We start from the raw sequence: 43785 nt of genomic DNA, 5'->3' as shown, positions 1-43785 counted from the left end.
GATGTTCACCATCTCCTGAGACCCCAGCCTTCGCTGGGGTGACGGAATTGGGTGGGTAGCGGAAGGTCGGCTTTGTATTCTGGATCAGGGAAAGCCGACGAACCTAAACTCGACCATGCCTGTTGAGTGCCACTAAATTAGGATCATACGGGCCGACCTTTTTCCGTTTATTGCACAGAGATACGACCGCAATGCCAAGCGCGGCTGGAATTAGGAGAAGTTGAGGGTTTTGAAACAGGCCTGCGCCGGGAATGTAATTGTTCCACCAGAGGGCAGCACCAACGAGCAGCCCACAAACAACTCCGGTTGCCATGCGCCAAGGCCTTGGCTTTACAATGTCAGCGTCAGTCAATAGCTCTGCTTCGTCACGCAGTGCCATCAAGGCGGCCTCGCCATCCGCATCGAGCGGCAAATGTAAGGCAGCAGCCCGCAAGCGAATGCTGTTCAGTTCCGCACTGCGCAGCGAGTTTGATGTAAAGTCATCCCAGTCCCACTTACCACTGGATCCGTTTAGGAATGACCCAATCGTATCAACTACATATTTCCGCTCATCTCTCATGGCTATTGAACTGCCTCAATGGCAGCTTGTAGGCAATCGCGCTTTTCGATGGAACGGTAAAAACTGGTCGATACCGGCTAGGCTGCTTTCGGAAGCGGACTTGGGCCTGCCATGGGTGGGGAGCGGACATCAACGCTTTCTCGGCCAGAAGATGGTCGCGCTGAGTCCAATGTAGGTAGCGCCAATGATCGCCATCGTGCGCCATAGCGCCTCATTCTTGCTGGCTGAGCATTCGGCAACAGTTGTTGGCGGCCCGCAATCCCCCATTATGGAGCCAACGATGCCCCACAGCCGATTGGCAAAAATGCGAGGGTCAGTGCGAGAAACTGTAACCAGCGCGGCACCGTTATTACTCCGAAATTGGATGGAGAATAGCGTAATGCGCTATGTCTGCAAATGGTCGAAAACCGACGGCCAAGCCTGCGCCGTCCCCGCCTCATTCAACCCCGGCTACTGACCTGTCCTCGCGCAAGCGTACCGTCAGCGTTGCCCGCGTTGGCGGCTCCGTCAGCATAGCCCTCGTGATCCGTTCATAATGCTGGATGAAGCGGGACAGTTGCGCCTCGTCCATCACGCCTGCCTCGTCGCCGCTCTGCCGCCGCAGCGCCGCTTCCTGCTCGCCGCGCCAGCGTTCCACCACCGCGAAGTCCGGCGCGGCCAGGAAGGCGAGCGCATCGATCCGCGCGAACAGCGTCTGATAGTCGCCCGCTAGCGCTGCGTTGACATGGCGGCGCCAGCGCCCGTCCGCATCCTCCTGCGCCTCCAGCGCGTTGATCGGGACGTCCAGACACGCCTCCGCCTGCGGCCGCGCGCCGACGCACCAGCCCTCGAGGATCAGCAGCCGCGTGGCTTCAGGCGCGCGCGGCCATTGTGCCTCCGGCACCCTGTCGTCCCTTGCCTTGTCGAAGCGCGGCAGGGGCACAGGCTGGCCCTGCGCCAGTGCGTCTATCACCGCCAGCCCCAGCGGCACATCGTGCGTGCCCGGCACCCCCCGTGTACGCAGCAGCGGATGAACCTCCGCCGCCAGCCGCTCCCGCGCAGCCAGGGGAAGGTAAAGATCGTCGATCGACAGCACGGCGCACCGCACCCCGTGCGTGGCCATCCGCGCCTCGATTCCCAACGCTACCGTCGATTTGCCGCTGCCCTGCGTCCCCGCAATGCCCAGCACCGCCAGCCCCCTGTGCCGCTCCAGCAGCCGCTCCGCCAGCTTCGCCACGGCCTCAAGCGCGGCCGACGCCGCCACGGTCAGCGCGCCGCCACCAGCAGCTTGTCGATCTTGCGCCCGTCCATATCGACGATCTCGAACCGCCAGCCCTGATCCTCGGCAAAGTCGCCCACTTCGGGCAGGCGCTTGAGCAACCACAGCACATGGCCCGCGACCGTCGCATAATCGCGGTCTTCCGACAGGTCGATGTCGATCCGTGCGGCCAGCTGGTCGATCGGCATCTGGCCCGACACCAGCAGGCTGCCGTCCTCGCGCTCCACCACGTCCGGCTCGTCATAGGCGTCGCGGTCGGAGGCAAAATGGCCCGCGATGGCGGACAGCAGGTCGGCGGGCGTCACGATCCCTTCGAAATGACCATATTCGTCATGGACCATCACTATCGGCACATCGGATTTGCGCAGCACTTCCAGCGCGTCCATGGCATCGACCTGATCGGGCACGATCTCCGCGCGCCGCATCAGCGTTTCCATCACCAGCGGCTCGCCCCGGAACAGCGCGGTCATGATATCGCGCGCCTGCACGATGCCGATAATGTCCTCCACCGAACCCCGGCCCACCGGCAGGCGGGTGTGCGGCGTCGCCAGCAGCTTGGCGCGGATCGTTTCCTCGTCCGCGCCGATGTCGATCCAGTCGACGTCCATGCGCTGCGTCATCACCTCGCGCACGGGCCGGTCGGCCAGCCGCACGACGCCCGATATGATCGCGCGCTCGCTTTCCTCGATCACGCCCGACCGGCTGGCTTCCGCCACGATCAGGTGCAATTCCTCGGCCGTCACATGGCTTTCCGATTCCCGCGCCAGCCCCAGCGCCTTGAAGATGAGGCTGCTCGACGCGTCCAGCACCCAGACGATGGGGGCGGTTGCCCGCGCGATCCATTGCATGGGGCCGGCCACGAACATGGCGATGGGTTCGGGCGCGCGCAGCGCGAATTGCTTGGGCACCAGTTCGCCGACGATCAGCGAGGCGTAGGTGGTAAGGCCAATCACCAGCGCGAAACCCAGATTTTCGGCCAGGTTGGGGGAAAGGCCCAGGCCCGCGAGCCGCTGACCCACTGGCCCGCCCAGGCTCGCGCCTGAATAAGCGCCCGTGCCGATGCCGATCAGGGTAATGCCGATCTGGACGGTGGACAGGAACTTGCCGGGATCGGCGGCCAGCGCGAGCGCCGATCGCGCGCCCTTGCGCCCCGCCTTCTCCATCGCCTGCAGCCGGGGCTTGCGCGCGGACACGACGGCCAGCTCGGACATGGCGAACACGCCGTTCATCGCCACCAGCACAAGGATGATGACGAGGTCTGCCCAGGGAAAGGGCGTTGGATTGGGTGGGGGGATCGTGGCCATGGCGGTCAGCGAATCGCTATAACCGCTATTCTTTCAATTTCACAACATCGCCATCAGCAAGAGTTCAGTTCGGGAGTGGAACAAAGCCGTTCGCTCGGCCTTTTTGACGGCAGCGCGATAACAAGGGACACGCATCATGAAGATTTCTCACCGCATCATCGGCGTGGCTGGCCTCGCTGCCATGCTCGCCACCACAGCCGCCTGCACGACCGATCCCAACACGGGCGAGCGACGCGTGTCGAAGGCGGCGATCGGCGGCATCGGCGGCGCGCTGGGCGGCTATCTGCTGGGCGATCTGGTCGGCGGCCGCCGCGACCGGACCGAAAAGATCCTGGGCGCTGGCATCGGCGCCGTCGCGGGCGCGGGCATCGGCGCCTATATGGACGCGCAGGAACGCAAGTTGCGGGAGGATACCGCCGGCACTGGCGTCGACGTGATCCGGGACGGCGACAACCTCCTGCTGCGCATGCCCTCGGGCATCACCTTCGCCTATGACAAGGCGGACGTGCAGCCGCAGTTCCAACCGACGCTGAACGATGTCGCGTCGGTCCTGTCCCAATATCCCAAAACCTATATCGACGTTTATGGCCACACCGACAGCGACGGGTCGGATGCCTATAACCAGACGCTGTCGGAACGGCGCGCGCAGTCGGTCGCCAATTATCTGGTGGGCAAGGGTGTCCAGTCGGCCCGCATTGCGACTCGCGGCTTTGGCGAGACGCAGCCGATCGCCTCCAACGCGACGGAGGAAGGGAAGGCCGCCAACCGCCGCGTCGAAATCAAGATCGCGCCCGTCACCGAAAGCGATGTGCGCAGCTGATCCATCTCAGGCGCGGGCCGCGAGCGCCCGCGCCATCAGGTCCAGCGCCGCCCGTTCCCCCGCCGGATCGGGCGGCAACCTGCCGTCTAGCGCCAGCGTGGCGAGGCCGTGGACCAACCCCCAGCAGGCGAGCGCGCCCGCCTCCGCCCGATCCGGCGCGAGCTGCTCCACTCGCCGCGCCATCAGCGCATAGCCGCCCTTGCAATTGTCGTGGGGCAACGTCATGCCCGCATCATCAGCGAACATCAGCCGGAACAGCGCCGGATGCGCGCGGGCAAAGGCGATATAGGACAGACCCTGCGCCGTCAGCGCCGCCGCCGCATCGTCGCCGCGATCCGCGTTTGCCGCCTCCGCCTCCATCATCGCAAAGCCGCGCAGCGCGACCGCGGCCATCAGCGCGCTCTTGTCGGAAAAATGCCGATAGGGGGCCATGGCGGAAACGCCCGCCGCTCGCGCCACCGCGCGCAGGCTGACGTCTGCTTCGCCCCGTTCCAGAAGCGCGAGCGCGCAATCCACCAGCCTGTCGTGCAGCGGAGCCGCCGCCTGAGACCTGTCACCTTCGGGCATGTTTACACTGTACTCATCGACTGCTATGTTTACACCATAAACAGCAAGGAGCGAGTCGATGCAATCCCGACAGTCCGTGGACCTCACCGCTTATCCCGACCTTATCGTCATCATGCTGGGTTTTCGCGTGTCGAACTGGCGCGGCTTCCTGTCGCTCATGGGTATCGGCCAGGGGCTGCGCGCGATCCAGGACGCGCCGCCCGATGGGTTGCTGGCGCACGAACAATGCCTGTTCGCGCTCAACCATGTCGGCATCCGCCAATATTGGCGCGACCTTGACAGCCTGGAGCGCTTCACCCGCTCCGCGCCGCATTCGCACTGGTGGCGGGATTTTGCCAAGCTCAGCAACGGTGCGGGCTTCTGGCACGAAACCTACGCGCGCAGCGGCGCGATGGAGGCGCTCTACGCCAACCTGCCTGCCCCAATGGGCTTTGGCCGCTTCGCTCCGCCGCTTGATCCCACCGGACCCTTCCTCACCGCCCGCGCCCGGATGGAGCGGCGCGCGAGGGCCTAAAAACTGGCCTTGATCCCGTCGATCACAAACTGTGCCGCCAGCGCCGCGAGCAGGACGCCCAGCAGGCGGGTGATGACCGCTTCGATCTTCGCGCCCAGAAGGGCCATGATCGGCCCCGCCGCCAGCAGCGATCCCAGCATCAGCACCAGCGTCAGCATCACCGCGCCCAGCACCACGCCGCGTTCGGCAAAGCCATCGGCCCGCGACATCAGCAGCATGACCGTCGCAATGGAGCCCGGACCCGCGATCATCGGCATGGCCATTGGGAAGACGGAGACATCCTCCACCTCCGGCGTCTCGGCGATCTTCTGCGCGCGGTCCTCACGGCGCTGCGTCCGCTTCTCGAACACCATGTCCATCGCGATGATGAACAGCATCACGCCGCCCGCGATGCGGAAACTGTCAAGCTGAATGCCCAGTACGCCCAGCAACTGCTTGCCCCACAGTGCGAAGACCAGCAGGATCGCTGTCGCGATGCCGACCGCGCGGATCGCCATCGCACGTCGCTGTGCTTGGGTCGCCCCGGTTGTCAGGCTGGCGTAGATGGGGGCGCAGCCGGGCGGATCGATCACCACGAACAGGGTGACGAAGGCGGAGAGGAATAGCGCCATCATGATGCGCCAACCTTGTCGTCGATCACCGTTTCATACGTCTCGCCGGTCCACATCTTCACCATCACGCGCCGGCTATTGTCCGGGGCGACGTCGGCCGACCAGATCAGGCTCTCGTCGGCCGGCGGCGGCATGTCGCCGGGCTTGGTTCCGGGCGGGGGAGGCGGGGGTGGCGCGCTCCGCTTGCACGTCGCGACCTTGCCGGTCAGGAAATCCGGCGCTGGCCGTGCGGTGCTCAGCGTATCGCCATGGTCCAGCACCCATTTCCACGCACCCTTCTTGTCGCGCCGCCAGATGGTGGTGAAATAGCCGACCGACCCGTCCGGCCGCTTCCAGTTGCCGGTGCTCGCCGCCAGGCTGCCGCCGCACGACACATAGACGATGGACGGCGACCAGGTGACGGAGGCCGGGGGATCGGCCTTCTTCTTCAGCCAGTCGCGCGCGACCACCTTGTGCGGAACGAACATCACCGCGTCGTCCGCCGCCGTCTCGCGGAAAGCGGTCCATTGCCCCTTCTGCTGCGCCAGACGGTTGAAGGCGATCTCCGCCGCGATCACGCTGCTGGGATCGGGGGAGAAGCGCAGCGGCGGCCGCGCGGCGACCAGCGCCACGATCCCGACCGCCAGCAGAGCCAGCCGGGCGGGGGTCACAGCCCCTCCGGCTTGGCAAGGCCTGCCCGCGCATGCGCCGCGACCAGCGTGTTGCGCAGCAGCACCGCGATGGTCATCGGTCCGACGCCGCCGGGGACCGGGGTGATCGCGCGGACGTGGGACAGCGCCTCCGCCGTCGCGACGTCCCCGACGATCCGGCTCTTGCCGTCCTCCGTATCGGCCACGCGGTTGATGCCGACGTCGATCACCGTCGCGCCCGGCTTGATCCATTCGCCCCGTACCATTTCGGCCCGGCCCACCGCCGCCACGACGATGTCGGCGCGATGGACCACGCTGGCGAGGTCATGGGTGCGGCTGTGCGCGATGGTGACGGTGGCATTCTCCGCCAGCAACAGTTGCGCCATCGGCTTGCCTACGATGTTGGACCGGCCCACAACCACGGCCTCCTTGCCGCTCAGGTCGCCCAGTTCGTCCTTCAACAGCAGGATGCAGCCCATCGGCGTGCAAGGGACCAGCGCTTCCTGGCCAGTCGCCAGCCGGCCGGCGTTCACCACGTGGAATCCATCGACATCCTTGGCGGGATCGATCGCGCCGATCACGGCCGCCTCGTCGATATGGCGGGGCAGCGGCAGCTGGACCAGGATGCCGTCCACCCGCTCGTCCTGGTTGAGTTCCTCGATCAGGTCGAGCAGATCGTCTTCCCCGATGCTGTCGGGCCGCTTGAACTCGAAACTCTCCATGCCAACCGCGACGGTCATCTTGCCCTTGGAGCGGACATAGACGCTGCTCGCCGGATCTTCGCCCACCAGGACGACGGCAAGGCCCGGCTTGCGTCCCGTCCGCTCGACAAAGGCGGAGACGCCCTCGGCCACCTTGTCGCGCAGCCCGGCCGCGAACGCCTTGCCGTCGATGATCTTGCCGATGGTCATGTCATATCTACCCAGGTCTGGAGGAGCGGCGATAGGCGCGCCGCATCGCGGGCCGCGCCGGCGATCCGCAATCGCTTTAGCCGGTTGGTGTCGCCCGATTCCAGCGAAATCGCCCCCTTGGGCCAGTCCAGCGCATCGGCGAGAAGGGCGATGAGCGCGGCGTTCGCCTTGCCTTTTTCCGGCACCGCGCGGACGCGGGCGGCCAGCCAGCACGCACCCGCCTCGTCAGTCCAGCGGCCACCCAGTCCCTCGCGCGCCGCACCGGGCGTCAGGCGAATGCCGACCAGCATGTCGCCGCCGGTTATGCGCCAGGCGGTCACATCAGGAACAGCGGCGGCAGGATCGCGCGGCGGATGATGAGGATGCCGATCAGAACGACCATCGGCGACAGGTCGAGCGCGCCCAGATCCGGCATGATGCGGCGGATCGGGGCGTAGATGGGCGCGGTGATGCGGTCGAGCGCGGTCCAGACCGCGCGGACGAAATCGTTGGACAGGTTGACGACGTTGAAGCCCACCAGCCAGCTCATGATCCCGTGCGCGATGATGATCCACAGCAGGACGGTCAGCAGGATGTCGATAATCTGGTACAGCGCGTAGGCCACGGCGATCTCCGATAAGCACGTCCTGCCGCTCTAGCCGACGCTGCCCCTGCGCGACAAGCGGCCCATGCGGCTTATTTCTGCGAACGACGCGTGGGCGTCGGCAGGAGAGGGGAGGAGCCATGTCCGGCCTGCGGAATGGCGCCGGGCCTCGGCCTTCTTCCACCGTCAAGCCGATCGTGTTTCAGCATCGATGGCGCCATCCATCCCCGGCCGAAGGCGCAACGCGACCGCCGATTCCATGGCGCCGCCGCTCGCCGGCCGCCGCCCCGCGCCTTATTTCCGAACCAGCGTACCCGCGCCGCGGTCGGTGAAGATTTCCAGCAGCATTGCGTGGGGCACCCGCCCGTCCAGGATCACGGCCGCGTCCACGCCGCCCTCCACCGCGCGCACGCAGGTTTCCAGCTTCGGGATCATGCCGCCGCTGATCGTGCCGTCCGTCTCCAGTTCATGGATGCCGGCGGGGTCGAGATCGGTCATCAACTGACCCTGCTTGTCCAGCACGCCGGCCACGTCGGTCAGCAGGAAGAAGCGCGACGCCTTCAGTTCCGCCGCGATCGCGCCAGCCATCGTGTCGGCGTTCACATTATAGGTATGGCCGTCCGCGCCGATGCCCACGGGGGCCACCACCGGAATGATGCCGCTCTGCGTCAGCGTGTCGAGGATGGAGCGGTCGACCGACACGGGATCGCCCACGAAGCCCAGGTCGACATTGCGCTCGATACCGCTGTTGGGGTCCGCCTCACGCTTGCCCAGCACCTTTTCGCAGATGACGAGGCCGCCATCCTTGCCCGAAATGCCGACCGCGCGGCCACCTGCGCCTGCGATCCAGCCGACGATTTCCTTGTTGATCGATCCTGCCAGCACCATTTCGGCGATCTTCGCGGTTTCGGCGTCGGTCACGCGCAGCCCGCCCACGAACTGCGATTCGACGCCCAGCTTCTTGAGCATCGCGCCGATCTGCGGCCCGCCGCCATGGACGACGACCACGTTGATGCCGACGGCCTTCATCAGCACGACATCCTCGGCGAAGTCGCGCGCGGCTTCCGGGTCGCCCATCGCATGACCGCCATATTTGACGACGAAGGTCTTGCCCGCATAACGCTGCATATAGGGCAGGGCCTCGACCAGGACTTCGGCCTTGGCGAGGAGCGCGGGATCTGGGGCGTGCTTGCTGTTCATGCGCGCGCGCATACGGCCATATGGACAAGGCTGCAAGTTCGCCACTGCCGCGATTCGGTACGCAAAGAGCGCACGCAACGATGACCTTTTGCCCAATTTATCCGCGAATTGCCGGGCAAAGCCATCATGCGCCGGCGTGATTCGGAAAATAAGCCATTGAAATATCGATAGTAAATATCATTAGTTAGCTAACTACCGATATATCCAGCCATTTGGCTGTCTACTTCGCTGTCGCGTTAATCGTCAGCGGCGGGCATCCAGCCGCTTGCCCAGTCCCACCAGCAGGTAGATGACCGGCGGCACCAGCAACGCTGACAGGACGACCTTCGCCAGCATCTGGCCCAGCAGCAATTCGCCGATCGGGAACACCCCGTAAAAGGCGATGCTGACGAACAGGAGGGTATCGACGATCTGGGACAGGATGCTGGCCAGTGCCGCCCGGAACCACAGCAGCCGTCCGCCTTCGCGCCCCTTGAGCGCTGCGAACAACGTCACGTTCAGCGTCTGGGAAATGCCGTAGGCGACGATCCCGCCCGCCCAGATGCGCGGCGTGCCCCCCATCATCATGGCAAAGGCTTCCGCGCGCTTCGGGTCCATGTCGCCCGCGGCCGGTGCGGCCAGCACGACGATCGACAGCAGGATGGACGCGATCAGCGGCAGGAAGCCGATCTGCACCAGCCGATTGGCGACCGCTCGCCCATGCAGTTCCGCCACGGCGCTGGAAATCGTCACCAGCAGCAGGAAGGCGAAGATGCCGGCCTCCACCGCCAGCGGTCCCAGTCCGACCATCGGCCCGATGCCGGACAGCGGACCCAGGGCGACCTGCTTGTTCCCCAGCACGCCCGCGATGCAGACCATGCCGCCATAGAAGATCGAGAAAAAGAAGAGCGAGCGGCTGATGGGCGCGGGCGTCGAAGTCATCGCCGCGCCTTATCGGGATTCACGCGATGGGGGAAGGGGAGGACCGCTGCTCACGACTCCTGCGTCGCGGTGGGGCGGAGGAAGGGCAGCATATGGGCCACATAATCACCCTTGCCGAGCGCCACGCCCTGCGCGCGCAGGATCGCATAGGCGATCATCACATGGAAATAGAACTGGGCCAGCACCCAGTCGCGGACATATTGATCGGCTGTCAGATCGAACGTCATGCCGATGGGCAGCGCATGGGCAATCGGCCGCTGCGGATCGCCGCCCGCTGGCGCGAACGCGTCCAGCAAGGCCAGCGTCTGCGCGATTCGCGCCTGCGCGTCCGCCAGGGTGCCGGGCCGGTCGCCGGCATTGCGGGCCTCGTTCAGCAGGTCGATCAACGGCGCTGGGAAATCCTCGCCCTTCAGCCGGTGCATCCCCTCCTGGGCCTGGACGCAGGCGAAGCGCACTTGCGTCGCTAGCGGGAACATGTCCGGTGCCAGCCGGGCAGCGAGCAGCGCTTTTGCATCCACGCCCTCCTGCGCCCGCGCCTTGTCGAGCCAGGCGGACAGGGTGCGCAACATCGGTGCGCAGGTGGAAACGAGCAGATCTTCCGGCGTCATGGGCGTCCTGCCACTATCGAATCGGCTGCGCGATTGCGGGTGTGTCGCCGTTCGTGATCAAAGGAAGGCCGCCGGATGTCCGCTCATTCGCTCTTGGGCGCGGCCGGACCGCCGGCGGGCGCGGCGTTGGCCGGCGCTGTGCCGTTGACGCTTTCGGCCGCGTTGGTCGAGTTGCCAGCGGCTTCCTCCGCCGTGGCGCTCGCGTCGGCCGGGGCGGCGTCGGCGGCGGGCAGCGGCAGGTTGGAACCCTGCGTGTTGAGCCAGGCGATCAGGTTGGCGCGGTCTGCCGGGTTGCCCAGGCCCGCAAAGGTCATCTTGGTGCCAGGCGCGAATTCGCGCGGGCTGGTCAGCCAATGGTCCAGATTCTCGAAGGTCCAGGCGCCGCCCTTGCTCTTGAGCGCGTCGGAGAAAGCGAAGCCGCCCTTGCCCTGGCCGATCGGTTCGCCGACCGTGGCATAAAGGTTCGGGCCGATGCCGTTCGCGCCGCCCTGGTTGACGGTGTGGCACGCGGCGCACTTGGCAAAGACCTTCTCGCCCGCCGCGACATCGGCGCTGGCCAGCAGCGTGTTGAGGCCCGGGCCGCTTGCAGCGCCTTCGCCTTCTGCTTCCACGCCTTCGATCGCATAGCCCATCTTTTCGGGCCGGTGGCCCTCGAAATATTTGGAACTGACGATCCCACCGCCCAATGCGATGATCCCCGCAAACAAAGCCCAGCCCGCCACGGTATTGAAACGATCGCCCATCTCGATTGACTTCCCTTACCTTTTCGTCGGCGGCTGTCAGTCGCGCCCCCTCTTGCCGGTTGCCATAATGGCGGACACGCGAGCGCGCAAGCCGCGTTGCGCCCTTTGCGTTCAGCCTTGCTTGCGCTGACCCGGCGGAAACCCTAAGCGCACCGGCGCCCATGGAAAATTATCCCGCTCCTGCCCGCGCCATCGTCGCGGATCTCGCTGCAAAGGCCGCCGCCGATCCTTCGCGCGCCGTGGCCTATCAGGGCGCGCCCGGCGCCAATTCGCATCTGGCCGCGCTCGGCTATGCGCCCGATTGCGTGCCGTTGCCCTGCTTCGCGTTCGAAGATGCGATAGACGCGGTGCGCACGGGCCAGGCGGCGCGCGCCATCATTCCGATCGAAAACAGCCTCCACGGCCGGGTCGCGGACATGCATTTCCTGCTGCCCGAATCGGGCCTGGCGATCGTCGACGAATATTTCCTGCGCATCCGCCATTGCCTGATGGCGCCTGACACCACGCCCGTTAAGAGCGCCATCAGCCATCCGCAGGCGCTGGGCCAGTGCCGCCATTATCTTCGCCAGCGCGGCATCCAGCCGGTCGCCTATGCCGACACGGCGGGCGCGGCTGCGCTGGTCGCCGAAACCCGCACCGCGGGCGAGGGGGCGATCGCACCCTATCTCGCCGCCGAACTGTACGGGCTGCGTCTCGTCGCGGAGAATATAGAGGACAGCGACGACAATATGACGCGCTTCCTGGTGTTGGCGCGCGAGCCCAAGGTGCCGCAGCCGAATGTCGGCCCGGTCATGACTACGTTCCTGTTCGAGGTGAAGAATATTCCGGCCGCTCTCTACAAGGCGATGGGCGGCTTCGCGACCAATGGCGTCAATATGACCAAGCTGGAAAGCTATCAGCGTGGTGCAAGCTTCGCCGCAACGGAATTCTTTTGCGATATCGAGGGGATGCCGGGTGATCCGGCCGTCGATCGTGCGCTAGCCGAACTGGAATTTCACACCAAATGGGTTCGTCAACTCGGCAGCTATCGGCAGGCCCGGCCGCGCACTTGAGGGTGACGCGCCGTGTAGGCCGGGTTATAGAATGACTATGGTTGCCGCCATCCTCCTGTCTGCCCTGGCGATGAGCGTCATCGTCGGCGCGCGCTACCTGCTCGCCAGCGGGGGCTTTGCGCTGGCAACCCATCTGCGCCAGCCGGGCCTCTATCGCGGTCTTGAGCGGCAGATGGGGCGAGAGGTCGCCTGGTCGCTGCTGTCGGCGCTCATCTACGGCATTCCCGCGGGCGTGGTGGCCTGGGGCTGGCAGGCGCGGGGATGGACCCGCATCTACACGCATATCGGTGACTGTCCGCTCTGGTGGCTGCCCGTCTCCGTGCTGCTCTATCTCTTTGTGCATGACACATGGTTCTACTGGACGCATCGCTGGATGCACGGGCCCCGCCTGTTTCGCATCGCCCACGCCGTTCACCATGCCAGCCGCCCGCCGACCGCCTGGGCAGCGATGAGCTTCCATCCGTGGGAGGCGCTGACCGGCGCGCTCGTCATCCCGGCGCTCGTCTTCCTCATCCCCATCCATGTCGGCGCGCTCGGGCTGGTATTGACGATCATGACGGTCATGGGCGTCAGCAATCATATGGGCTGGGAAATGTTCCCGCGCTGGCTGGTGCGCGGGCCGATCGGCGGCTGGCTCATCACGGCCAGCCACCATCAACGGCATCATGACCAGTATCGCTGCAATTACGGTCTATATTTCCGGCTGTGGGACCGTTTGTGCGGCACTGACCGGGGACTGGGCGACTTTGACGGGGTGAAGGCATGAAGGCGGGCAGGGCGGCGCTGGTCGCGGCGATGATGGCGTTGACCGGGGCTGCCCCCATCGATCTGCCGCAACCGCTCAGCATGGACCTACTCGGCCTTCGGTCGGAACGCGGCAAGGTGCTGGTCTGCGTCACCCGCCGGCCCGATCATTTTCCCGACTGTCGCGGCGATCCTGACCGGCGCTATTTTTCCGTGCCGGCCAAGGCAGGAGACATTGGGTTGGGGTCTCTCACTCCCGGAAAATATGCCATTGCCATCATCCATGATGAAAATGGCAACGGCCGGCTCGACACCTTCGCCGGCATCCCGCGCGAAGGCGTGGGCTTTTCGCGAAACCCGGTCCTGCGGTTCGGCGCGCCCAGCTTCAAGGCGGCGAGCTTCTCCGTTGCGGGCTCGGCCGTGGAACAGGATGTGCGGCTCAAATATTTCCTCTGATGGCGAAGGCGATGCGCCGGACCCTTCCCTTGCGCCCATGGGGTGACGCGCCCCATATTGCGGTCTATGGGCGGGCGAACCCGCATGAACGGCAGGAGATTGAAGCGTGGCGACCCTTGGACTGAGCGACACCGAAAAGGCGGCGGTGGAGGCGTTTCGCCGCGACGTGGTGGACCCGTCGCGTACCAGTCTGGTGATCGTCGACTTCTGGGCTGAATGGTGCGGTCCCTGCAAGCAGCTTGCGCCCGTGATCGAGAAGGTCTGCGCGGAATATGCGTCCAAGGGCGTCAAGCTGGTCAAGGTAAATGTGGACGAAAACGGCTTCATCGCCAGCCAGTTTCGGGTCCAGTCCATCCCGACCGTCTATGCCGTCTTCCAGGGCCAGCCCGTCGCGGACCTCAGCCAGGCGCGCACCGAAGCGCAACTGAAGCAATATCTCGACCAGATCCTGTCCCAGCTTCCCATCCAATCGGATGAAAAGGCGCTGGCGGAGGAGGTCGCCCCGCTGATCGCCATGGGCGAGGAATTGCTGAACGGGGGCGAAGCGGAGCGGGCGCTGTCCATATTCTCGCAGATTGCCGAGATGGACCCCGACAATCCCGAAGTGTTTGCCGGGCAGGCGCGCGCTCTGGTTGTGCTTGGCCAGCTGGACGAAGCGGAAGCGGTCCTCGCCGCGCTGCCGGAGGACGCGGCGAAACATGCTTCGATCGATCAGGCGCGCGCCGCCATCGCGCTTGCCCGCGATGCAAAGCCCGTGGCGGACCTGTCGGGCATCGAGGCAAAGCTTGCCGCCGATCCCGAGAATCATGACGCGCGCTTTGAACTGGCGGGCGGCCTGATGGCCAATGGCGATCGCGACGGGGCGGCCGATGCGCTGCTGGAGATCGTCCGGCGTGACCGCGCCTGGAATGACGGCGCGGCCAAGGCGCAGCTCCTGAAGATTTTCGAGGCTGTCGGGCTGGAAGACCCGTGGGTCGCCGGGCAGCGTCGCAAGCTGTCGCAAATCCTCTTTTCGTAACTGCGATGCCGCTGGCGCGCGTCTCGATCTTTCCTTTGTCCGGCGCGCTGCTGCTGCCGGGCATGGAATTGCCGTTGCACATCTTCGAGCCGCGATACCGGGCGCTCATCCATGACGCGATGGCGCGCGACCGCCGGATCGGCATGATCCAGCCGCGCGGGGCCGGGGCCGTGCCGCGCCTGTTCGACATGGGGTGCCTTGGCCATGTCAGCCATATCGAAGCGCTGGAGGACGGACGGTTCAACATCATCCTGACCGGGCTCGCCCGCTTCCGGGTCGTGCGGGAGCTGCCGGTTTCGACCCAGTTCCGCCAGATCGAGGCGGACGTCGAGCAGGCGCCGCAGGACGATGATATCCTCGCCGCCGTTGAGCGCGCCGCGCTTGAACAGGAATCGCGCCGCTTCGCCGAATCGCTCGGCTATGTGGTCGACTGGACGGCTGTGTCGCGCCTTGACGACCTGGCGCTGGTCAACGGCATCGCGCAGATCGCGCCCTTCGATCCTGCCGCCAAGCAGACGCTGCTGGAAGCCGACACGCTGTCGGAGCGGGCGGACCGCATCATCCAGCTGATGCAGATCGTCGGCCGGATAGAGCGCGACGGCGGTGCGACCATGCAATGAGCGCCGCGCCGCCCATTGATTCCTGGCTGCTCGAAAAGCTGGTCTGTCCGCTCACCCGCACGCCGCTGCGCTGGGACGGAGAGCGGATGGCACTGGTCTCCGACGCGGCGGGCCTCGCCTTTCCGGTACGGGACGGCGTGCCGGTGCTGATCACGCGCGAGGCGAGCGCGCTATGAGCCTTATTTGAACGCGGCGATGCATTCCACCTCCAGCGGTGCGCCGAGCGCCAGCCCGGTCGTGCCGAAGGCGCTGCGGGCGGGCAGGCGCTTGCCCTCGAAATAAGGAACGTAGGCGACATTGAAACGCGGCCAATCCGCCATGTCGTTCAGCATCACCGTGCATTTGACGACATGCTCGAAGCCCAGGCCATTGTCCTTCAATATCCGGCCGATCGAATCCATCGCGTTGCGCACCGCTGCGTCGAACCCCTCCTTATGCCTGTCCATGCCGGCGGGCACCTGCCCGATCTGGCCAGACATATAAAGGATGTCGCCCACTCTGACCGCCGGGGAGAAGGGCGGCTTCGCCGGCATCGCCTGCGGGGCGGGAGCGGGCTGCGCCGCAAGCGGCCCGGCGGCCAGCAACAGGGCGAGGGCGATCAGGCGTTTCATAGGTGTCTCCCACAGAAATCAGGCGCGCGACAGGGCGGCGATCAGCCGATCGGGCATGCCACCGGGTCGTCGGGTAGGTCAATCATGCGCCCGCGCTGCACCCTTGCCCGAACCGACCCAGCCGCGCTGGTAATGACGGGAGCGCGCTACATCAGCGTTCATCTGCTCGGGCTCCGGGCTGATGTCATGGCGTCGCTCTCCAAGGAAAAGGGCCGAACCCGTCAGGGCCGGCCCCTTCCTGTGCCGATTGTCAGAACTTTATCGTGGCGCGGGCGTAATAATAGCCGCCGTTGGTGCCATAGGCGCCATGGCCATATGGCGCGTTGATCGTGCCCGAATTGTTGATGTAGGGCGATGATCCGTTGGTCGGCCAGGTTGCCGCATTGTAATTGGCGACCAGCGGCGGAATTTCCGGCTTCTTGTCGAACAGGTTGTTCGCGCCGATCGCGATATTGGCGAAATCGGTGATGTCATAATCGAGTTCGAGATCGACGATCGCCGCTGGCTTCACTTCGGCATTGTAATAATATTGGCCGTTCGACAGCAGGATCGGTGCGGTCAGCCCGGTTCCGGGGCCTTGACAGCCGGCAGAGCAGGCGGCGTTGGGCTGCGAATATTGGAACACGCTGCTGTAATAGTTGACGCGGGCATTGGCACCGAACCGGCCGCTGGTGAAGGTCGCGTTGAAGTTGCCCTTGAACTTGGGGCTGGCCGCCTCGATCGTCTGTTCGGACGTCGGGCTGAACAGGGTGCCCAGCTTGTTCTTCGTGACCTTGGTGACGTTGTAGTTGGCGCCGATGGACAGATCCAGCTTGCCGAAGTCGAGCTGAATCGGATAGCGCGCTGCCAGTTCCAGACCCTTCGTCACCGTATCGATGCCGTTGGTGAAGGTCTGGATGCCAAGCGCGCCATTGCTGAGCACCGTCGGGTCGAGCGCCTTGCCGCTCGCCGCGATCGCCGCGCGGACCAGATCATAAGGCGTAAGGCCATTGATGAGCGGCGTCAGGACACGCGTGGGCGGCGTCGTCAGCGAGTTGAAGCGCTGGCCGGTGATGGTGCCCGACGACACGATGCGGTCCTTGATCTTGATATAATAGCCATCCAGCGTGATCGCCAGTTTGGGCACAGGGCGGAACACGATGCCGGCGGAGAGGTTGACCGACTTTTCCGGGCCGAGCGCGCCGAAGCCGGCGCTCGCTGAACCGGGCGAGCTGGGAGCGAGTTGCAGCGTGGCGGATGTCGGCCCGACATTGGTCGACGAATAGCCCGATTCCTGGAGCGACGGCGCGCGGAAGCCGGTGCTGGCGGTGGCGCGCAGGGCGAAGGCGTCGGAGAAATCGTAACGCGTGGTGATCTTGCCGATCTGCGTGTCGCCGAAGTCGCTATAGTCCTCATATCGGCCCGCAAGATCGACCGTCCAGGCCGGGACGGGATTGAAGGCGACATCGACATAGATGGCCTTGGCATTGCGCCGCGTCGTGCCAGCGTCGCTCGCGGCGTAGCCGGGGAAGGACTGGCCACCTTCAATGTAGAGCGAAAGCGGGTCGCCCTGGCCGATTTCATAGCTTTCCCGGCGATATTCAGCGCCAAAGGCAAGGGTCAGCGGGTCGTCGAAGCCGACATCGAATTCCTTTCGAATGTCCAGCGTGCCGACATATTGGTTGAACTGGAACTTGCCGTCATAGAAGTCGCTGGGCGACTGGCCGGTATCGACGAACAGCGACGCATTGACCGAATGGGTCGTATAGACCTTGGCCACATCCTCCGAATAGCTGGCGGCCATGTCGAAATTCCACCCGTCGCCAAGCTCGCCTTTTAGGCCGCCGGTGAAGGAAAATTCATTCTGCTTCACCTCGATATGGGGAATCAGGCCGGTCTCACGCGACGTGCCGAAACAGTTGGTTGGGTCAGTCGTGGTCGCGACCCATTTGTTTTGCGCTGCGCTGAACGTGCGGCAAAGGCGGGTAGGATGGCGGTAGCCCTGCAAGGCGTCGCCATGGCGATAGGAGATGTCGCCGAAGGAGTAGAATTCGACGCCGCCGAAATCATAGCCCATATTGTAGAAGCCGAGCGTCAATTTGGACGCGGGCTGGCCGCCATTGACGTTGGCGGTACAATTGACGGAATTACATGCGTCCAGAAACGGCTTGAACGCTGCGGAAACGTTGGTGACGGTCGTGCCGTTATAGTTCTTCACCGACATCTGGCCGTCGCCGATGGTGGTGACTTCGTTTCTGCGGTGGAACAGCGAGATGTCGAGGAAACCATCTTCGCCAAGAGGCATGCCGAAATTGCCGCTGGCGCTGTAGGTCGTGCCTTCGCCGTCATAATATTGCCCGGCGTTGAGGCGCACGGCCCCGCCTTCGCGCTCGTCCTTCAGGATGATGTTGATGACCCCGGCGATCGCGTCGGACCCATATTGGGCCGCTGCGCCGTCCTGAAGGATTTCGATCCGCTTGACCATGTCTGGCGGGATGAGGTCGATGCTGGGAGCGGCGGAGCCACCGAACGCGCCGTTGATGACCTGAAGAATGGAGTTGCCGTGACGGCGCTTGCCGTTGACCATCACGAGGGTGTGGTTTGGCGAAAGGCCGCGCAGACGCGCGCTGAGAGAAAAGCTCGCCATGTCGGTGCCCTGGGTCTGCGCCTGGAAAGACGGCGTCAGCTGGGTCAGCGCCTGGTTGAGGTTGGGTTGACCCACCCGGCTCAGCGCTTCCTCGCCAATGACCTGGATGGGCGCTGCGGACTCGGCGGCTTCGACCCCTACGGCGCGCGTTCCGGTTACGATGATGGCCGCGCCTTCGTCAGCCTGCGGTTCTTGCGGCGTTTCCTGCGCCATGGCGCAGGCGGACCAGGACGAAGCCAGGATCAGTGATAGTTTGAGTGTAGATAAGCGTGTCATTCATGCCCCCTGTTCTGCGATCGTTTGATGACAGAAGAGGGAACGAACACATGGCGCAGAACCGCTACTGCGGTGCACAAAATTTGCGATGTCGCCTAATGTTTCTGAAGCATTTCCAAGCTTGCGCGGCGGCAAGCACCCGGTTTTCGCAGCAAGTCAGATATTTTGCAAGTTGTGCGTCTGCGAAGGGTCAGGATTGCAGCGCCGCTTCTATCAGGGCGTTGGCCTCTTTGCCTTCCCAGTCCATCGCCCCGATCACGCGAACCATTTCCTTGCCTTGGGCGTCGTACAGGACGCTGGTAGGCAGCGATCCTGTTGCATAGGCGAAGCCGAACTGATTCTCGGGATCGGCATAGGCCTTGAGATGCGGCAGCTTCTGCTTCGCGAAGAAGGTTTTTGCAGCATTCAGACCCTGCGTGTCCTGCGAGATGGTGAGAACGGCCAGTCCTTTCGCGCCATGCGCCGCCGCGACCCGGTCGAGCGTCGGCATTTCAGCGACGCAGGGCGTGCACCATGTTGCCCAGAGGTTGACGAGCACGGGCCGGCCGGCGAAATCGGCCAGCGTCTTCTCGCCACCATCGGGGTCGAGGAAGGCGAAAGCAGGTGCCGGTGTCCCGGCCTTGCTTCTGTCGAGCTTGTAGCTGAACGCTTCCGGCGTTTTGGCCCCGCTTGCAGCCTCGCCCGGCGTTGCTGCCACCTCGCCGCTGGCGCTCGCATTGGCTTGCTCCTTGGGCTGCGATTGCCTATCGCAAGCCGCCAGAACGGCAGGCAGGAGCAATATCATTAGCGCGCGGGAAGACGATAGCATGGAAGCAGGCTCCAACAGCATGTGGGGCGGCCGGTTCGCGGCCGGCCCGGCATCGATCATGCGCGAGATAAATGCCTCCATCCCGTTCGACAAGCGATTGTGGAAGCAGGACATCGCCGGTTCCCTCGCCCATGTCGCAATGCTGGCCAAGCAGGGTATCGTCAGCCAGGCCGACGCCGATGCGATCGGCACGGGGCTGGAGCAGATCGCCGGGGAGTATGAGGCGCATGGCGTGCCTGTGAACCTGGACCTGGAAGATATCCATATGGTCACCGAATCGCGCCTGGCCGAATTGATCGGTCCGGCGGCCGGTCGCCTGCACACAGCGCGCAGCCGGAACGATCAGGTTGCGACCGACTTCCGCCTGTGGGTGCGCGACGCCATCGACGAGGTGGAGGCAGGACTTCTCGGCCTCCAGCGCGCGCTGGTGATGCGGGCGGAGAAGCATGCCGATGCCGTGATGCCGGGCTTCACCCATCTGCAATCAGCACAGCCGGTAACGCTCGGCCATCACCTGATGGCCTATTATGAGATGATCCGTCGCGACCGCAGCCGCTTCGCCGATGCCCGCGCCCGTCTCAATGAATGCCCGCTTGGCGCGGCGGCGCTTGCGGGCACCGGATTTGCGACCGACCGGCATATGACAGCGGCAGCGCTGGGCTTCGCCAAGCCCACCGACAATAGCCTCGACAGCGTGAGCGACCGCGACTTCGCGCTCGATTATCTGATGTCGGCGACGCAGGCTTCGCTGCACCTGTCCCGGCTGGCCGAGGAATTCATCATCTGGGCGAGCCAGCCCTTCGGTTTCGTCAAGCTGCCCGACGCCTATTCGACCGGCAGCTCGATCATGCCGCAGAAGCGCAATCCCGACGCCGCCGAGTTGGTGCGCGGCCATGCCGGGCGGATCATGGGATGCATGAACGCGCTTTGCGTCACGATGAAGGGCCTGCCGCTCGCCTATTCCAAGGACATGCAGGACGACAAGCCGCCGGTGTTCGAGGCACATGACCTGCTCGGCCTGTCGATCGCTGCGATGACCGGCATGGTTGAAACGGTGACGTTCCGCACCGACCGGATGCGCGGTCTCGCCGAAAGCGGCTTTGCCACCGCCACGGACCTTGCCGACTGGCTGGTGCGGGAAGGCGGCATTCCCTTCCGCGAGGCGCACCACATCACCGGCCGCGCCGTTGCGGCGGCCGAGGCGGCCGGCGTTCCGCTCGACCGGTTGCCGCTGGAGACGTTGACGGCCATTGACGCGCGGATCGACGATCGGGTCTATGCCGTCCTGACGGTCGACGCGTCCGTCGCCAGCCGCAAGAGCCATGGCGGCACCGCGCCCGAGCAGGTACGCGCCCGGATCGCGCAGGCGAAGGAGGAACTGGGATGAGAGGCGTAGCAACCCTGGGTGGCCTGGCCCTGACCGCGCTCGCCCTGAGCGGCTGTGGCGGGCGGGAGGCGCTGAAGCCGGTTGCCGGACAGAAGCTGCCTGCCATTCCGATCGGCGCGACGACGGCTCCCACTGCCGCGGACCTGATGCAGCCGTCGATCCAGGCGCGGCCGGGCCGGAATGTCGAGCTGCTGACCCAATCGCGAAAACGCGGGAACGATGAATTCGACCTCCCGCCCAACGCGCAGCCCAAGTAACGCACAGGAATCCGCCTTGGACCATTTTACCTATGTCGACGGCGCCATGCAGGTAGAGCAGGTGCCGATGGAGACGATCGCGCAGGCGGTCGGCACGCCCGTCTATGTCTATTCCACCGCCACGCTGGAACGCCATGTCGGCGTGTTCCGCGATGGCCTTGCGCAACTTGTCGACCCGCTGATCGCCTTTGCGGTCAAATCGAACCCGAACGCTGCCGTGCTCGCCACCCTGGCCAAGCTGGGTTTGGGGGCGGATGTCGTGTCTGGCGGCGAATTGTTGCGGGCGATCGCTGCGGGAATACCGGCTGACCGCATCGTGTTTTCCGGCGTCGGCAAGACGGCGGAGGAAATGCGCATCGGCCTGGAGCAAGGCATCTACCAGTTTAATCTGGAGAGCGAGCCGGAAGCGGAGATGCTGTCCGATGTCGCCCTGTCCATGGGGAAAAAGGCGCCGGTCGCCTATCGCATCAATCCCGATGTGGATGCGGGCACCCATGCCAAGATTTCGACCGGCAAATCGGAAAACAAGTTCGGCATCCCCTATGATCGCGCGCTGCAAAGCTACGCCGCCGCAAGGGCGCTGCCCGGCCTCGACGTGCAGGGTGTCGCGGTGCATATCGGCAGCCAGCTGACCGATCTCGCCCCGCTGGAAGCAGCTTTCGTCAAGGTCGGCGCGCTGGTGGAGGCGCTGCGAGCGGATGGCCACGCCATCCGTACCGCTGACCTAGGCGGGGGGCTTGGGGTTCCCTATGATCCGTCGCAACCTGCTCCGCCCAGCCCTGCCGATTATGGCGCGATGGTCACGCGCGTCACGAAGGACTGGAATGTCCGCCTGCTGTTCGAGCCTGGCCGGGTGATCGTGGGCAACGCCGGAGCCTTGCTGTCGCGCGTGGTCCGGGTGAAGCAGGGTGCGCAGGCCCCCTTCGTCATCGTGGACGCGGCGATGAACGACCTGCTGCGGCCCAGCCTGTACGATGCATGGCATGACATCCGCGCGGTGAAGCCGGCGGGCAACCGCGCTGTCGCCAATGTCGTCGGGCCGGTGTGCGAAACCGGCGACACCTTCGCCATGCACCGGGACATGGACGTGGTCGAGGCGGGCGATCTCGTTGCCTTCATGACTGCCGGCGCCTATGGCGCGACGATGGCGGGCACGTACAACAGCCGTCCGCTGACGCCCGAAGTGCTGGTATCGGGCGACAAATGGGCGGTGGTGCGGGAAAGACCGCCGATCCAGGCACTGATCGACGGCGATATCATTCCCCACTGGCTTGCCGCCTGATGCACAGCCTGCCCGTCTTTCTCCGTCTGGAGGGACGGGCGGTCATCCTGACGGGGATGGGCGATGCGGCCGACGCCAAGCGTCGCCTGCTGGTGCGGGCGGGCGCGCGGATCGTATGCGAGGACGATCCCGAAGCCCGCATCGCCATCGTGTCGGACGGCGATGAGGCAACCGCCGCACGGTTGCGGGCTCGCGGCGTGCTGGTCAACGCGACCGATAATCCCGCGCTGTGCGACTTCACCCTTCCGGCCATCGTCGATCGCGATCCCGTGCTGATTGCCATCGGCACCGGCGGCGCATCGGCGGGGCTTGCCAAGGCTTTGCGGCAGCGGCTGGAATCGATCCTGCCCCCCGGCCTGGGGGCGCTCGCGCGGGTCCTGTCCGCCGGCCGGGCAGCGATCCGCGCCCGTTGGCCGGATGCGAACGATCGTCGACGCGCCATCGACGCGGGGCTTAGGCCGGGCGGGATCATCGATCCGATGAAGGCAGATGCCGCTGACGCGGTGTCCGCCTGGCTGGAAGGAGGCGCCGATCGTGAAATCGGGCTGGTGCAAATCCGCCTTTTGTCGACCGACCCGGATGATTTGACGCTGCGGTGGGCGCGGCTGCTAGGAGAGGCGGACCATATTTATCACGCGGCCGACGTCCCCGCCGCCATCCTCGATCGGGCGCGGGCGGACGCGACCCGCACCGCGACCGACGCGCCGCCCGATCTGCCGGCGAAGGGCCTTTCCCTCTGGCTAAGCCTTGGCTGATTGGAGCCGTTCGATCTTGTCGTGCAGTGCCTGAATGGACGATACCAGCCGAGCGCGATCCGCCTGCATCTCGCGCAGTTCCTCGCGGGTCTCGCCAAGTTCCACGGCGCGGCGAGCGATGCGCGCATCGAGTTCGGCATTATAGCGGGAGAGGGCGCCGATCTGCTCGGCACGCTGGCACAGGTGCCGCAAGCGCGCATCGAGAACGTCGAAGTCGAACGGCTTGACGATATGGTCGTCCGCGCCGGCATCCAGCGCATCGACCGTTGACTGGCTGTCATGCTGGCCGGCGATCGTCACGAAGCAGGCGGTGCCCACGACATTGGCGGCGCGGATTTTCTGCATCGTGGCAATGGCCGAAAGAATGGCGATATCCATGTCGATCAGCACGATGTCCACCGGCCGGGTGACAAGCATGGAGAGCGCAGCAAAGCCGCTGTCCGCAAGCGCGACGTCATAGTTGCGATGGGACAGGCGCCGGGCGATCACCGTCCGCGCCGTCTTGTTCTCGTCCACCAGGAGCACGCGCAATCGTCGTTGCGGGAGTTCGCTCGTTCTGGAACCGGCGTTCGGGTCGCGGCTCAGTACCCGCTTCAAGAACTGCATGATGGCGCACCTTCCTGCCAAGGAAGGTAGGGTTGTCCTGCAAATAAATGGTTAATCCCGGTCTGTCCGATTAATTTCATTTAATTGGCCCGGCATGGCGGGCCGCCATAGGCTGCGTCCTCCACCGACGTGAGGGCAAGCAGATGATGGAACAGGTCACACAGTTGAACATCGACGACATTGCCGATCTGGATGCCACGGCGCCTGCGGTTTCGATGGCAGGGGATGATGCGCTGGAAATCAGCCTGATGGATGTGGTCATCGCCATCATCGCCTATCCGTGATTCCGCCCGCGCTGGGGCTGGCCGTCGCGGCCGCGCAGGAGGCATCCCTGCAAGGTGCGGTGGACGCGGTCCGTCCCTTCCTTTCGGATGTCGGCTGGCTTCATGCGATGATCGCCGGACAACTGCCCTTGATGGCCGCCGACCCGCTTCATCTTCCGCCCCTGCGGGCAAGCCGTAGCGGGGATGTCCGGCATTTGGTGATTATCCGTACGGAGCGCGTGTGGATCACGGCGACCATCCTCGATCCTTTCGTTAATCCCCCTGCCCATATTCATTTTTCCGGCCGTTACACGATCACGCGGTCGCTGCGGGGGTCGGTCGACGGCCGCCTGTACCGGCTGGCGGCCGGGCGCGCCTTGGACGAGGGGCAACACAGTTGGCCGGAAGGAGCGCTGATCGAACTGGACGAGACCCGCACCAGTCTTTCCCTGTCCCCTTCGTGCGGACGCCGCATCCTGCTGCGCGCGCAGATCGGGCCGGCCGGGCCTGTCCATGCGTGCCTTCACGATCGCGCCAGCGGCGATAAGATCGGTGAAGCTCAAGCCGATGAAAGCCACGCGCGCGTGCTCATGATGCTGTCCCTGCTGCGCCTTCAGGGGCGACGGGATGCGGCTCGCCATTTCGAACGGGCGCTGGATGCGCCCTTGGGCCGTCAGCGCTGGGCGGTGATGCGGGAATATCTTGCGCTCGATACCCGAACCGCCCTCAAGGCCTTGATAGCGATGGCCGCAACAGAGCCGGACCTTGAAGTGCGCGCATTGGCCTGCAGGACGCTCAAGCAGGTTGAGGCTGGCTTGTGCCCCGCCTGATCACGCCGGTAGAGGACGACACCATCGTCGACCTTGATGCCTTGGTCGACTGGTGTGAAAGCAGCGCTTTCGATCCCGGCAGTGAGGAGGGGCTCGCGACAGCGGCTCCCATGCTGGACGCCCTGTCCCGCAACCGGCATTTCCTCGCCGATTTCGCTCTCGCAGAACTCAAGACGCGCTGCGCCGGGCAAAGGCGGGTCAATCCCTATTCGGCCCAGGTGATCCTGCTTAGCCCGCCAACGAACAAATATGTGTTGCGCGCCGCCTTCTGGCCCGCGGAACGGGATCATGTGGTTCGGATGCAGGGGGCGTCTGCTTTTCTTTATCATGTTCCGCACGATCATGGTTTCGACTTCCTCACCGTAGGTCACATCGGGCCGGGCTATGTCTCCGATTATTACGACTATGATGTGGCCAGCATCGGCGGCGCGGATGGCGAGGCCGTGGCGCTCCGCTTCATCGAACGCAGCGCGCTCTCGGAAGGAAAGATCCTGCTGTATCGCGCCAATCGCGACATCCATGCGCAGCGCCCGCCAAATTCCCTGTCCGTGTCGCTGAACATCTTGGCGAGCGCGCCGGACCAGGGATGGCGTCGGCAGTATCGGTTCGACACCGAAAGAGGCTTGATTGCGCAAGGAATGACGGTTGCCAGCGCCCAGATGCTGCTCGAACTGGGGGTTGGATGCGGAATGGACAACGCCTTGGACCTCGCCCACGAATTCGCGGCGGCGCATCCGCAGGATGCCATGCGCCTGACAGCCTGGCGGGCCATCGGGACTGGCCTGCAAACCACGGAGGGTCGGATCGCGCATCTTGAGCGCGGCGCCCGCCACGCCAGTCGCCTGATCCGCACCGAAAGCGAAATAATCCTCAGAAAGGTCCATTGTGGAGGCGATGTGGCTTGTTTTTAGGCTTGGCTAACGGTCCGATAGCCGGGGCAATCCTGTGGGCGGGGGCGTGGGAAGACGGGTCGAATGTCACGGATTGGGGGGCAGCTTCGCCCCCGTGGCACGCGCCTTGAACGCGCGTGGCGTGGAACTTGCCATGCGGTCCGGGCCGAGCGAACTGCCCCGGGTACTTGTCGGTGGGGCGACCGTCCTGTGGCAGGATGTTGACGACCCGCCGGCGCGCGCCCGCGCCCTTGAGCAAGGCGTGCATGAAGTGGTCGGGCCCTGGATGCACGAAGCGGAAACCGTCGCCCGGATAATCCGGCTTGCGGATGTGGACCAGCCGATCTTGCGGCTGGGCGATCTCAGCATCGCTTTGGTCGACAGGCGGGTGGAGCGGGCAGGGCAGGTCATTCCCCTTCTGAGCCGCGAATATGCTTTGCTCCTGCACCTCGCACGGCATCCCAACCGCGCGGTCGGCCGTCGGGAATTGTTGCGCGCCGTCTGGCGGCTGGATTTCGACCCCGGCACCAACAGCGTGGAAGTGCATATGTCGCGGTTGCGCGCCAAGATCGACCGCGGTTTCCCGGTTCCCTTGCTGCACACCGTCAAAGGACGTGGCTATGCACTGTGTCCTGGGGGAGAGGCTGGTGTGGCTTCGGGCGCGTAGGCGCGCAATATGATATCGACGATCAACTCCGCTTCCCTTGCCACCTGACTGGGATCCAGCGTGTCTATCCGTCCAAACAATAATTGGTGATGCAGACCCGAACGAATCAGGGCGATCAGGACACCCGCTGCGTCCATCGGGTTGGCCTGCCTTAATTGCCCGCTCTCCATCGCGCCCTGCAGAAAGCTCGCCAGAAGCTTCTGGGTGCTGTTGGGCGCGAGTTCGAAAAAGATGCGCGACAACTCGGGGAAGCGACGGCCTTCCGCGATGATGAGCCGTTGCAACGCTATCGCTTCTGCCGAATTGATCTTGCCCGTCAAGCTGATGCAGGCGCGCAGCAGCGTGTCGCGAATATTTCCGCCTGGGTGCAGGATTTCGGACAGGCGCGCCTCATAGGCTTTCATCGCCTTTTCCAGGACAGCGGTGAACAACGCTTCCTTGGAAGGGAAATAGCTCCAAAGCGTTCCCTTGGATCCGCCCAGCGTTGCAGCGATTTCCGACATGCTCGTGCCGGCATAGCCATGTGCCAGGAAATAATCCTGCGCAACCGCCAGCATGGCGTCGCGCCGGTGCTGACGGCGGGCCTCGCGTCGGCTGAGAGGGCAGTTGGCGTCGGTCATAAAAACGTACCATACAGTACGCTAAATTTGTTGACAAGCTTTTGCGCAGGCGGCAATGCCGCTTTTCATACTAGGTGGTACGATTAGATATGTCGCTGAGTCGCGTTGCCCTAGCTGCCCGGACAGGGGGCATGATCTCTTCCATCCTTATCCTTGCTGCCTGTGCGGCCGTGCCGAAGCTCGGCCCAGAGCCTGTCGTTCGGTCGCCGGACAGCATCGATGCGACCCGCAGCTTCGCCGCGCAACCGGCGGCATGGCCTGGCGATGGTTGGTGGCGGGCCTATGGCGATCCGCAACTGGATCAGTTGATCGAGGAAGGCTTGCGCGCCTCGCCGGACGTTGCAGCCGCCAGTGCGCGGTTCCGCCGTGCGGCGGGCATGGCGCAGCAGGCGGGCGCGGCGCTTCTTCCCTCGGCCGACCTGGACGCCAGCGCCGCCGCCACCAAGCAAAGCTATAATATGGGTCTGCCCAAGGAATTCGTTCCCCAAGGGTGGCTTGGTACGGGGCGTGTAGCGCTGGACCTTGGTTTCGACCTCGACCTGTGGGGCCGCAACCGCGCGGCTCTGGCGGCCGCGACGTCTGAGGCGCGCGCGGCGGAGATCGACATGCAGCAGGCGCGACTGGCGCTGACGACCGGCATCGCCAGCGCCTATGCGGACCTTGCGCGCCTGTATGAAGAGGCGGAGATCGCGCAGCGCACCCTGGACATACGTTTCGCCAGTCAGAAGCTGGTCGCCGACCGGCGGCAGAACGGCCTTGAAACCCGGGGTAGCGTGCGGCAGGCGGACGCGACCGTCGCGTCGGCTCGCGCCCAACTGGCCGGAGCGCGCATGGCGATAGAACTGCGGCAGCATCAGCTTGCCGCGCTGGTCGGCGCCGGGCCGGACCGCGGGCTTTCGATCGCCCGCCCGCATATCGGACAATTGGCGCCGCTTGGGCTTCCGGCAGACGTCACCACCAATCTGGTCGCCCGCCGACCGGACATTGCCGCGGCCCTGGCACGCACGGAGGCGGCCGCCAAACGCATCAAGGTCGCGCGCGCCGATTTCTTCCCGGCCATCCGCCTCAGCGCCCTCGTCGGTGTGCAGTCGTTGGGCTATAACACGGTCTTCAATTCCGGCAGCGCGACTGGATCATCCCAGTCATTCCTCAGCAATCTGTTCGAGAAGGACGCGATTTTCGGGACAGTAGGGCCCGCTATCAGCCTGCCCATCTTCCACGGCGGGGCACTGCAGGGCCAGTATCGCGGTGCGCGAGCGACCTATGACGAAGCGGTTGCCAGTTATGACAGGACGGTGCTCGACGCATATCAGGAGGTCGCTGACGCCGTGACCACACGTCGCACGCTGGATCAACGGCTCGCCGATGCGCGGGCCGCGGTCGCGGCGTCGGAAGACGCTTATCAGGTCGCGCAGAAACGCTATAAGGGCGGCCTTTCCACCTTTCTCGACGTGCTGACTGTCGAAGATCAGTTGCTGGCCGCTCGTCAGTCGCTTGCGGGGCTGGAGGCGAGTGCCTTTTCCACCGATGTCGCTCTCATCCGCGCGCTGGGCGGCGGTTTCGCCGTCAGCGACACCCTCTCCAAGGATCAACCGCATGGCTGACGCCGCTCTTGACACCAACGATGCCGCACGGGATGCGACGCAGGAAGACCGCAACGGCGCGCGCAGGATGTGGCTGATCCGGCTTGGGATCGCTATCCTGGTCGTCGGCCTGATCTGGGGCCTGTGGTATCTGCTTGTCGGGCGCAATCATGTCAGCACCGACAATGCCTATGTGAATGCGGACATGGCGCAGGTCACGCCGCTCATTTCCGCACAGGTCATTGACGTGCGCGTATCGGATACCCAGCCCGTGCGGAAGGGCGATCTGCTCGTGCGGCTGGATCCCACCAATGCACAGATCGCGGTCGCCCAGGCTGAGGCTGACCTGGCCGAAGCGCGGCGTCGTTTTCGCCAGACCGCGGCGACCAGCGAGTCGCTGTCCGCTCAGGTCGAGGCGCGAGGAGCGGATATCGTACAGGCGCAAGCCCAGCAGGCGAGCGCCCGGGCGGACGTGGAAAAGGCGCGCGTCGACCTTCAACGGCGTGAGGCGCTGGTGAATGACGGTGCCGTCTCCGGCGACGAGCTTACGGCTGCGCGCAGGGCCTATGCCAACGCACGCGCCGCGCTGGAACTGGCGAATGCAAGCGTCCGCACCGCAGAAGCGACCCGCAGCGCCGCGACTGGCCAGTTGCAGGCCAACGACGCCCTGGTCCGCGGATCGACGATCGACACCGATCCGGCAGTCATGGCCGCCAAGGCAAGGCTGGAATCGGCGCAACTCGATCTGAAGCGCACCGTCATTCGGGCGCCGATCGACGGCGTGGTGACGAGGCGGCAGGTCCAGATCGGTCAGCGGGTGGCGCAGGGCAGTGCCATCATGACCATCGTGCCGGTTCAGCAGGTTTATGTGGACGCCAACTTCAAGGAACTCCAGCTGCGTGGCGTCCGGATCGGCATGCCAGCGACGGCCACGTCGGACCTCTATGGCGGCGATGTCGTCTATCATGGCAAGGTGGTGGGTTTCGCTGGCGGAACCGGTGCATCCATGGCGCTGATCCCTGCGCAGAACGCGACCGGCAACTGGATCAAGGTGGTTCAGCGCCTGCCGCTGCGGATCGCGCTGGATCCCAAGGAGCTGGCTGCCCATCCGTTGCGTGTCGGTCTTTCGATGGAAGTCGAACTGGACCTTTCCGAATAAGGACGCCTCAGCATGAGCGGCGACGACGACATTTTTTCCCGGCTTTCGCCGCGCTCTCGCACCCTGGCGGGGTTGGTCCTGGCGCTCAGCAACCTGATGGTGGTGCTAGACCTGACGATTGCCAACGTGTCGGTCCCGCATATCGCCGGAAATCTCGGCATCTCGCCTGACCAAGGTACATGGGTGATCACCTCCTACGCCGTGGCGGAGGCGATCTGCGTGCCACTTACCGGCTGGCTGGCGCAACGGTTCGGCGTCGTGCGGGTCTTCACCCTGGCGATGACGGGTTTCGGCATCTTTTCGCTGCTGTGCGGACTGTCGCCCACTCTTGGCATGCTGGTCGTCTGCCGCATCGGTCAGGGCATCTGCGGCGGGCCGATCATGCCGATGTCACAGACGCTGCTGATGCGCATCTTCCCGCCGGAAATGCGGGGCAGGGCGATGGGCACATGGGCTATGACGACGTTGATGGGGCCTGCGCTTGGACCGATTGTCGGGGGGTATATCAGCGACAATTGGAGCTGGCACTGGATCTTCTTCATCAACCTGCCGATCGCGGTGCTGTGCGTCCTCTCCGCGCAGGCGCTGCTGAAGCCGGTGGAAACCGAAACGGCCAAGCTGCCCATCGACCGGGTCGGTCTTTTCCTGCTGATTTTCTGGATCGCCTGTCTCCAGATCGTACTCGACATCGGACGGGATCATGACTGGTTCTCCGATCCGCTGATCTTGGCGCTCGCGGTCATGTCTTTCGTCGGCTTCCTGGTGTTCGTCATCTGGGAATTGACAGAGGAGCATCCAGTCGTCGATCTGCGCGTTTTCCGCCATGTCGGCTTCAGTTCCGGCCTCTTCACCCTATCGCTTTGCTTCGGTTCCTATTTCGCCAGCATCGTGGTCATCCCGCAATGGTTGCAGACTTCGATGGGATATACCGCCGCGCAGGCGGGCGTCGTCACCGCCCTGACCGCGATGGCGGCGCTTGTCACCGCTCCTGTGGCGTCCCGCATGATGACCAAGTTCGATCCGCGCCTGCTCATTTCCTGCGCCGTCGCCTGGATCGGCTGCATGTCTCTGGTGCGCGCGCACTGGACCAGCGGCGTGGATTTCGGGACGATGGCGATCCCTCAGTTCATCCAGGGTTTCGCGCTGCCGTTCTTCTTCATTCCGTTGACGACCCTGACGCTGGGATCGGTATTGCCGAGCGAGACCGCATCGGCGGCGGGGCTCCAGAATTTCGTCCGGACGATGGCGACGGCTATCGCGACATCCCTCGTCTTGACCGAATGGGGCGATTCCCAGCGCGTGTCCCGCAACGAAATGGCGAACGTGCTGCAGCCCGATCAGACGCAATCGGTTTTGACGGGCATGGGGCTGTCGGTCGACCAGGCGCGGCAGACCATATCCAATCTGGTCGAGCAGGAAGCGGTCGTCATCGCCGTCGACCATGTATTCTTCCTGTCGGCGATTATCCTGTTTGCGGCCGCCGTTATCGTCTGGATCGCCCCCAAGCCGCGCATGGATGTGGACACATCCGCAGCCCATTAAGGCGGATGTGGCCGCACCGGCAGGACATTTCACATGTTCTTCAGGTCTTCCGGCCGGTTGATGTTGGGCAGGAACAGGCCCGGCACGTGGATTGACCGGCCGCCGGCCCGGTCCAGCCAACCCCTGATCGACCGGTTGTTCTCCTCGGCCAGATGCTGGTCCAGTAGAGGCGCCAGCGAGGCGGGCCACCAACCGATCATGGGTTGTCCGTCCAATATGGCCGCGCGATCCCCAACAAGCGTATCGGGCATCTGTGCAGGATAGACCGGCATATCGCAGCCGGTCGTCAGCACACCGTCGAAACCATTATTCGATGCGTGATGGAGAGCCGCGTTGAGGCCGCCCAGCGGCCCCATGTCGGGCATGGGACGATCCGGCAGGCCATCCATGCGACCGCAGATCACGACCGCTTGCACATGGGGTCGCAAAGCGGCGGCGGCATGCGCCATCAAGGTGCGGCCATCAGGCATCAGGGCTACCGCCTTGTCGCTGCCAAAGCGGCTGGATCGCCCGCCAGCGAGTATCGCGCCCAATATTCGCATCCGTTCGGTCCGACCCCTGTCCCTGTTCCTCGTCCCTGCCTATAGCGGGGGAGATGCACAAGCCCGATGATGCCTTTGCGCTGTTGCGACTGGATCGCCTGACGCCGGACGGCGGGGTCGAACCGGTCGATCGCCAAGTGGCCGAGGAAAGGCCGATCGCGATCGAGTTCAACGGCGTCGGCTATGCCGTGCTGATGGCGACGCCCACGGATCTTGCCGACCTCGTCAACGGTTTCGCGCTGTCGGAACGGCTGACGGGACCGACGAATCCGTTTCTGGACGTGGACTTGCATTCTGTGGCGGGCGGTGTGGTGGCGCGCGCCACCTTGCCGCCTGATCGCGCCGCAGCCCTGTTGGAGCGTGTGCGGCATCGCGCCACGGATTCGTCCTGCGGCCTGTGCGGCATCGAAAATCTGGAGCAGGCGATGCGGCCGCTGCCTCGCGTGAACAATCGCAGCCGGGCGGATCGTGCCGCCATCTTCCGCGCGCTGAGCAGGCTGCACGATCATCAACCGCTCGGGCGCGCGACGGGTGCCGCCCACGCCGCCGCGCTGGTCGATGCACGGGGCGCGATCCGGCTGGTGCGGGAGGATGTCGGGCGGCATAACGCCTTCGACAAGCTGATCGGCGCGATGCGCGCAGCGGACATGGAATGGGACGGGGGATTTGCCCTGCTGTCGTCGCGATGCTCCTATGAATTGGTCGAAAAGGCGGCATTGGCCGACTGCCCGATGCTCGTCACCATCTCCGCGCCCACCCGGCTTGCCGTCGAGCGTGCGGAACAGGCGGCGCTGCCGCTGGTGGCGCTGGCGCGGCCGGACGCCATGCTGGGGCGGGGCGCTGCCCCGCATCGAGGCGCTTGGCTTTAAGCATCCATTCGCCTAAAGGCGCAGGCGCGGCGGCTTTGAGCTGCTGCGCTGACTCGCGCCGGTGCCCTTTCCAGGGCTGAAAACGGGAATGTGGTGAGGGGGATAGTACCCGATTCCACGGCTGTCCCTGCAACTGTGAGCGGTGAGCATGATGCGTCGTGGCCCTATCGGCCCGCCACTGGATCCTTGTGTCCGGGAAGGCGGCCGCATCATCGCGAAGACCCGCAAGCCAGGAGACCTGCCGGCGCATAGTCGCTCTTGCTTTGGTCCAGGGGATGGCCGGGGCACGGTGGTTTTCCGTCGAGCGACGCCATGCGGCCGGAGCCGCATCGTGACGCGCGCGGGGACATTGGCGTCGCCCTTCGCTTGGCATGACCGCTTGCGCGGACGCTCCGGCCTTGACCAGTCGCTTTGACGCTCAGGGCAATGAACATGATAAAATGGGGAATTTCACTCGCAGCGCTGCTCGTGGCGGTGCCTGCACTGGCGCAGGATGACGAGATCGTCGTAACCGCGTCCGGCATAGAACAGCCGCGCGACGAAGTGGGGCAGGCGATCACCGTCATCGATGCGGAGACGATAAAGACCCGGCAGGCGATCGACGTCGTCGACCTGCTCGCCACGACGCCGGGCGTCCGCTTCAACCGGACCGGCTCCATCGGAAGCGCGACCGGCGTGTCGCTGCGGGGCGCGGAAACCACGCAGACACTGGTGCTGATCGACGGGGTGAAGGTCAACGATCCCAGCGGCATCGGCGATGGCTATGATTTCGGTCCGCTGCTGACCGGCAATATCCGCCGGATCGAGGTGCTGCGCGGATCCAACTCGGTCGTCTATGGCAGCCAGGCAATCGGCGGCGTGGTCAACATCATGACCGGCACGCCCTCGGAAGGCTATGGGGCCAATGCGTCCGCCGAATATGGCTATAGCGACACGGTCAACGCCAAGGCGGACGTGTCGGGTACGAGCGGGATAGCGTCGGGCGGCCTCGGTGCTGCCTATTTCCGCACGGACGGCATATCGTCGGCTGCGGGAGGCACGGAGCGCGACGGTTATGAGAATATCGCGACCAACGCCCGGCTCAAGCTCAACTTCAGCGACGCGCTGAGCCTGGATTTGCGCGGCTACTATATCCACGCCGACCTTGATTATGACAGCTTCTTCGGCGTGCCGGCCGACAGCAGCGACGTATCGAAGCTGGACCAATATGTGGGCTATGCGGGGCTGAACCTTGCCTTGCTGGACGGCAAGCTGACCAACCGCGCCGCCGTCACCTATCTGCGCAACGACCGGGACTATTATTTCGTGCGCGGGACCGATCCGGACTATGGGTACAAGGGCACGAACCTTCGCTTCGAATATGAGGGCGTCTATGCCCCGGTCGACGCCGCGCGGTTCATCGTCGGGTACGAGCATGAACGGCCGGATTATGACTTTTTCGGCTTCGGGTCGGCCGACAGCGCCAGGATCAACATCGACAGCGTCTATGGCCTTGCCATCCTGAAGCCGTTTGCGGGCCTTGCCATCACCGGCGGCGTACGTCACGACGACCACAGCCAGTTTGGTGGCGCGACTACGTTCGGCGCGAATGCCAACTATTCGCCCAATGCGGGGGCGACGAATGTCCGCTTGAGCTATGGCGAAGGGTTCAAGGCCCCATCGCTCTATCAACTTTACGATACGTTCAGCGGCAACGCGGCGCTGCGCCCCGAACGGTCCAAAAGCTATGACATCGGGTTCGACCAGAGCCTGGACGATGGGCGCGCCACCCTGTCGCTCACCGCTTTCCGCCGGGATACGCGCGATCAGATAAATTACGACAATGCCACATTCACTTACGGCAATATCGACCGCACCCGCGCCAAGGGCGTGGAGGGGTCGATCGCATTGCGACCGGTGGATGTGCTGACGGTGACGGCCAGCTACAGCTATATCGACGCGCGCGACCGTTCGGCGGGATCGGCGACCTTTGGCAATCGGCTGGCCCGGCGCGCCGTCAATCAGGCGAGCGTGTCGGCCGATTATGTCTGGTCGTTCGGCCTGTCGACGGGAGCGACGATCACCATGGTCGGCGACAGTTTCGACAATGCCGCCAATACGCGCCGGCTGGACGGCTACGCGCTTGCGGGGATACGTGCCTCGTTGCCGATCGGCGAGCATCTGGAAGTCTATGGCCGGATCGATAACCTGTTCGATGAGGATTATACGACCGCCTACGGATACGGCACCTATGGCCGATCCGCCTATGGCGGGGTGCGCGTCCGCTTCTGACCGAAGGGACCGGGCGGGCGTTCAGCCTGCCCGGCTATCCCTCATTCGCCAAAGCCGCGCGGTGCCGGATCGACGACGCTGAAGGCGCCGGCGCCCACCTCATTCACTTCCAGCGCGCGTTCCGCAACGCCGCTGCGGCCGAAGCGGAACGCCCCGTCGATGCCGGAAAAGCCGCCGGCGTCGCGCAGCCGGGCGACGGGGAAGGGAGTTCCGGGGCGCCAGTCCTGCGCGATCCGCACCGTCAGCAACACTGAATCATAGCCGAGGGACGAGAGCCGGAACGGCGCGGTGCCGTAACGGGCGCGGTATTTGTTGGCGAGTTGCCGGTAGAGCCCATCCGATACGCTGGCGAACCACGCGCCTCGCAGCACCGGGCTGGCAGCAAGCGAAGTGTCCGCATTCCATAATTCGGTGCCCAGCAGCCGCGCGCTCGCCCCGCCATTCTTCCGCACGATCGGCGCGATCTGGATTGCCACGCGACCGCTGTCGGCAATCAGCAGCGCGTCATAGCTGGAGGATGCCTGCAGCTTCTTGACCGCGGCGGTGATGGACGCGGGGCTGCGGTCGAAGGTCTGCATCGACACGACCGTTCCGCCCGCCTGCTCCACGGCACGCAGCAGCGCATTGCCCGAGCGTTCGCCATAGACGCCGCGCGGCACAAGCGCGCCGAAGCGGCTCAATCCCTTTTCGCGAGCGAAGCTGACCACCCGTTCAATCGACTGGCTGGGATTATAGCCCATCGCATAGACGCCTTCGCCCGCGATGCTGGCGTCGTTGGAAAAGCTGATGACCGGCACGTTGGCGCGCGCGGCGATCGGCCCGACGATCCGCGCGTCCTCCGCCAGAAGGGGGCCAAGGATCAGGCGGTTGCCATCGGCCAACGCTCGGGACGCGGCAGCCGCTGCGCCGGGCGCTGTGTCATAGGTGGTGATGCGCACCTTGTCGGTCTTGGTGTCCATCAACGCCAGCGTGGTGGCGTTGGCGATGGATTGGCCCACGCCGGCATTGGGGCCTGTGGTCGGCACCAGCAGCGCGACGCGATGCCGCGCCGTGTCGGTCGGCAGGCCCTGTACGACATCCGGCCCGGTGGGGCGAGCGGGCGCAGTGGGCGCGGTAGGCGCTTGCCCCTTCGGCACGATGGACTGACAGGCGGCCAGGGTCAGCGCGCTGGCGGCAAAGGCGATACGGACGCCCCGTTTGAGTGCGGCGAACATATGGGCCTGCCGGGGGGCTTGCCGGGCGGCGTCCGTCTCTGTCATCTGGCGTCCTTATGGAAACTGAACCTTCGGGGCTTGAGCCCGGGCTTTACATCGTCGCAGGGCCGATCGGCAACCTTGGAGACTTGACCCCGCGCGCGGCAGACATACTTCGCCGCGCAGCCGTGATCGCGGTGGAGGACACGCGTGTGAGCGCGCGGCTGCTGCGTCATGCAGGGTCGGATCGGCCGATGATCCCCTATCACGACCATAGCGCCGAAGGCGTCCGCCAGCGGCTGGTCGAACGGATGGCCGGCGAATCGGTCGCGCTGCTGTCGGACGCCGGCACGCCGCTGATCTCCGATCCCGGCTACAAGCTGGTGCGCGATGCGCGGGCGGCCGGGCGCAAGATTACCACTCTGCCCGGACCGAGCGCGGCGATTGCGGCGCTGACGCTGTCGGGGCTTCCGACCGACCGCTTCCTGTTCATGGGATTCCTGCCGGCCAAGGCGAAAGCGCGGGGCGACGCGCTGGACGAAATCGCCGCCTTGCGCGCGACACTGGTCTTCTACGAAAGCGGCCCGCGCCTGTCGGAAAGCCTGTCGGCCATGGCGGCGCATCTGGGCGATCGGGACGCGGCGGTCAGCCGGGAAATCAGCAAGGCGTTCGAGGAGACGGCGACGGGCACGCTGTCGCAGCTGTCGGCGCGCTATGCCGATGCTCCGCCAAAGGGCGAGATCGTGGTCACAGTCGGCCCCCCGGGAGAGGCGCCCCCGGCCAGCGCCGAGGATGCCGACGCGGCGCTGCGAGAGGCGCTGACCCGGCTGCCCGTGTCCAAGGCGGCTGGTGAGGTGGCGAAGAAGCTGGGCCTCGACCGCCGCGCCCTTTATGACCGGGCAATGGAATTGAAGGGATGAAGAAGCAGGCGGCGGAAAAGCGGGGGCGTCAGGCCGAACGCATCGCTGCCTGGTGGTTGCGCCTCAAGGGATGGCAGATTGTCGGGCGGCGACTGCGCACGCCTGCCGGCGAAGTCGATCTGGTCGCGCGAAAGGGCGCGATGCTGGCCTTCGTCGAGGTGAAGGCGCGGGCGACCGCGGCGGAACTGGATATCGCTATCGACGAGCGGAGACTGTCGCGGGTTGCCGCAGCGGCGGAAATCCTGTGGCATGAGCTTGCCAAGGCAGGCGACGACATGCGGATAGACGTAATCCTCCTTGCGCCGGGCCGCCCGCCACGCCATCTGGCGAACGTCTGGCATGGAGGGTGATCCCAACACCTCCGTTCGCCCCGAGGAGCCCCCTGAGCATCGTCGACGGGCGTATCGAAGGGTGGTGCGGGACGGTGCTTCGATACGGGTCTTGGCCTTCGCCCAGCCCCTAAGCAGCACGAACGGATAAGGAAGGACGTCGAGCGCATGACCACACTCAACCCGCTGACCGTCGCCGTGCAGATGGACCCGATGGAGGGGATCAAGATCGCGGGCGATTCCACCTTTCACATCATGCTGGCGGGGCAGGCGCGGGGGCACAGGATCTATCACTATCTTGCGCCTGATCTCACTTTCCGCAGCGGCCGCGTGCTGGCGAAGGCGCGCCCGGTGAAGGTGCAGAAGGTGGTGGGGGATCATTTCGCGTTCGGGCCGGAAGAGGTGCTGGACCTGGGTCGCGATGTGGACGTGGTGCTGATGCGGCAAGATCCGCCGTTCGACCTCAGCTACATCACCGCCACGCATCTGCTGGAGCGGGTGCAGGCAGAGACGCTGGTGGTGAACGACCCGGAAAGCGTCCGCAACGCACCCGAAAAGCTGTTCGTGCTGGACTATGCCCGTTTCATGCCCCCGACGATGATTACCCGCGACCTGGCCGAAGTGCGCAGCTTCCTCGAGCAGCATGGCGAGATCGTGGTGAAGCCGCTTTATGGCAATGGCGGCGTGGCGGTGTTCCATGTCGGCCGCAATGGCGCCAACCTGTCGTCGCTGGTCGAACTGTTCAACGCAAGCTGGGTCGAGCCCTTCATGGTTCAGGCGTTCATCCCCGGCGTCGCGGAAGGCGATAAGCGCATCGTGCTGGTGGACGGGGAAGTCGCGGGCGCGGTCAATCGCATTCCGGGCAAGGGCGAGATCCGGTCCAACCTGGCGGTGGGCGGATCGGCGGCGAAGACCGAACTCACCGACAAGGAGCGCGAGATTTGCGCCGCGCTTGGACCGGAACTCAAGGCGCGCGGTTTGCTGTTCGTCGGCATCGACGTGATCGGGGGCGAATGGCTGACGGAAATCAACGTCACATCGCCCACCGGGATCGTGTCGATCGACGCGTTCGACGGGACGGATACGGGCAGCATGATCTGGGACGCAATCGATGCGCGACTGGCGGAGCGGGCCGCCAACTGAACGGAGCGGGCGTTTGCGCGTTGTCGTCGCGTGACCGCCCCCATTCCCTCCTGCCTGTGAGCCATACAGCATGACCGACTGGGTGCTGCGCCTGATCGACGCCGGCGGTTATTGGGGCATCGGCCTCCTGATGGTGCTGGAGAATGTCTTTCCCCCCATTCCGTCCGAACTCATCATGGGGATCGGCGGCATCCGCGTGGGCCAGGGCCGGATGGCGATGGAGTGGCTGTTGCTGGCGGGCACGGTGGGGACGACCCTCGGCAATTATTTCTGGTATCTGGTGGGGCACCTGCTGGGCTTCGCGCGGTTGAAGCCGCTGGTGGATCGCTATGGCCGCTGGGCGACGCTGGAATGGCAGGACGTGGAGGCGCTTGACCGGCTGTTCGGCAAATATGGCCAGATCGTGGTTTTCGTCTTCCGCTTCATGCCCGCCTTTCGGACGATGATCTCGCTGCCCGCCGGGCTTTTTCGGATGGGGCATATCCGCTTCCTGCTGTGGACGGCGGGCGGGTCGCTGATCTGGAACATCATTCTTGCCTATGCCGGCTATCTGCTGGGCCGCAATTTCAGCGAGATCGACAAATATGTGGGACCGGCGGCGACGGTTTGCGTCGTCGCCGCTGTGATTCTGTATCTGTGGCGGCTGGCGACATGGAAGCCGCGCGGTCAGGCCCCTAGAAAGGGAGCTTGATCCCCACCATGACGCGTTGCGACACGGTGCCGTTGCCGAAGCCCTCGCTTTCTACATGCACATTGCCCTTCACATTGCCGAACAGCCTGATTTCGGCCCGGCCCAGAGGCGGCTCGTTGCTGACCGGCTCTCGCTCGATCCGCTGGCCCGGCCGGCGCGCGGTGACAATGATGGCATTGGAATCCGGAGACGGCTTCACCTTCGCCAGGTCGAAATCTGCCGGAATATCGCCGCTGCCAACGGCTTGCAGGAGCAGAAGGAAACGCAGCATCGATGCATGTCCCGACCATGACTGGGGGATGCAGCCTGCTGGCTAATTGCGGCGCTTTGATGGCTGCCTCAGGCGCGGGGATGGGCGTTGCGGTAGATGTCGAGCAGATGCGCGGCGTCGACCTGCGTATAGACCTGCGTTGAGGACAGGCTGGCATGGCCAAGCAGTTCCTGGAGCGAGCGCAGGTCCGCGCCGCGCGCCAGCAGGTGCGTCGCGAAGCTGTGGCGGAGCGCGTGGGGCGTCGTGCGTTCCGAAAGGCCAAGGCGGCCGCGCGCGCCCTGCACCGCGCGGCGGATGAGGGCGGCGGACAAGGGACCGCCGCGCGCGCCACGGAACAGCGGCTCTTCACGTGCTGTGGGCCAGGGGCATTGATCCACATAGGCCTCGATCGCGGCGCGCACTTGCGGCAGCAGCGGGACGACGCGCGTCTTGTTGCGCTTGCCCGTGACGCGCAGCGTGTCGCCAAGCGGCAGGACATCGCCGTTGAGGCCCATCGCCTCGCCAATGCGCAGGCCTGCGCCGTAGAGCAGCAGCAGCACTGCCCAGTCGCGCGCGCCGATCCATCCCTCGCGCGCCGTTTCGGCAATGTCCCCGGCCAGCGCGACGGCTTCGTCGGGGGAAACGGGACGGGGCAGGCCGCGCTTGACGCGTGGGCCCTTCAACTGGGGGACGCGGGCGTTTTCGCCGCCTGTGAATGTCAGGAAACCGCGCACGGCCGAAAGCTCGCGAGCGGCCGACAGATTGCCGATCCCGTCCAGCCGCCGGCGGGTGAGGAAGGCCCGAAGGTCGGCCTGGTCGAGCGCCGCGAGCAGCGTGCCGGTGACAGGTTCGCCGCGATGCTCTTCAAGGAAGGCGATCAGCCGTTCAGCCGTCGCGACATAGGCACGCACGGTATGGGTGGAGCGCCGCCGATCCAGCGCCAGATGGGCGCGCCAGTGTTCGATGATGGCAGGGCCGTTGTAGGACATTGCGCGCTTAACTTCGCATATTTCCCGCAGAAATCGACATTTTCATGCGCCGATAGGAAATAATGGTGCGACCGGCACAGCGGCGGAACGGGAGGGGAGGCGGACGGCGAGCATGTGCGGGAGCCTAGCAACCCATGCGCCGCTAGGACAGGGCAAAGGGCTCAGCCCTCTTCGGACACCGCCAGGTTCCGCGCCTGCGTTTCCGCGTCACGGCGGGCGCGTGCCGCGTCCGTCGCGTCCTGCCGCCGCGCCATGGTCAGCCAGGCGGATTCCGCCCGCAGGAAACGGTCGCGCACATTGTCGAGCGTCGCGGATTCCGCGTCGCTATGGGCCTGGGCGGCGAGCGCCCGATAGTCGGGATTGGACAGCTTGGCCTCCTGTGGCGATGGGTTGGGCGAGGGTGGCCGGCCGCAAGACCGGCCACCGGTCGGATTATTCGGCGTGGGCGATGTTGACGGCCGCCATCTTGCCGCGCTTGTCCTGCTCAAGGTCGTAGGACACGCGGTCCTTCTCCCGCAGGGTGGCGAGGCCGGCGCGTTCCACCGCGCTGATGTGCACGAAGGCGTCGGAGCCGCCATTGTCGGGGGCGATGAAACCATAGCCCTTGTCCGCGTTGAAGAATTTGACGGTGCCGGTAATGCTGCTCATGATGAGCGTCCTTTCTTTCTGCGCGACGCATCCCGTGTGGACGCGCCGGTTCGCTAAAGGGGCAGGGAAAGAAGGAAGAGGGAGCAGCAAAGCGCCGAAGACCGTCGATTTGCGACTATAGCCCGAAGTGTGTAGCACAGACGGCGCGCAATAGCAAAAGCGGCGCGCCAGGGCCGCTCGCCGCTGTCTTCCATCTTGAATTTCCTGGCCAGATGCGCACATGGGACGCATGGCAACACCCTTCGATCCGGCCGATCTGCCGACCGGCATCATGATGTCGCTCTCTCCCCTGGTGCATCGCGTGCTGGCGCCGAACCCGTCGCCCTTCACCTATACGGGCACGCAGACCTATCTGGTGGGGACGGATGAACTGGCGGTCATCGATCCAGGCCCGAACGATGCGGATCATCTGGCGGCCCTGGGCGCGGCCATCGCCGGACGGCGCGTCGTCGCCATCCTGTGCACCCACACGCACCGCGACCATAGTCCCGCCGCCCGCCCCCTGAGCCAGGCGACGGGCGCGCCGGTCGTTGGCTGCGCGCCGCTGACGCTGGAGGATGACGGCCCGCGCGCCGACGCAGCGTTCGACGCGGATTATCGGCCGGACCGCGTGCTGCGGGACGGGGAGATGGTGGTCGGGTCGGACTGGACGCTGGAGGCGGTGGCGACGCCCGGCCATACGTCCAACCATCTTTGCTTCGCGCTGCCGCAGGAACGGGCGCTGTTCACCGGCGATCATGTGATGGGCTGGTCGACCAGCGTCATATCCCCGCCCGATGGCGACATGACCCACTATATGAGCTCGATGCAGCGGCTGCTGGAGCGGGAGGATGCGATCTACTATCCCGCCCATGGCGACCCGGTCGACAATCCACAACGGCTGGTGCGCGGCATGATGGGCCATCGCAAGCAGCGCGAGGGGCAGATATTGCGCTTTTTGGAGCGGAACGGGGAAAGCGCGATCCCCGCCATGGTCGCGGAGATGTACAAGGGCGTCGATCCCCGTCTGTATGGCGCGGCGGGACGGTCAGTTTTGGCGCACCTGATCGACCTGGACGGGCGGGGCGTGGTGGCAACCGCCGGGGACGGGCAGTGGCGGATGCGCTGAAACGCTATGCCGGGCCGATCCTGGCGGCTCTGCTGATCCTTGGCATTGGCGGCGCGATGTTGGTCGGGTGGCAGCGTTACAATCGCGACTATGTCGTGTCGGTCGGGGATGACGGGTCGGCGGTGACGAAGATCGTCGCCGAGAAGATCGGCGGCGCGAGCAGCCTGCGCGTGTCGCAGCTCAACGGCACGATCCAGAGCACGGCGCAGGATGTGCGGGGATTTGGCCTGCTGAAATCGGATCAGGTGGTGAAAATGCCCTATTCGGTCTACTATTTCGTCGACCTGTCGGGCCTGACGGCGCGCGATCTGGAATGGAATGCGCAGACCCGGACGCTGATCGTCAACGCCCCCGACGTGAAGCCGGGCAGGCCCAATGTCGATGAAAGCCGCCGGACGCTGGTGCGCACCAACGGCATGTTCGTGACCCGCCAGGCGGGCGAGGAACTGAGCCGGCGTGCCTCCGCCCACGCGCAGGCGCGGGCGGAGGCTTCAGCGACGTCGCCCGAACGCATGGCGCAGGCGCGCGAATATGGTCGCGCCGCCGTGGCGAAGATCATGGCCGCGCCGCTGGGCGCGATCGGCTATGGCGACGCGCGGGTGCTGGTGACGTTTCCGCCCGAGCGACGGGATGCCAATCGCGACCGGTGGGACGTGACCACACCGATCAACGAAGTTCTTCAAAAGCATAAATAACAAGCGGTTGGCACAAAATTGACGCTGCACCGCCAGTAATGATATCACTCCGTTCAGCGAGAAGGCGTGCGGGGGACATCATGGCGACGCAGGTATCGGCGGCGAGGGTCGTCTTCGACCGTGAACATCGTTTCTTCTTCATCAGTGCCTGTATCATGGCGCTGGTGCTGGTGGCGGGTTTTTCGACCAATATCCTGTTTCATCGGTCGACCTTCGCGGTGCCGGTACTTTATCATGTCCACGCCGTGACCTTCTTCGGCTGGGTCATGCTCTATCTGCTCCAGACCGGGCTGGTCGCAACGGGATCGAGGGCGCTGCACAAGCGGCTGGGCTGGCTGGCGCTGGCATGGGTGCCGGCGATGGTGGGGCTGGGCACGGCGATCACGCTTACCGTCATCCGGGGCAATGGCGGCCCTTTTTTCTTCGCCCGCGACGAGTTCCTGATCGGCAATCCGGTGGGCATCCTTACCTTCGCTGGCATCGTCTTCTGGGCGATCAGCCTGCGCCGGCGCACGGACTGGCACAGCCGGCTGATGCTCTGCGCCATGGCGTCGATCACCGGGCCGGGGTTCGGCCGGCTGCTGCCGATGCCGCTGCTGATGCCGGTCGCCTGGTGGACGGCGGCGGTGGTCTTTCCCGTCCTGTTCATTCTGGCGGGAATGCGCCGGGACAAGCGGGGGTTCATCCCGCCTATATATGGGGCCTGTGCCTTCTCATAGGCACGCAGGCCCTTGCGGAGATCGTCGCCTTCAGCCCCGCCGGCAAGGCCCTGGGCGACGCCGTGACGGCCGGCACGCCGGGGGCGGCGCGGCCCCTCCATGGCTATTGGCCCCAACATCCTTGATCCCTCCGGCGCT

General features: G+C 65.1%; 51 protein-coding genes and 1 riboswitch. Of the genes, 27 read left to right on the top strand and 24 right to left on the bottom strand.

The genetic code is table 11. The features are described from left to right. Positions 1-103: 103 nt before the first annotated feature. From AX724_RS24280 to AX724_RS22470, 3 genes are all read right to left on the bottom strand, one after another. Positions 104-559: a hypothetical protein gene (locus AX724_RS24280; RefSeq protein ID WP_197421670.1), complete on the bottom strand. Its 456-nt coding sequence runs from the start codon at positions 557-559 to the stop codon at positions 104-106. A gap of 436 nt (positions 560-995) precedes the next feature. Further along, a complete protein-coding gene (locus AX724_RS22475) occupies positions 996-1802 on the bottom strand; it encodes a kinase (protein ID WP_066771594.1) in 807 nt (268 codons plus the stop codon). A gap of 2 nt (positions 1803-1804) precedes the next feature. Beyond that, entirely contained in the window at positions 1805-3121 is a 1317-nt protein-coding gene (locus AX724_RS22470) for a hemolysin family protein (protein WP_066771592.1), read from the bottom strand. Positions 3122-3257: 136 nt separating this feature from the next. Between AX724_RS22470 and AX724_RS22465 the strand changes: the two genes are divergently transcribed. Next, a complete protein-coding gene (locus tag AX724_RS22465) occupies positions 3258-3941 on the top strand; it encodes an OmpA family protein (protein ID WP_066771589.1) in 684 nt (227 codons plus the stop codon). A gap of 6 nt (positions 3942-3947) precedes the next feature. Here the strand turns inward: AX724_RS22465 and AX724_RS22460 are convergent, their stop codons facing one another. Next, positions 3948-4508 carry a TetR/AcrR family transcriptional regulator gene (locus AX724_RS22460; protein WP_066771586.1) on the bottom strand — a complete coding sequence of 187 codons (561 nt, stop codon included), beginning with the start codon at positions 4506-4508 and terminating at the stop codon, positions 3948-3950. A 58-nt stretch (positions 4509-4566) separates the two neighbouring features. On the opposite strand from AX724_RS22460, the gene AX724_RS22455 reads away from it, so the two are divergent. Continuing rightward, positions 4567-5022 (top strand): phenylacetaldoxime dehydratase family protein, encoded by a 456-nt coding sequence (locus AX724_RS22455; RefSeq protein ID WP_066771582.1) that lies wholly within the window; start codon positions 4567-4569, stop codon positions 5020-5022. Here AX724_RS22455 and AX724_RS22450 read toward each other — a convergent pair. The 9 genes from AX724_RS22450 to AX724_RS22410 form a co-directional block, all read right to left on the bottom strand. Further along, on the bottom strand, positions 5019-5636 hold the full coding sequence (locus tag AX724_RS22450; protein WP_066771580.1) for a MarC family protein: 618 nt from the start codon (positions 5634-5636) through the stop codon (positions 5019-5021). The genes AX724_RS22455 and AX724_RS22450 overlap by 4 nt on opposite strands. Then, positions 5633-6283 carry a YybH family protein gene (locus tag AX724_RS22445; RefSeq protein ID WP_066771578.1) on the bottom strand — a complete coding sequence of 217 codons (651 nt, stop codon included), beginning with the start codon at positions 6281-6283 and terminating at the stop codon, positions 5633-5635. The genes AX724_RS22450 and AX724_RS22445 overlap by 4 nt, the downstream gene beginning before the upstream one ends. Beyond that, positions 6280-7173, bottom strand: a complete 894-nt coding sequence (gene folD / locus AX724_RS22440; RefSeq protein WP_066771576.1) for a bifunctional methylenetetrahydrofolate dehydrogenase/methenyltetrahydrofolate cyclohydrolase FolD — start codon at positions 7171-7173, stop codon at positions 6280-6282. Before folD ends, AX724_RS22445 begins: the two co-directional genes overlap by 4 nt. Further along, positions 7170-7493 carry a DUF167 domain-containing protein gene (locus tag AX724_RS22435; protein ID WP_066771573.1) on the bottom strand — a complete coding sequence of 108 codons (324 nt, stop codon included), beginning with the start codon at positions 7491-7493 and terminating at the stop codon, positions 7170-7172. Before AX724_RS22435 ends, folD begins: the two co-directional genes overlap by 4 nt. Next, positions 7490-7777: a YggT family protein gene (locus AX724_RS22430; RefSeq protein ID WP_066771571.1), complete on the bottom strand. Its 288-nt coding sequence runs from the start codon at positions 7775-7777 to the stop codon at positions 7490-7492. Before AX724_RS22430 ends, AX724_RS22435 begins: the two co-directional genes overlap by 4 nt. A 273-nt stretch (positions 7778-8050) precedes the next feature. Next, a complete protein-coding gene (argB, locus tag AX724_RS22425; RefSeq protein WP_066771569.1) occupies positions 8051-8968 on the bottom strand; it encodes an acetylglutamate kinase in 918 nt (305 codons plus the stop codon). A 231-nt stretch (positions 8969-9199) separates the two neighbouring features. Beyond that, positions 9200-9877, bottom strand: coding sequence for a queuosine precursor transporter (locus AX724_RS22420; protein WP_066771567.1), 678 nt, complete (start codon positions 9875-9877; stop codon positions 9200-9202). A gap of 50 nt (positions 9878-9927) precedes the next feature. Continuing rightward, positions 9928-10485 (bottom strand): DUF1993 domain-containing protein, encoded by a 558-nt coding sequence (locus AX724_RS22415; protein ID WP_066771557.1) that lies wholly within the window; start codon positions 10483-10485, stop codon positions 9928-9930. 83 nt (positions 10486-10568) lie between these two features. Beyond that, positions 10569-11228 (bottom strand): c-type cytochrome, encoded by a 660-nt coding sequence (locus tag AX724_RS22410; protein ID WP_066771552.1) that lies wholly within the window; start codon positions 11226-11228, stop codon positions 10569-10571. A gap of 161 nt (positions 11229-11389) precedes the next feature. On the opposite strand from AX724_RS22410, the gene AX724_RS22405 reads away from it, so the two are divergent. From AX724_RS22405 to AX724_RS22380, 6 genes are all read left to right on the top strand, one after another. Then, a complete protein-coding gene (locus tag AX724_RS22405; protein ID WP_066771549.1) occupies positions 11390-12280 on the top strand; it encodes a prephenate dehydratase in 891 nt (296 codons plus the stop codon). A gap of 37 nt (positions 12281-12317) precedes the next feature. Further along, the gene (locus AX724_RS22400) at positions 12318-13046 is read left to right on the top strand and encodes a sterol desaturase family protein (protein ID WP_066771547.1); all 729 of its coding nucleotides are present in this window, start codon (positions 12318-12320) and stop codon (positions 13044-13046) included. Continuing rightward, positions 13043-13480, top strand: a complete 438-nt coding sequence (locus AX724_RS22395) for a DUF2141 domain-containing protein (protein ID WP_066771545.1) — start codon at positions 13043-13045, stop codon at positions 13478-13480. The genes AX724_RS22400 and AX724_RS22395 overlap by 4 nt, the downstream gene beginning before the upstream one ends. A gap of 106 nt (positions 13481-13586) precedes the next feature. Beyond that, positions 13587-14498, top strand: coding sequence for a tetratricopeptide repeat protein (locus AX724_RS22390; protein ID WP_066771542.1), 912 nt, complete (start codon positions 13587-13589; stop codon positions 14496-14498). 5 nt (positions 14499-14503) lie between these two features. Next, positions 14504-15118 carry an LON peptidase substrate-binding domain-containing protein gene (locus tag AX724_RS22385; RefSeq protein WP_066771539.1) on the top strand — a complete coding sequence of 205 codons (615 nt, stop codon included), beginning with the start codon at positions 14504-14506 and terminating at the stop codon, positions 15116-15118. After that, positions 15115-15294: a Trm112 family protein gene (locus AX724_RS22380; protein WP_066771537.1), complete on the top strand. Its 180-nt coding sequence runs from the start codon at positions 15115-15117 to the stop codon at positions 15292-15294. The genes AX724_RS22385 and AX724_RS22380 overlap by 4 nt, the downstream gene beginning before the upstream one ends. A 3-nt stretch (positions 15295-15297) precedes the next feature. Here AX724_RS22380 and AX724_RS22375 read toward each other — a convergent pair whose 3' ends face one another. The 3 genes from AX724_RS22375 to AX724_RS22365 form a co-directional block, all read right to left on the bottom strand. Then, positions 15298-15729 (bottom strand): RidA family protein, encoded by a 432-nt coding sequence (locus AX724_RS22375; protein WP_066771534.1) that lies wholly within the window; start codon positions 15727-15729, stop codon positions 15298-15300. Between the two features lie 250 nt (positions 15730-15979). After that, positions 15980-18631 (bottom strand): TonB-dependent receptor plug domain-containing protein, encoded by a 2652-nt coding sequence (locus AX724_RS22370; RefSeq protein WP_066771532.1) that lies wholly within the window; start codon positions 18629-18631, stop codon positions 15980-15982. A 190-nt stretch (positions 18632-18821) separates the two neighbouring features. Then, positions 18822-19415 carry a TlpA family protein disulfide reductase gene (locus AX724_RS22365; protein WP_066771529.1) on the bottom strand — a complete coding sequence of 198 codons (594 nt, stop codon included), beginning with the start codon at positions 19413-19415 and terminating at the stop codon, positions 18822-18824. Between the two features lie 43 nt (positions 19416-19458). Here AX724_RS22365 and argH point away from each other — a divergent pair, with 43 nt between their 5' ends. Genes argH through AX724_RS22345 form a run of 4 tightly spaced genes read left to right on the top strand, consistent with a single transcriptional unit; the run spans position 19459 to position 23120 of the window. Beyond that, a complete protein-coding gene (argH, locus tag AX724_RS22360; protein ID WP_066771615.1) occupies positions 19459-20826 on the top strand; it encodes an argininosuccinate lyase in 1368 nt (455 codons plus the stop codon). After that, the gene (locus tag AX724_RS22355; protein ID WP_066771526.1) at positions 20823-21083 is read left to right on the top strand and encodes a hypothetical protein; all 261 of its coding nucleotides are present in this window, start codon (positions 20823-20825) and stop codon (positions 21081-21083) included. Before argH ends, AX724_RS22355 begins: the two co-directional genes overlap by 4 nt. 16 nt (positions 21084-21099) lie before the next feature. Next, positions 21100-22365 (top strand): diaminopimelate decarboxylase, encoded by a 1266-nt coding sequence (gene lysA / locus AX724_RS22350; protein WP_066771523.1) that lies wholly within the window; start codon positions 21100-21102, stop codon positions 22363-22365. Further along, a complete protein-coding gene (locus AX724_RS22345) occupies positions 22365-23120 on the top strand; it encodes a precorrin-2 dehydrogenase/sirohydrochlorin ferrochelatase family protein (RefSeq protein ID WP_066771521.1) in 756 nt (251 codons plus the stop codon). The genes lysA and AX724_RS22345 overlap by 1 nt, the downstream gene beginning before the upstream one ends. Here AX724_RS22345 and AX724_RS22340 read toward each other — a convergent pair. Next, positions 23106-23726, bottom strand: coding sequence for a response regulator (locus AX724_RS22340; RefSeq protein WP_066771519.1), 621 nt, complete (start codon positions 23724-23726; stop codon positions 23106-23108). The genes AX724_RS22345 and AX724_RS22340 overlap by 15 nt on opposite strands. A 280-nt stretch (positions 23727-24006) precedes the next feature. Here AX724_RS22340 and AX724_RS22335 point away from each other — a divergent pair, with 280 nt between their 5' ends. The 3 genes from AX724_RS22335 (at position 24007) to AX724_RS22325 (ending at position 26376) form a co-directional block, all read left to right on the top strand. Beyond that, positions 24007-24819: a hypothetical protein gene (locus tag AX724_RS22335; protein ID WP_231736800.1), complete on the top strand. Its 813-nt coding sequence runs from the start codon at positions 24007-24009 to the stop codon at positions 24817-24819. Next, positions 24807-25730, top strand: a complete 924-nt coding sequence (locus AX724_RS22330) for a transposase (protein ID WP_066771517.1) — start codon at positions 24807-24809, stop codon at positions 25728-25730. Before AX724_RS22335 ends, AX724_RS22330 begins: the two co-directional genes overlap by 13 nt. Before the next feature lie 94 nt (positions 25731-25824). Next, entirely contained in the window at positions 25825-26376 is a 552-nt protein-coding gene (locus AX724_RS22325; protein WP_231736799.1) for a winged helix-turn-helix domain-containing protein, read from the top strand. Here AX724_RS22325 and AX724_RS22320 read toward each other — a convergent pair. Then, positions 26328-26996 (bottom strand): TetR/AcrR family transcriptional regulator, encoded by a 669-nt coding sequence (locus AX724_RS22320; protein WP_066771507.1) that lies wholly within the window; start codon positions 26994-26996, stop codon positions 26328-26330. The genes AX724_RS22325 and AX724_RS22320 overlap by 49 nt on opposite strands. Positions 26997-27085: 89 nt before the next feature. On the opposite strand from AX724_RS22320, the gene AX724_RS22315 reads away from it, so the two are divergent. Genes AX724_RS22315 through AX724_RS22305 form a run of 3 tightly spaced genes read left to right on the top strand, consistent with a single transcriptional unit; the run spans position 27086 to position 31280 of the window. Next, on the top strand, positions 27086-28600 hold the full coding sequence (locus tag AX724_RS22315) for an efflux transporter outer membrane subunit (protein WP_066771503.1): 1515 nt from the start codon (positions 27086-27088) through the stop codon (positions 28598-28600). Continuing rightward, positions 28593-29738: an EmrA/EmrK family multidrug efflux transporter periplasmic adaptor subunit gene (locus tag AX724_RS22310; protein WP_066771500.1), complete on the top strand. Its 1146-nt coding sequence runs from the start codon at positions 28593-28595 to the stop codon at positions 29736-29738. The genes AX724_RS22315 and AX724_RS22310 overlap by 8 nt, the downstream gene beginning before the upstream one ends. A 12-nt stretch (positions 29739-29750) precedes the next feature. Continuing rightward, positions 29751-31280, top strand: coding sequence for a DHA2 family efflux MFS transporter permease subunit (locus AX724_RS22305; RefSeq protein WP_066771498.1), 1530 nt, complete (start codon positions 29751-29753; stop codon positions 31278-31280). A gap of 29 nt (positions 31281-31309) precedes the next feature. Here AX724_RS22305 and mobA read toward each other — a convergent pair whose 3' ends face one another. Further along, the gene (mobA, locus tag AX724_RS22300; RefSeq protein WP_066771494.1) at positions 31310-31822 is read right to left on the bottom strand and encodes a molybdenum cofactor guanylyltransferase; all 513 of its coding nucleotides are present in this window, start codon (positions 31820-31822) and stop codon (positions 31310-31312) included. A 53-nt stretch (positions 31823-31875) separates the two neighbouring features. On the opposite strand from mobA, the gene fdhD reads away from it, so the two are divergent. Together fdhD and AX724_RS22290 are read left to right on the top strand one after the other, a co-directional pair. Then, positions 31876-32691, top strand: a complete 816-nt coding sequence (gene fdhD, locus AX724_RS22295; protein WP_066771491.1) for a formate dehydrogenase accessory sulfurtransferase FdhD — start codon at positions 31876-31878, stop codon at positions 32689-32691. A 42-nt stretch (positions 32692-32733) separates the two neighbouring features. Then, a riboswitch (cobalamin riboswitch) is annotated at positions 32734-32951 on the top strand. 172 nt (positions 32952-33123) lie between these two features. Further along, positions 33124-34962, top strand: coding sequence for a TonB-dependent receptor plug domain-containing protein (locus AX724_RS22290; RefSeq protein WP_066771489.1), 1839 nt, complete (start codon positions 33124-33126; stop codon positions 34960-34962). Positions 34963-35003: 41 nt separating this feature from the next. Here the strand turns inward: AX724_RS22290 and AX724_RS22285 are convergent, their stop codons facing one another. Further along, positions 35004-36221, bottom strand: a complete 1218-nt coding sequence (locus tag AX724_RS22285) for a penicillin-binding protein activator (protein ID WP_066771486.1) — start codon at positions 36219-36221, stop codon at positions 35004-35006. A gap of 11 nt (positions 36222-36232) precedes the next feature. On the opposite strand from AX724_RS22285, the gene rsmI reads away from it, so the two are divergent. The 4 genes from rsmI (at position 36233) to AX724_RS22265 (ending at position 39238) form a co-directional block, all read left to right on the top strand. Further along, a complete protein-coding gene (gene rsmI, locus AX724_RS22280; RefSeq protein WP_066771483.1) occupies positions 36233-37075 on the top strand; it encodes a 16S rRNA (cytidine(1402)-2'-O)-methyltransferase in 843 nt (280 codons plus the stop codon). Beyond that, a complete protein-coding gene (locus tag AX724_RS22275; RefSeq protein WP_066771480.1) occupies positions 37072-37425 on the top strand; it encodes a YraN family protein in 354 nt (117 codons plus the stop codon). The genes rsmI and AX724_RS22275 overlap by 4 nt, the downstream gene beginning before the upstream one ends. Before the next feature lie 147 nt (positions 37426-37572). Further along, positions 37573-38547 (top strand): glutathione synthase, encoded by a 975-nt coding sequence (gshB, locus tag AX724_RS22270; protein ID WP_066771478.1) that lies wholly within the window; start codon positions 37573-37575, stop codon positions 38545-38547. Positions 38548-38617: 70 nt separating this feature from the next. After that, entirely contained in the window at positions 38618-39238 is a 621-nt protein-coding gene (locus AX724_RS22265) for a DedA family protein (protein ID WP_066771476.1), read from the top strand. Here AX724_RS22265 and AX724_RS22260 read toward each other — a convergent pair. From AX724_RS22260 to AX724_RS22245, 4 genes are all read right to left on the bottom strand, one after another. Further along, the gene (locus tag AX724_RS22260) at positions 39222-39509 is read right to left on the bottom strand and encodes a hypothetical protein (protein ID WP_066771473.1); all 288 of its coding nucleotides are present in this window, start codon (positions 39507-39509) and stop codon (positions 39222-39224) included. The two genes, AX724_RS22265 and AX724_RS22260, sit on opposite strands and share 17 nt — an antisense overlap. Positions 39510-39577: 68 nt before the next feature. Beyond that, a complete protein-coding gene (locus tag AX724_RS22255; RefSeq protein WP_066771470.1) occupies positions 39578-40477 on the bottom strand; it encodes a tyrosine recombinase XerC in 900 nt (299 codons plus the stop codon). A 161-nt stretch (positions 40478-40638) separates the two neighbouring features. Further along, positions 40639-40965: a hypothetical protein gene (locus tag AX724_RS24670; RefSeq protein WP_231736798.1), complete on the bottom strand. Its 327-nt coding sequence runs from the start codon at positions 40963-40965 to the stop codon at positions 40639-40641. Beyond that, a complete protein-coding gene (locus AX724_RS22245) occupies positions 40910-41125 on the bottom strand; it encodes a cold-shock protein (RefSeq protein WP_066771467.1) in 216 nt (71 codons plus the stop codon). The genes AX724_RS24670 and AX724_RS22245 overlap by 56 nt, the downstream gene beginning before the upstream one ends. Positions 41126-41354: 229 nt before the next feature. Between AX724_RS22245 and AX724_RS22240 the strand changes: the two genes are divergently transcribed. The 3 genes from AX724_RS22240 to AX724_RS22230 all read left to right on the top strand — a co-directional run bounded on the left by AX724_RS22240 (position 41355) and on the right by AX724_RS22230 (position 43647). Then, positions 41355-42233, top strand: coding sequence for an MBL fold metallo-hydrolase (locus AX724_RS22240; RefSeq protein WP_066771465.1), 879 nt, complete (start codon positions 41355-41357; stop codon positions 42231-42233). Then, complete coding sequence (locus AX724_RS22235) at positions 42218-42928, top strand: DUF4230 domain-containing protein (RefSeq protein ID WP_066771456.1); 711 nt, start codon at positions 42218-42220, stop codon at positions 42926-42928. Before AX724_RS22240 ends, AX724_RS22235 begins: the two co-directional genes overlap by 16 nt. A gap of 80 nt (positions 42929-43008) precedes the next feature. Beyond that, entirely contained in the window at positions 43009-43647 is a 639-nt protein-coding gene (locus AX724_RS22230; RefSeq protein WP_231736797.1) for a hypothetical protein, read from the top strand. Positions 43648-43785 lie beyond the last annotated feature (138 nt).

The organism is Sphingobium sp. CCH11-B1 (genome assembly GCF_001556865.1).
Taxonomy (GTDB): Bacteria; Pseudomonadota; Alphaproteobacteria; order Sphingomonadales; family Sphingomonadaceae; genus Sphingobium.
This window is presented reverse-complemented; position numbering and strand designations above follow the sequence as displayed.

Bases quoted from the DNA above. Each gene is read 5' to 3' on its own strand.
- AX724_RS22460 (WP_066771586.1), bottom strand. From the start codon at position 4,508: ATGCCCGAAGGTGACAGGTCTCAGGCGGCGGCTCCGCTGCACGACAGG.
- AX724_RS22245 (WP_066771467.1), bottom strand. From the start codon at position 41,125: ATGAGCAGCATTACCGGCACCGTCAAATTCTTCAACGCGGACAAGGGC.
- fdhD (WP_066771491.1), top strand. From the start codon at position 31,876: ATGCACAAGCCCGATGATGCCTTTGCGCTGTTGCGACTGGATCGCCTG.
- AX724_RS22470 (WP_066771592.1), bottom strand. From the start codon at position 3,121: ATGGCCACGATCCCCCCACCCAATCCAACGCCCTTTCCCTGGGCAGAC.
- AX724_RS22345 (WP_066771521.1), top strand. From the start codon at position 22,365: ATGCACAGCCTGCCCGTCTTTCTCCGTCTGGAGGGACGGGCGGTCATC.
- AX724_RS22450 (WP_066771580.1), bottom strand. From the start codon at position 5,636: ATGATGGCGCTATTCCTCTCCGCCTTCGTCACCCTGTTCGTGGTGATC.
- AX724_RS22230 (WP_231736797.1), top strand. From the start codon at position 43,009: ATGGCGACGCAGGTATCGGCGGCGAGGGTCGTCTTCGACCGTGAACAT.
- AX724_RS22255 (WP_066771470.1), bottom strand. From the start codon at position 40,477: ATGTCCTACAACGGCCCTGCCATCATCGAACACTGGCGCGCCCATCTG.
- AX724_RS22265 (WP_066771476.1), top strand. From the start codon at position 38,618: ATGACCGACTGGGTGCTGCGCCTGATCGACGCCGGCGGTTATTGGGGC.
- AX724_RS22410 (WP_066771552.1), bottom strand. From the start codon at position 11,228: ATGGGCGATCGTTTCAATACCGTGGCGGGCTGGGCTTTGTTTGCGGGG.
- AX724_RS22415 (WP_066771557.1), bottom strand. From the start codon at position 10,485: ATGACGCCGGAAGATCTGCTCGTTTCCACCTGCGCACCGATGTTGCGC.
- AX724_RS22275 (WP_066771480.1), top strand. From the start codon at position 37,072: ATGAAGAAGCAGGCGGCGGAAAAGCGGGGGCGTCAGGCCGAACGCATC.
- argB (WP_066771569.1), bottom strand. From the start codon at position 8,968: ATGCGCGCGCGCATGAACAGCAAGCACGCCCCAGATCCCGCGCTCCTC.
- AX724_RS22305 (WP_066771498.1), top strand. From the start codon at position 29,751: ATGAGCGGCGACGACGACATTTTTTCCCGGCTTTCGCCGCGCTCTCGC.
- argH (WP_066771615.1), top strand. From the start codon at position 19,459: ATGTGGGGCGGCCGGTTCGCGGCCGGCCCGGCATCGATCATGCGCGAG.
- AX724_RS22385 (WP_066771539.1), top strand. From the start codon at position 14,504: ATGCCGCTGGCGCGCGTCTCGATCTTTCCTTTGTCCGGCGCGCTGCTG.
- AX724_RS22260 (WP_066771473.1), bottom strand. From the start codon at position 39,509: ATGCTGCGTTTCCTTCTGCTCCTGCAAGCCGTTGGCAGCGGCGATATT.
- AX724_RS24280 (WP_197421670.1), bottom strand. From the start codon at position 559: ATGAGAGATGAGCGGAAATATGTAGTTGATACGATTGGGTCATTCCTA.
- AX724_RS22320 (WP_066771507.1), bottom strand. From the start codon at position 26,996: ATGACCGACGCCAACTGCCCTCTCAGCCGACGCGAGGCCCGCCGTCAG.
- AX724_RS22465 (WP_066771589.1), top strand. From the start codon at position 3,258: ATGAAGATTTCTCACCGCATCATCGGCGTGGCTGGCCTCGCTGCCATG.
- AX724_RS22365 (WP_066771529.1), bottom strand. From the start codon at position 19,415: ATGATATTGCTCCTGCCTGCCGTTCTGGCGGCTTGCGATAGGCAATCG.
- AX724_RS22340 (WP_066771519.1), bottom strand. From the start codon at position 23,726: ATGCAGTTCTTGAAGCGGGTACTGAGCCGCGACCCGAACGCCGGTTCC.
- AX724_RS22375 (WP_066771534.1), bottom strand. From the start codon at position 15,729: ATGAAACGCCTGATCGCCCTCGCCCTGTTGCTGGCCGCCGGGCCGCTT.
- AX724_RS22395 (WP_066771545.1), top strand. From the start codon at position 13,043: ATGAAGGCGGGCAGGGCGGCGCTGGTCGCGGCGATGATGGCGTTGACC.
- rsmI (WP_066771483.1), top strand. From the start codon at position 36,233: ATGGAAACTGAACCTTCGGGGCTTGAGCCCGGGCTTTACATCGTCGCA.
- AX724_RS22355 (WP_066771526.1), top strand. From the start codon at position 20,823: ATGAGAGGCGTAGCAACCCTGGGTGGCCTGGCCCTGACCGCGCTCGCC.
- gshB (WP_066771478.1), top strand. From the start codon at position 37,573: ATGACCACACTCAACCCGCTGACCGTCGCCGTGCAGATGGACCCGATG.
- folD (WP_066771576.1), bottom strand. From the start codon at position 7,173: ATGACCATCGGCAAGATCATCGACGGCAAGGCGTTCGCGGCCGGGCTG.
- AX724_RS22455 (WP_066771582.1), top strand. From the start codon at position 4,567: ATGCAATCCCGACAGTCCGTGGACCTCACCGCTTATCCCGACCTTATC.
- AX724_RS22240 (WP_066771465.1), top strand. From the start codon at position 41,355: ATGGCAACACCCTTCGATCCGGCCGATCTGCCGACCGGCATCATGATG.
- AX724_RS22315 (WP_066771503.1), top strand. From the start codon at position 27,086: ATGTCGCTGAGTCGCGTTGCCCTAGCTGCCCGGACAGGGGGCATGATC.
- AX724_RS22400 (WP_066771547.1), top strand. From the start codon at position 12,318: ATGGTTGCCGCCATCCTCCTGTCTGCCCTGGCGATGAGCGTCATCGTC.
- AX724_RS22310 (WP_066771500.1), top strand. From the start codon at position 28,593: ATGGCTGACGCCGCTCTTGACACCAACGATGCCGCACGGGATGCGACG.
- AX724_RS22370 (WP_066771532.1), bottom strand. From the start codon at position 18,631: ATGACACGCTTATCTACACTCAAACTATCACTGATCCTGGCTTCGTCC.
- AX724_RS22380 (WP_066771537.1), top strand. From the start codon at position 15,115: ATGAGCGCCGCGCCGCCCATTGATTCCTGGCTGCTCGAAAAGCTGGTC.
- mobA (WP_066771494.1), bottom strand. From the start codon at position 31,822: ATGCGAATATTGGGCGCGATACTCGCTGGCGGGCGATCCAGCCGCTTT.
- AX724_RS22285 (WP_066771486.1), bottom strand. From the start codon at position 36,221: ATGACAGAGACGGACGCCGCCCGGCAAGCCCCCCGGCAGGCCCATATG.
- AX724_RS22290 (WP_066771489.1), top strand. From the start codon at position 33,124: ATGATAAAATGGGGAATTTCACTCGCAGCGCTGCTCGTGGCGGTGCCT.
- AX724_RS22420 (WP_066771567.1), bottom strand. From the start codon at position 9,877: ATGACTTCGACGCCCGCGCCCATCAGCCGCTCGCTCTTCTTTTTCTCG.
- AX724_RS22405 (WP_066771549.1), top strand. From the start codon at position 11,390: ATGGAAAATTATCCCGCTCCTGCCCGCGCCATCGTCGCGGATCTCGCT.